Annotated in this window: 55 protein-coding genes (1 of these 55 cut by a window edge); 19 read left to right on the top strand and 36 right to left on the bottom strand. The window is 74.0% G+C overall.

Features of this window, described 5'->3' with window-relative positions:
• The 3 genes from guaB to CCO02nite_RS05805 all read right to left on the bottom strand — a co-directional run.
• Positions 1-699, bottom strand: the 5' portion of a protein-coding gene (gene guaB, locus CCO02nite_RS05815) for an IMP dehydrogenase (protein ID WP_146842200.1). The gene continues 816 nt to the left of window position 1, outside the view; only the first 699 of its 1515 coding nucleotides appear in the window; the start codon lies at positions 697-699; its stop codon lies off the left edge, out of view.
• Positions 700-748: 49 nt separating this feature from the next.
• Positions 749-1444, bottom strand: a complete 696-nt coding sequence (locus CCO02nite_RS05810) for a response regulator transcription factor (RefSeq protein ID WP_146842199.1) — start codon at positions 1442-1444, stop codon at positions 749-751.
• A 187-nt stretch (positions 1445-1631) separates the two neighbouring features.
• Entirely contained in the window at positions 1632-2540 is a 909-nt protein-coding gene (locus CCO02nite_RS05805; RefSeq protein ID WP_146842198.1) for a MerR family transcriptional regulator, read from the bottom strand.
• A 144-nt stretch (positions 2541-2684) separates the two neighbouring features.
• Here CCO02nite_RS05805 and CCO02nite_RS05800 point away from each other — a divergent pair, with 144 nt between their 5' ends.
• The gene (locus CCO02nite_RS05800) at positions 2685-2987 is read left to right on the top strand and encodes a WhiB family transcriptional regulator (protein ID WP_146842197.1); all 303 of its coding nucleotides are present in this window, start codon (positions 2685-2687) and stop codon (positions 2985-2987) included.
• 98 nt (positions 2988-3085) lie between these two features.
• Here the strand turns inward: CCO02nite_RS05800 and groES are convergent, their stop codons facing one another.
• Positions 3086-3382, bottom strand: a complete 297-nt coding sequence (groES, locus tag CCO02nite_RS05795) for a co-chaperone GroES (RefSeq protein WP_146842196.1) — start codon at positions 3380-3382, stop codon at positions 3086-3088.
• Between the two features lie 175 nt (positions 3383-3557).
• Positions 3558-4418 (bottom strand): DUF5067 domain-containing protein, encoded by an 861-nt coding sequence (locus CCO02nite_RS05790; RefSeq protein WP_146842195.1) that lies wholly within the window; start codon positions 4416-4418, stop codon positions 3558-3560.
• Positions 4419-4548: 130 nt separating this feature from the next.
• Between CCO02nite_RS05790 and CCO02nite_RS05785 the strand changes: the two genes are divergently transcribed.
• The 3 genes from CCO02nite_RS05785 to CCO02nite_RS05775 all read left to right on the top strand — a co-directional run bounded on the left by CCO02nite_RS05785 (position 4549) and on the right by CCO02nite_RS05775 (position 7308).
• Positions 4549-4857 (top strand): helix-turn-helix domain-containing protein, encoded by a 309-nt coding sequence (locus CCO02nite_RS05785; RefSeq protein WP_222593147.1) that lies wholly within the window; start codon positions 4549-4551, stop codon positions 4855-4857.
• Positions 4858-4960: 103 nt separating this feature from the next.
• Positions 4961-6172 (top strand): THUMP-like domain-containing protein, encoded by a 1212-nt coding sequence (locus tag CCO02nite_RS05780; protein WP_146842193.1) that lies wholly within the window; start codon positions 4961-4963, stop codon positions 6170-6172.
• Positions 6172-7308, top strand: a complete 1137-nt coding sequence (locus tag CCO02nite_RS05775) for a glutamate--cysteine ligase (protein WP_146842192.1) — start codon at positions 6172-6174, stop codon at positions 7306-7308. The genes CCO02nite_RS05780 and CCO02nite_RS05775 overlap by 1 nt, the downstream gene beginning before the upstream one ends.
• 28 nt (positions 7309-7336) lie before the next feature.
• On the opposite strand, the gene CCO02nite_RS05770 is transcribed toward CCO02nite_RS05775, so the two are convergent.
• Positions 7337-9907 carry a PKD domain-containing protein gene (locus CCO02nite_RS05770; RefSeq protein ID WP_146842191.1) on the bottom strand — a complete coding sequence of 857 codons (2571 nt, stop codon included), beginning with the start codon at positions 9905-9907 and terminating at the stop codon, positions 7337-7339.
• A gap of 153 nt (positions 9908-10060) precedes the next feature.
• Here CCO02nite_RS05770 and CCO02nite_RS05765 point away from each other — a divergent pair, with 153 nt between their 5' ends.
• Positions 10061-10792, top strand: a complete 732-nt coding sequence (locus tag CCO02nite_RS05765) for an HAD family hydrolase (RefSeq protein ID WP_146842190.1) — start codon at positions 10061-10063, stop codon at positions 10790-10792.
• Here CCO02nite_RS05765 and tsaD read toward each other — a convergent pair.
• Positions 10789-11829 (bottom strand): tRNA (adenosine(37)-N6)-threonylcarbamoyltransferase complex transferase subunit TsaD, encoded by a 1041-nt coding sequence (gene tsaD, locus CCO02nite_RS05760; RefSeq protein ID WP_146842189.1) that lies wholly within the window; start codon positions 11827-11829, stop codon positions 10789-10791. The genes CCO02nite_RS05765 and tsaD overlap by 4 nt on opposite strands.
• 47 nt (positions 11830-11876) lie before the next feature.
• Positions 11877-12212, bottom strand: coding sequence for a cupin domain-containing protein (locus tag CCO02nite_RS05755; RefSeq protein WP_146842188.1), 336 nt, complete (start codon positions 12210-12212; stop codon positions 11877-11879).
• 78 nt (positions 12213-12290) lie between these two features.
• Between CCO02nite_RS05755 and CCO02nite_RS05750 the strand changes: the two genes are divergently transcribed.
• Together CCO02nite_RS05750 and CCO02nite_RS05745 are read left to right on the top strand one after the other, a co-directional pair.
• Entirely contained in the window at positions 12291-13496 is a 1206-nt protein-coding gene (locus CCO02nite_RS05750) for a cytochrome P450 (RefSeq protein ID WP_146842187.1), read from the top strand.
• Positions 13497-13590: 94 nt separating this feature from the next.
• Entirely contained in the window at positions 13591-14226 is a 636-nt protein-coding gene (locus CCO02nite_RS05745) for a malonic semialdehyde reductase (protein ID WP_146842186.1), read from the top strand.
• A 25-nt stretch (positions 14227-14251) separates the two neighbouring features.
• Here CCO02nite_RS05745 and CCO02nite_RS05740 read toward each other — a convergent pair whose 3' ends face one another.
• The 7 genes from CCO02nite_RS05740 to CCO02nite_RS05710 all read right to left on the bottom strand — a co-directional run bounded on the left by CCO02nite_RS05740 (position 14252) and on the right by CCO02nite_RS05710 (position 21439).
• Positions 14252-15121: a sulfurtransferase gene (locus CCO02nite_RS05740; RefSeq protein ID WP_186812590.1), complete on the bottom strand. Its 870-nt coding sequence runs from the start codon at positions 15119-15121 to the stop codon at positions 14252-14254.
• Entirely contained in the window at positions 15118-15591 is a 474-nt protein-coding gene (gene rimI, locus CCO02nite_RS05735; RefSeq protein WP_146842185.1) for a ribosomal protein S18-alanine N-acetyltransferase, read from the bottom strand. The genes CCO02nite_RS05740 and rimI overlap by 4 nt, the downstream gene beginning before the upstream one ends.
• Positions 15588-16274, bottom strand: coding sequence for a tRNA (adenosine(37)-N6)-threonylcarbamoyltransferase complex dimerization subunit type 1 TsaB (tsaB, locus tag CCO02nite_RS05730; RefSeq protein ID WP_146842184.1), 687 nt, complete (start codon positions 16272-16274; stop codon positions 15588-15590). The genes rimI and tsaB overlap by 4 nt, the downstream gene beginning before the upstream one ends.
• A 4-nt stretch (positions 16275-16278) precedes the next feature.
• The gene (gene tsaE / locus CCO02nite_RS05725; protein ID WP_146842183.1) at positions 16279-16917 is read right to left on the bottom strand and encodes a tRNA (adenosine(37)-N6)-threonylcarbamoyltransferase complex ATPase subunit type 1 TsaE; all 639 of its coding nucleotides are present in this window, start codon (positions 16915-16917) and stop codon (positions 16279-16281) included.
• A complete protein-coding gene (gene alr, locus CCO02nite_RS05720) occupies positions 16914-18101 on the bottom strand; it encodes an alanine racemase (protein WP_146842182.1) in 1188 nt (395 codons plus the stop codon). Before alr ends, tsaE begins: the two co-directional genes overlap by 4 nt.
• Before the next feature lie 37 nt (positions 18102-18138).
• On the bottom strand, positions 18139-19686 hold the full coding sequence (locus CCO02nite_RS05715) for a bifunctional ADP-dependent NAD(P)H-hydrate dehydratase/NAD(P)H-hydrate epimerase (protein WP_146842181.1): 1548 nt from the start codon (positions 19684-19686) through the stop codon (positions 18139-18141).
• Between the two features lie 130 nt (positions 19687-19816).
• On the bottom strand, positions 19817-21439 hold the full coding sequence (locus tag CCO02nite_RS05710; RefSeq protein ID WP_146842180.1) for a helix-turn-helix domain-containing protein: 1623 nt from the start codon (positions 21437-21439) through the stop codon (positions 19817-19819).
• 135 nt (positions 21440-21574) lie between these two features.
• Between CCO02nite_RS05710 and CCO02nite_RS05705 the strand changes: the two genes are divergently transcribed.
• From CCO02nite_RS05705 to CCO02nite_RS05695, 3 genes are all read left to right on the top strand, one after another.
• A complete protein-coding gene (locus tag CCO02nite_RS05705; protein WP_146842179.1) occupies positions 21575-22006 on the top strand; it encodes a hypothetical protein in 432 nt (143 codons plus the stop codon).
• 77 nt (positions 22007-22083) lie between these two features.
• Positions 22084-23070 (top strand): LLM class F420-dependent oxidoreductase, encoded by a 987-nt coding sequence (locus tag CCO02nite_RS05700; RefSeq protein ID WP_146842178.1) that lies wholly within the window; start codon positions 22084-22086, stop codon positions 23068-23070.
• 208 nt (positions 23071-23278) lie between these two features.
• A complete protein-coding gene (locus tag CCO02nite_RS05695) occupies positions 23279-24391 on the top strand; it encodes a hypothetical protein (RefSeq protein WP_146842177.1) in 1113 nt (370 codons plus the stop codon).
• A gap of 58 nt (positions 24392-24449) precedes the next feature.
• On the opposite strand, the gene CCO02nite_RS05690 is transcribed toward CCO02nite_RS05695, so the two are convergent.
• A complete protein-coding gene (locus CCO02nite_RS05690; RefSeq protein ID WP_186812589.1) occupies positions 24450-25892 on the bottom strand; it encodes an outer membrane protein assembly factor BamB family protein in 1443 nt (480 codons plus the stop codon).
• 66 nt (positions 25893-25958) lie between these two features.
• Here CCO02nite_RS05690 and glsA point away from each other — a divergent pair, with 66 nt between their 5' ends.
• Both glsA and CCO02nite_RS05680 read left to right on the top strand, forming a co-directional pair.
• Entirely contained in the window at positions 25959-26912 is a 954-nt protein-coding gene (gene glsA, locus CCO02nite_RS05685) for a glutaminase A (protein ID WP_246117375.1), read from the top strand.
• A 175-nt stretch (positions 26913-27087) separates the two neighbouring features.
• Positions 27088-28194, top strand: coding sequence for a hypothetical protein (locus CCO02nite_RS05680; protein WP_146842174.1), 1107 nt, complete (start codon positions 27088-27090; stop codon positions 28192-28194).
• A 42-nt stretch (positions 28195-28236) separates the two neighbouring features.
• Here the strand turns inward: CCO02nite_RS05680 and CCO02nite_RS05675 are convergent, their stop codons facing one another.
• From CCO02nite_RS05675 to glmS, 3 genes are read right to left on the bottom strand one after another with little or no spacing between them, the layout of a single operon-like run.
• Positions 28237-28590 carry a holo-ACP synthase gene (locus CCO02nite_RS05675; protein ID WP_146842173.1) on the bottom strand — a complete coding sequence of 118 codons (354 nt, stop codon included), beginning with the start codon at positions 28588-28590 and terminating at the stop codon, positions 28237-28239.
• A complete protein-coding gene (locus CCO02nite_RS05670; RefSeq protein ID WP_146842172.1) occupies positions 28587-28946 on the bottom strand; it encodes a MazG-like family protein in 360 nt (119 codons plus the stop codon). Before CCO02nite_RS05670 ends, CCO02nite_RS05675 begins: the two co-directional genes overlap by 4 nt.
• Before the next feature lie 3 nt (positions 28947-28949).
• The gene (gene glmS, locus CCO02nite_RS05665) at positions 28950-30806 is read right to left on the bottom strand and encodes a glutamine--fructose-6-phosphate transaminase (isomerizing) (RefSeq protein WP_146842171.1); all 1857 of its coding nucleotides are present in this window, start codon (positions 30804-30806) and stop codon (positions 28950-28952) included.
• A gap of 72 nt (positions 30807-30878) precedes the next feature.
• Between glmS and coaA the strand changes: the two genes are divergently transcribed.
• Positions 30879-31844 (top strand): type I pantothenate kinase, encoded by a 966-nt coding sequence (gene coaA / locus CCO02nite_RS05660; protein ID WP_146842170.1) that lies wholly within the window; start codon positions 30879-30881, stop codon positions 31842-31844.
• A gap of 6 nt (positions 31845-31850) precedes the next feature.
• On the opposite strand, the gene CCO02nite_RS05655 is transcribed toward coaA, so the two are convergent.
• The 6 genes from CCO02nite_RS05655 to CCO02nite_RS05630 all read right to left on the bottom strand — a co-directional run bounded on the left by CCO02nite_RS05655 (position 31851) and on the right by CCO02nite_RS05630 (position 36924).
• The gene (locus tag CCO02nite_RS05655) at positions 31851-32534 is read right to left on the bottom strand and encodes a DedA family protein (protein ID WP_146842169.1); all 684 of its coding nucleotides are present in this window, start codon (positions 32532-32534) and stop codon (positions 31851-31853) included.
• Positions 32535-32636: 102 nt separating this feature from the next.
• The gene (locus CCO02nite_RS05650; protein WP_146842168.1) at positions 32637-33290 is read right to left on the bottom strand and encodes a peptide deformylase; all 654 of its coding nucleotides are present in this window, start codon (positions 33288-33290) and stop codon (positions 32637-32639) included.
• Positions 33287-34633, bottom strand: coding sequence for a phosphoglucosamine mutase (glmM, locus tag CCO02nite_RS05645; protein WP_146842167.1), 1347 nt, complete (start codon positions 34631-34633; stop codon positions 33287-33289). The genes CCO02nite_RS05650 and glmM overlap by 4 nt, the downstream gene beginning before the upstream one ends.
• A gap of 171 nt (positions 34634-34804) precedes the next feature.
• Positions 34805-35293 (bottom strand): 30S ribosomal protein S9, encoded by a 489-nt coding sequence (rpsI, locus tag CCO02nite_RS05640; protein WP_146842166.1) that lies wholly within the window; start codon positions 35291-35293, stop codon positions 34805-34807.
• Positions 35294-35326: 33 nt separating this feature from the next.
• Positions 35327-35776, bottom strand: a complete 450-nt coding sequence (rplM, locus tag CCO02nite_RS05635) for a 50S ribosomal protein L13 (RefSeq protein ID WP_146842165.1) — start codon at positions 35774-35776, stop codon at positions 35327-35329.
• 224 nt (positions 35777-36000) lie between these two features.
• Positions 36001-36924, bottom strand: a complete 924-nt coding sequence (locus CCO02nite_RS05630) for a LysR family transcriptional regulator ArgP (RefSeq protein WP_146842164.1) — start codon at positions 36922-36924, stop codon at positions 36001-36003.
• Positions 36925-36994: 70 nt separating this feature from the next.
• Between CCO02nite_RS05630 and CCO02nite_RS05625 the strand changes: the two genes are divergently transcribed.
• Positions 36995-37591 carry a LysE/ArgO family amino acid transporter gene (locus CCO02nite_RS05625; protein ID WP_146842163.1) on the top strand — a complete coding sequence of 199 codons (597 nt, stop codon included), beginning with the start codon at positions 36995-36997 and terminating at the stop codon, positions 37589-37591.
• An 18-nt stretch (positions 37592-37609) separates the two neighbouring features.
• Here the strand turns inward: CCO02nite_RS05625 and CCO02nite_RS05620 are convergent, their stop codons facing one another.
• Complete coding sequence (locus CCO02nite_RS05620) at positions 37610-39292, bottom strand: ABC-F family ATP-binding cassette domain-containing protein (protein WP_146842162.1); 1683 nt, start codon at positions 39290-39292, stop codon at positions 37610-37612.
• 101 nt (positions 39293-39393) lie between these two features.
• Between CCO02nite_RS05620 and CCO02nite_RS05615 the strand changes: the two genes are divergently transcribed.
• Positions 39394-39843, top strand: a complete 450-nt coding sequence (locus CCO02nite_RS05615) for a DUF5709 domain-containing protein (RefSeq protein ID WP_146842161.1) — start codon at positions 39394-39396, stop codon at positions 39841-39843.
• Here CCO02nite_RS05615 and CCO02nite_RS05610 read toward each other — a convergent pair.
• Together CCO02nite_RS05610 and truA are read right to left on the bottom strand one after the other, a co-directional pair.
• Positions 39813-42641 (bottom strand): cation-translocating P-type ATPase, encoded by a 2829-nt coding sequence (locus CCO02nite_RS05610; protein WP_146842160.1) that lies wholly within the window; start codon positions 42639-42641, stop codon positions 39813-39815. The genes CCO02nite_RS05615 and CCO02nite_RS05610 overlap by 31 nt on opposite strands.
• A 41-nt stretch (positions 42642-42682) precedes the next feature.
• Positions 42683-43576 carry a tRNA pseudouridine(38-40) synthase TruA gene (gene truA / locus CCO02nite_RS05605; protein WP_146842159.1) on the bottom strand — a complete coding sequence of 298 codons (894 nt, stop codon included), beginning with the start codon at positions 43574-43576 and terminating at the stop codon, positions 42683-42685.
• Between the two features lie 105 nt (positions 43577-43681).
• Here truA and CCO02nite_RS05600 point away from each other — a divergent pair, with 105 nt between their 5' ends.
• From CCO02nite_RS05600 to CCO02nite_RS05590, 3 genes are read left to right on the top strand one after another with little or no spacing between them, the layout of a single operon-like run.
• The gene (locus CCO02nite_RS05600; RefSeq protein WP_146842158.1) at positions 43682-44446 is read left to right on the top strand and encodes an ROK family protein; all 765 of its coding nucleotides are present in this window, start codon (positions 43682-43684) and stop codon (positions 44444-44446) included.
• A gap of 10 nt (positions 44447-44456) precedes the next feature.
• Positions 44457-45443: a DUF1444 domain-containing protein gene (locus tag CCO02nite_RS05595; RefSeq protein ID WP_146842157.1), complete on the top strand. Its 987-nt coding sequence runs from the start codon at positions 44457-44459 to the stop codon at positions 45441-45443.
• Positions 45444-45451: 8 nt separating this feature from the next.
• On the top strand, positions 45452-46078 hold the full coding sequence (locus CCO02nite_RS05590) for a hypothetical protein (protein WP_146842156.1): 627 nt from the start codon (positions 45452-45454) through the stop codon (positions 46076-46078).
• A gap of 15 nt (positions 46079-46093) precedes the next feature.
• Here the strand turns inward: CCO02nite_RS05590 and CCO02nite_RS05585 are convergent, their stop codons facing one another.
• Positions 46094-46798 carry an alpha/beta fold hydrolase gene (locus CCO02nite_RS05585; RefSeq protein ID WP_146842154.1) on the bottom strand — a complete coding sequence of 235 codons (705 nt, stop codon included), beginning with the start codon at positions 46796-46798 and terminating at the stop codon, positions 46094-46096.
• Positions 46799-46910: 112 nt separating this feature from the next.
• On the opposite strand from CCO02nite_RS05585, the gene CCO02nite_RS05580 reads away from it, so the two are divergent.
• Complete coding sequence (locus CCO02nite_RS05580; RefSeq protein ID WP_146842153.1) at positions 46911-51470, top strand: beta strand repeat-containing protein; 4560 nt, start codon at positions 46911-46913, stop codon at positions 51468-51470.
• A gap of 148 nt (positions 51471-51618) precedes the next feature.
• Here CCO02nite_RS05580 and rplQ read toward each other — a convergent pair whose 3' ends face one another.
• The 7 genes from rplQ to CCO02nite_RS15630 form a co-directional block, all read right to left on the bottom strand.
• The gene (gene rplQ, locus CCO02nite_RS05575) at positions 51619-52143 is read right to left on the bottom strand and encodes a 50S ribosomal protein L17 (RefSeq protein ID WP_146842152.1); all 525 of its coding nucleotides are present in this window, start codon (positions 52141-52143) and stop codon (positions 51619-51621) included.
• Positions 52144-52218: 75 nt separating this feature from the next.
• The gene (locus CCO02nite_RS05570; RefSeq protein ID WP_146842150.1) at positions 52219-53229 is read right to left on the bottom strand and encodes a DNA-directed RNA polymerase subunit alpha; all 1011 of its coding nucleotides are present in this window, start codon (positions 53227-53229) and stop codon (positions 52219-52221) included.
• Between the two features lie 150 nt (positions 53230-53379).
• On the bottom strand, positions 53380-53781 hold the full coding sequence (gene rpsK, locus CCO02nite_RS05565; protein WP_146842149.1) for a 30S ribosomal protein S11: 402 nt from the start codon (positions 53779-53781) through the stop codon (positions 53380-53382).
• A gap of 49 nt (positions 53782-53830) precedes the next feature.
• A complete protein-coding gene (gene rpsM / locus CCO02nite_RS05560) occupies positions 53831-54211 on the bottom strand; it encodes a 30S ribosomal protein S13 (protein ID WP_146842147.1) in 381 nt (126 codons plus the stop codon).
• A gap of 153 nt (positions 54212-54364) precedes the next feature.
• Positions 54365-54478, bottom strand: a complete 114-nt coding sequence (gene rpmJ / locus CCO02nite_RS05555) for a 50S ribosomal protein L36 (RefSeq protein ID WP_013117849.1) — start codon at positions 54476-54478, stop codon at positions 54365-54367.
• A 69-nt stretch (positions 54479-54547) separates the two neighbouring features.
• On the bottom strand, positions 54548-54769 hold the full coding sequence (gene infA, locus CCO02nite_RS05550) for a translation initiation factor IF-1 (RefSeq protein WP_013770189.1): 222 nt from the start codon (positions 54767-54769) through the stop codon (positions 54548-54550).
• Between the two features lie 248 nt (positions 54770-55017).
• Positions 55018-55546: DUF5979 domain-containing protein (locus tag CCO02nite_RS15630; protein ID WP_222593146.1), on the bottom strand; the 529-nt coding region annotated here is incomplete at its 5' end.

Here is a 55546-nt window from a genome sequence, read left to right as displayed (position 1 = left end):
GATCGCGGCGCCGACGACGAGGCGGCCCTCGGCGTCCTTGGTGGCCTGCGGGTACTGCTCGGACTTCACGAAGTCCTTGACGGTGATGAGGCCACGCAGCACGCCGACGTCGTCCACGAGCGGCAGCTTCTCGATCTTGTGCTTGGCCAGCAGCGCGGCGGCGTCGTCGCGCGCGATGCCCACGGGCGCGGTGACCAGCGGCATCGCGGTCATCACCTCGCGCACGCGGCGGTGCTCGAAGTCCCCGGCGGGCACGAAGCGCAGGTCGCGGTTGGTGATGATGCCGACCAACCGACCGCCGTCGACGACCACGGGCAGGCCCGAGACCCGGTAGGTGCCGCACAGCGCGTCGAGCTCGGCGAGCGTCGCGTCGGGCGAGACGGTGACAGGGTCGGTGACCATGCCGGACTCGGAGCGCTTCACGCGGTCGACCTGGTGCGCCTGGTCCGCGATCGACAGGTTCCGGTGCAGGATCCCGACGCCACCCTGACGTGCCATGGCGATGGCCATGCGCGATTCGGTGACGGTGTCCATCGCGGCCGAGAGCAGTGGCACGCTCACGGAGATCTCGCGGGTGAGCCGGGAGGTGGTGTCCACCTCGCTGGGGATCACGTCGGTCTCCCCCGGCAGGAGGAGCACGTCGTCGTAGGTCAGGCCGACGCGAGCGAAGGGGTCAGCCGGCGAGTCTGGTCCCGTCATCGAGTCAGGATACGTCCCCGGCCCCGGGCCGAGGACAGCCTGTCCACGTTCAGCGGATGAGCCCGGTACGCAGACCGATGGCGACCGCCTGCGCGCGGTCGTTCGCGCCGAGCTTGCGGAACAGACGGCGCGCGTGGGTCTTGACCGTGTCCTCGGACAGGAACAGCTCGGCACCGATCTGGGCGTTGGACCGGCCGTTGCTCATGCCGACCAGCACCTCGATCTCGCGCTTGGTGAGCGCGACCTTCGGCTTCGGCGGCTCGACGACCGCGGGTTCGACGACCTCGTTGTCGTACTCCGGCTCCGCTCCGCCCGCGTCGATCTCGGTCGACGTCACGGGATGCGGGACGCCGGCCGCGGCTCGCTGCGGCGTGAGCGTCGGGCTGGCCAGGACGTGCGCGGCGATCGCGGACAGCTCCGCGCGCCCGACGTCGGGCGACAGGAAGCCGCGGGCCCCGAGCGCGAGCGCCCGGTCCAGGGCGGCGGTGTCGTCGGGTGCCGCGAGCAGCACGACGGCGGCACCTGGGGCGACGGCACGCAGGCGACGGATCGCCTCGCCCGCACCCGGCGCCGCGACGTGCGCATCGAGCAGCACGACGGTCGGCGGGATCCGCCGCGCGTGCGCCATCAGCTCGTCCACGCTCGCGGCGGCGCGTACCGGGCTGAGCGCCGGCACACCGATCGACGTCACGACGAGACGCTCACGCACCACCGTCGAGCCGTGGCAGACCACGACCCCGGCCATTCGAACTCCCCTCGACACCCGTCCACGTCGCGTTTACCACGACGTCCTGTGCGTCTCATCGGCCACCGGGACGCGTGACGTTAGCCCGGCCCGGGGACGCAAGCCCAGTTGCCGGGGCCTTTCGTGGCACGGTGTCGGCCTGTGGGCGGTATGCCGACCACCTCTGAGAACGGTACCGCTCTCACTTTCACCCGTTCGGCGCAACCGCCACCAGGGCGAGCGTCTCGTGAAGCAGCCCGCGGAAGCTGCGGGCGCGCTGCACGAGCGGGGAGGCCAGGACGTGCGCGGGCGCTCCCGGCGCCAGCACGAGCTGCGGGAGGTCGGGGTGCGCGGCGGCAAGATCGGCGACGATCCCGAGGTCGACGTCGGCGCGGATGGCGACCGTGACGACCACGCGCGGGCGGGTCATCAGCACCAGCTCGGTCGCGTGGTGCGCGGTGAGCGGGCCGGGGACCACCCGCGCGTCCGCGCCACCGGTGACGAGCGCCGCCGCGAGCGCGTGGGACAGCGCGAGCCGCTCACCCACCGGCAGGACGAGCACGATCGGGCTCCCGCGCGCGGCGGTCAACCCGGCGCCGCCGATCGCCTCGAGCGCAGCGGCGTGCAGCACCGTCGCGGCATCCACACCCGGCCGGTCCACGACGGTCCGCCTGACGACCTCGGCGAACGCGGGGTCCACGAGCTCGCACCACCACGCCTCGACGACGCCCAGGGCGGGGCCGGTCGGCAGCGCCATGATCCGGGCGCACGCGGCCCGGTCCGCGCGCAGCGCGGCGTCGACGAGCGCGGTCGGTGTCGCGGGGACATCCGGCACCGGCACCGAGGAACCGGTCAGGTCGGTGTCGCGCGCGATGCGGGCGGCATCGCCGGGGGCCACGCCGTCGATCGTCAGACGACGCATCACGAGAAGGCGTTCCACGTCGAGCGGCGTGTAGCGCCGGTGCGCGCCCGCACTGCGTTCCGAGGGACCGAGCCCATAGCGGCGGTCCCACGTGCGCAGCGTCGCAGGGGCGACGCCAAGTCGCGCAGCGACGGCTGCGACCGTGAGGGGGCCACCCGTGCCCGCTCGGGCGTCCGCCGCCCCGGTCACGCTCATGGCGCGATTCTGCCAGATCCGCTGACCGGGTTCTCGACCGGACCTTGACCAACTTCTGACGCGGTTATAGCGTCCTCCTCAGGAGCCGGATCGGGACCTTCAGCCCAGACCGGTACACCGCGCGACCAATGTCGAGGAGGACTCATGGCCGAGATCTCGCGTCTGCCCGGACCGGTGATGGACCTCTGGGAGTGGCAGTTCGAGGGCGCATGCCGCGACGCCGACCAGGACCTGTTCTTCCACCCCGAGGGTGAGCGCGGCTCCGCTCGTCGCCGCCGCGCGGAGGCCGCCAAGGCGATCTGTGCCGGCTGCCCGGTGCTCCAGGAGTGCCGTGAGCAGTCGCTCGCCGTCCGCGAGCCGTACGGCGTGTGGGGCGGGCTGTCCGAGGACGAGCGCGCCGCGCTGCTCGCGAGCCGCCAGCGCCGCGTCGTCGTGCGCGAGGCCTGATACCCGAGGCCGACGAACAACCACCGAGGACCCAGCCTCGGGACGACGAAGGCCCTCACCGCGAACGGTGAGGGCCTTCGTCGCAGGTCAGCGGATCGTCACTTGACGACGATCGCCAGGATGTCGCGCGCCGAGAGGATCAGGTACTCCTCGCCGGAGTACTTGACCTCGGTGCCGCCGTACTTCGAGTAGATGACCTTGTCACCCACCGCGACGTCCAGCGGGACACGGTTGCCCTTGTCGTCGATGCGGCCCGGACCCACGGCCAGGACCTCGCCCTCCTGGGGCTTCTCCTTGGCGCTGTCCGGGATGACGAGACCGGAAGCGGTCGTCGTCTCGGCCTCGAGGGCCTTGACGACAATCCGGTCCTCGAGGGGCTTGATGGAGACCGACACAGCGGACCTCCCCTTCGCATGTGAGTGGTTCGACAGTCCGAGTCGCTCCGTGGTCACCGTCGTCGCGGGAGCCGGGACCTGGAGCGGTTGGCACCCTCGCCAGGAGAGTGCCAGTTCCTCACTCTAGGAACCGGTTAGCACTCGGTCAACCCGAGTGCTAGACGCCGGGGACGCGTCACTGACTGACGGAGAACTCCTGCGATGCGAGGACCGCGTCGGACAGGCTGAAGAGCTCGCGCACCTCGACAGAGACCGTGGAGTCGTCACGCAGGAGGAACGGCTTCTGCACGGTCGCCGTGACACCCGGCTGGATGTCGGCCATCTGGATCGACTTGTCGATGTCGTCCACCCCGATGACGGTGTCGTCGAGCTCGATGCCGCCCTGGAAGGCCTGGGCGTTCACCGAGAACACGAAGCTCGCCGCCTCGTCCGAGTTGTTGGTGAACGCGAAGCTCACGACGATCACGGGCTTGCCTTCGTAGTCCGAGCTGAACGTCGCACCCTCGATCGTCACGTCGAAGTCGCTGCTCTCCTCCGGCACTTCGGACTCCGCCGCAGGGGTCGTGCTCGTCTGCTTCAGCTCGACGGTCCACGTCTGCCCGAGCGCACTGGTCTCGTAGCTGATGATCCCGTCCTCGTAGGCGAACGTCTTGGTGTCGTCACCGGACGCCAGCAACGCCGAGTCGGTCTTGCTCTTGTCGTTCACCGAGTCCCACGTGAACGAGTCACCCGCGTCCTGCGGCACGTCGACCGTCCCTGCCCAGTAGAGCGACTTCGAGTCGTCGTCAGACACCCAGTAGATCGTGATCGTGTCGCTCACGATCGTCGCGGCGTGGGCGGACCCGTCGCCCGCATCGTTGGACTGCTCCCACTCACCGGTCAGGTCGACCGGGGCGGCCGGCGCCGCGCTCTCGGAGTTCTCCGCGCTCGACGATCCGTCGCCACCTCCGCCGGAACCGGAGTCGGAGCAACCCGCCAGACCCGCGAGGCCGAGCAGCGCTACGAGCGCGATCGAGACGGTCGTCCTGGTAGTCATGGTGTGCAGATCTCCCCGCCGATGTGGACTTCTCTCCTTCCGGCGCCGCTCGCCGGGAGATCGGAATGGTAGCAGCGAAATCCCGGTATAGAGGGTCGACTGTTCCGGGATGCCGTCTCAGCATCGAGACGTGCCCTGGACCGAGCAGATCGCCCGTGAGCTCGGTAGCCGTATCCGCGAGCGCCGGGCGGCCGAAGGGCTCTCCCAGGAGACGCTGGCACACCGCGCAGGCATCACGAAGAACCAGGTCCAGCTCATCGAGGCCGGCCGCGGTTCAGCGCGGGAAGGTGGTCCGGCGTCCAACCCGCGCGTACGCACGCTCTTCGGCATCGCAGATGCACTGCACGTGACTCCGGACCGTCTGCTCTCGGGCCTGTCGGCCGCGGGCGACCAGGGCGAGCCCGACCAGGACGGGGACGCCACCGGCCACGGACCGTGAGGAGCGGCGGCGGGCGCCTCGACCGCAGCTCCCGGGTCCACCCCCGCGGGCCCGCGGCGAGAGGGCGCGGCGGACGCGGGCCGGTGGGTGCAAGGATCGGGGGGTGGATGCCGACGGGCTGACCAGGCTGCTCGCACCGGACGGGTGGGCGCTGCTGTCCGCGCTGCCCCCGTACGACGAGCGACTGGCGATGCCGATCGCCGAGCGGCTCCGGGCCGAGGGGCTGCACCCCTCGCTCGTCGCGGCCGCGCTGACCCAGTCCCGGCTGCGATCCCGTGCGCGCGCCAAGCTCGGCGACTTCGCGTCCGGGATGCTGTTCACGCAGGCCGGCCTCGAGCAGGCGACCCGGCTCGAGGTCGCCGCGCACCACGCGCGGCGTTACCGGGACGCCGGCCTCTCGCACGTCGCGGACCTCACCGCGGGCATCGGCGCGGACGCGCTCGCGTTCGCGGGCGTCGGGCTGCGCGTGACGGCGGCGGAGGTCGACGAGATGACGGCCGCGATCGCGACGGTCAACCTGCGCCACTTCCCCGAGGCGACGGTCGTGCACGCGGACGGCCTCTCGCTGGACCTGTCGGACGTCGACGGGGTCTATGCGGACCCGGCACGGCGCACGGGCACGGGACGACGTGTCTTCGACCCCGCGGCCTACGCACCCCCGCTGGACGCGGTGCTCGCGCTGCGCGAGCGGGTCGCGGCGCTCGGGCTCAAGCTCGGGCCCGGCCTGCCGCACGGCGCCGTACCGCACGACGCCCGCGCGCAGTGGGTCTCGAGCGACGGCGAGGTCGTCGAGGTGGGGCTCTGGTTCGGCCCGCTCGCGCCCGAGGGGCCCGGGCGGTCGGCCCTCGTCCTGCGCGCGGGTCACGCCCACGTGCTCGCGCCCGACGAGTCCGCGCACGCCCACGTGGGCGAGGTCGGCACCTATCTGTACGAGCCCGACGGCGCCGTGATCCGCGCCGGTCTCGTCGGCGACGTCGCTCTCGAGGTGCACGGCCGCCTCGTCGACCCCACGATCGCCTACGTGACAGGTGACGAACGCCACGAGACGCCGTTCGCGACGGGCTACCGCGTGCACGACGTCCTGCCGTTCCACCTCAAGCGTCTGCGCAGCTACCTGCGCGAGCGCGGCGTCGGGCGCCTGACGATCAAGAAGCGCGGCACCGCGGTGGTGCCCGAGCAGCTGCGCAAGCAGCTCGACCTGCGCGGCAGCGCGGAGTCGACGATCGTGCTCACGCGCGTGGGCGGGCACCAGAGCGTGCTCGTCGTGGAGCCGCTGACCCCTGCCGCCGACGGTCCGCACCCCGGGGAGTCCTGATGTCCGCACGCGCGTCGATCCCCTTCGCCCGCTCCGAACGCTCGACCGTCGGCCTGGAGTGGGAGGTCGCGCTCGTGGACGCCGACTCCGGTGACCTGCGCCAGGCGGCGGACACGATCTTCGAGCGGGTCGGGCACGAGCACCCGAACATCACGCAGGAGCTCCTGCGCAACACGGTCGAGGTCTCGTCGAACAAGTGCCGCACGGTCGCCGAGGCCGGACGGGACCTGCAGCGGGCGCTCGACGAGGTCGCCGCGGCCGCCGAGCCGTTGCGGATCGAGCTCATGGGCGGCGGCACGCACCCGTTCGCGAACTGGGCCACGCAGAAGGTCAGCGACAAGCAGCGCTACGCGACGCTGATCGACCGCACGCAGTGGTGGGGCCGGCAGATGCTCATCTACGGCGTGCACGTGCACGTCGGCATCGAGGACCGCGCCAAGGTGCTGCCGATCGCGCGCGCCATGCTCACCGTGTTCGCGCACATCCAGTCGCTGTCCGCGTCGTCGCCGTTCTGGAACGGCAGGGACACCGGCTACGCGTCCAACCGCGCCCTGCTGTTCCAGCAGCTACCGACCGCGGGGCTGCCGTACCAGTTCGAGGACTGGGCGCAGCTCGAGGCCTACGTCGGGGACATGCTGCACACGGGCGTCATCGACCAGTTCGACGAGGTGCGCTGGGACATCCGGCCCGCGCCACGGTTCGGCACGCTCGAGATGCGCATCGCCGACGGCGCGACGAACCTGCTCGAGCTGACCGCGATCTCCGCGCTCACGCACTGCTTCGTCGAGCACTTCTCGACGCTCCTGGACCGCGGCGAGGCCCTCCCGACGATGCCGCCGTGGTTCGTCCAGGAGAACAAGTGGCGCTCCGCGCGCTACGGCATGGACGCGATCGTCATCACCGACGCTGCGGGCGACGAGGAGCTGGTCACCGACTCCGTGGCGGGCTGGCTCACCGAGCTCGCGCCCGTCGCCGAACGGCTCGGCTGCGCCGACGAGCTCGAGCAGGTCCGCGTGATCCTGCGCCGGGGCGCGTCCTACCAGCGCCAGCGCGCGGTCGCCCGCCGCAACGCCGGCGAGCTGGACGCGGTCGTCGGCACCCTGGTCGCCGAGATGAAGGCCGGCAGGCCGCTCTGACCCCGCGGGCACGGGTCCGCGCGGGGCCTCAGGGCAGCGCGTCGACGCGGACGTCGTCCCAGGAGACCGTGAGAGGTCCCGTGGTCGCGGACGAGCTCTGGTAGGCCGACAGCCGTGGCGCTCCGGCCACCTGCAGCGCCGCGGTGGTGTCCGTCGCGACGACCGACCACGTGCTCGGCTCGGGTGTCCCGTCGCGCCAGGCGCGGGCGCGCAGCGTCGTCGGCGACGTGCCCTGGACCTGCAGGCGCACGTGCAGGCGGTCGCCCGCGGCCAGGACGGCGCCGCCGATCGAGCCGCCACCGAGCACCGTGCCGCTGCGCACCAGGTGCAGCTGGGGTGCGACGCCGGGTGTGAGCTTGATCCGCGCGGAGTAGTCCTGCGTGCCGGCCACGCGCCCGACGAGGCCGAGGTACGTGGTCGCGTCCGGGACCGCCGAGAGCGCGAAGGTCGCCGTGACGTCGAGCGCCGACGACGTGACGGGCAGGGTCGCCGTCATCGTCGAGCCGGCGGGAACCACGACACGCCCGACGCCGGACCCGACCGACCAGCGCGACGCCGTCCCGACGGTCGCCCATGCGCCGCCGACGTCCGCACTCCCCCAGCCGTTCGCGACGGTGCGTGCGAACCCGTCGAGCGCCAGCGGCTGGTCCGGTGGCTGCTCGTCGACCTGGACGACGGCCTGCGCGGCGTCGACCCCGCCGTCGTCGTCGGTCACGGTGAGCTCGACCGTGTACGTACCGGGCGCGTCGTAGGTGTGCTCGGCGGTGACGCCCCACGACTCCGCACCGTCGCCGAAGGCCCACGTGCGCGCGACGATCGTGCCGTCCGCGTCGGTCGACGTCGACGAGTCGGCGAGCACGGTCAGGCCGTCGGTCTGCACCGCCAGCCGCGCGGTCGGAGCCTGGTTGGGCGGCGGCGGGGGCGGCGGCGTCGAGCCGACGGCGCTCACCGCCAGGTCGTCGAACGAGACGACGAGCGGCCCGCCCGTCGCGGACGACGAGTGGTAGACGGACAGTCGCGGCGCGCCGTTCACCTGCAGCGCGGTCGTCGCATCCGTGGCGGTGACCTGCCAGGCGGTCGGCTCGGTCGACCCGGCCGGCCAGATGCGCGCGCGGACCGTCGTCGGAGCGGTGCCGTCGACCTGCACGCGCGCCTCGAGGCGCGCGCCGGCGGCGATCGTCAGTCCGGGCACCGTGCCGCCCGCCAGCACCGTGCCCGTGCGCGTCGCATGCAGCTGCACGGCGCCGGTGGGCAGGATCTTGAGCCGCGCGCCGTAGTCCGCCGTGCCGACCACCCGACCGGAGAGCGTGAGATAGGCGGCCTGGTCCGGCACCCGGTCGAGCCAGAGCCCGATGCGCAGGTCCGCGGACGTCGACTGCACCCCCGCCAGGGTGGCCGTGAGCGTGGACCCCGGCGGCACCGTGATCCGACCGGCCCCGCCGTTCACCGTGTACCGGCTCGCGCTGCCCGCCACGCTCCACGCGCCGCCCACGTCGGCGCTGCCCCACCCGGACGCCGAGGTACGGGTGAACGCGTCGGCGGCGAGCCCGCTCGGCGGCGGGGGCGGAGGCGGGGGTGGCGGCGGGTCGTCGTCGCCCATCGCGTACGGGAGCACGAACTGGCTGTCGGCGTCGGTCTCGTACTGCCCGAGCGTCGGCGAGTAGGTGTACGCGCGGATCTCGTCGGCCGTGGGGTCGAACGTGTAGTAGCGCAGCCAGCCGTCGCCGCCGTGCGGGCGCTCCTGGTAGTCGGACAGCACCGCCTGCACGGGACGCCCGCACGCGTTCGTGTCGGTGCGCCGCGCCTCCCCCGCCGTGCCGGCGTGGAAGTGTCCGCTGACGACGAGGAAGACGTTGCAGCTCGTCGAGATCAGCTCGTCCCACATCGCCTGCCCGCTGTTGCCGCCGCCGTCGCGCCGCAGCACCTGCTTGGTCAGCGCCCCGCTGAGGTCCACGTAGCTGTGCGTCGCGACGATGGCACGTCGCTGCGGGTGGGCCGCGAGCACCCGGCGCGCCCAGTCCAGCGCGGCGTCGGTCGCGTTGAACTCCAGGCTGAGCAGCAGGAAGTCCATGCCGCCGGCGCTGAACAGCGAGTAGCTGTCGGCGTTGCCGCGGTCGACGGCGTCCGGCCCGAACTGGTTCTGGCCGAGGTAGCCGCCGTACTGCGCGCTCGCCGGCGTCCACGCCGCGCCCTGGTACCGCGAGGGCGGGAAGTAGGTCCGGAACCGGTCGATCGCGCCCGTCGTGATGTCCATGTCGTGGTTGCCGGGGAGCACCGCGTTCGGCACACCGGCCGCGTCGAGCGTCCCCATGTACTGCGACGCGCGGTCCCAGTTGGTCAGGTTGTCCTCGAACTCGACGAGGTCGCCCACCTGGGCGACGAACGCGGTCCCGAGGCTCGCACGCGAGTCGACGATCCACTGCGTCTGCGCCGCCATGATCGGGTGGTTCGTCGCGGACTTCGTGTAGCTCTGGGTGTCCGGGAGCACGACGAGGGTGAACGGCGCGGGGTCGTCGGCGGCGGCCGGCGGGACGGTTGCCGCGCCGAGTGCGAGCGCGGCGGCGGCGGTCAGAGCGAGCAGGGGGCGCGAGCGGGACATCGGCGGCTCCTCACGAGGCGTCACCCAGTCCAGACCCCAGCCGGAATCGTGTCAATACTGGACAACTCGGGCACCGGGTGAGATTTCGCATCGCGGAGCACGGGGACGTACCTGTCGGGCGGCCCCTGCCGCCGGTGTCGATAGGTTTCGGGCGTGGCGATCCGAGGGCTGCTGCTCGACTTCTACGGCACCGTCGTGCACGACGACGAGGACGCGGTCGACGCGGTGTGCGCGCGCGTCGCGGCCACGACGGGCGTGCCGCACGACGAGGTCGCGCACACGTGGTGGCGGGACTACTGCGCCCTGGCCGACGACGCGCAGGGCTCGTCGTACCGCCGCCTGCGCGACCTCGCGCGCGACTCGCTCGGACGCACGGTCGCCGCCCTCGCACCCGGCCACCGCGGGCTCGACCTCGACGAGCTCGTCGCGCCGATGTACGCGTACTGGTCGACCCCCGACCCCTACCCGGACGCGCTGACGTTCCTCGCGGACCCGCCGGTGCCGGTGTGCCTGGTCTCCGACGTCGACGACGCGGACCTGGCCGCCTCGCTCGACCGCCTCGGGCTCGACCTGCCGGCCGTCACGAGCGAGCGGTCCCGCGCGTACAAGCCCGCCGCACCGTCGTTCGACCTCGCGCTCGAGCTCCTGGGGCTCGGCCCCGACGACGTGGCGCACGCGGGCGACTCGCTGACCAGCGACGTGACGGGCGCGAACGCCCGGGGCATCCGCAGCGTGTGGGTCAACCGCACCGGGCGGCCGGCTCCGACGCGCGGGCCGCTGCCGACGTGGACCGTGCCGGACCTGGCCGGGCTCGGCGACCTCCTGCGCGGCGACGTCGCCGCCCCGGTCACCGCCCTGCGGCCCGGCGCGGTCTCGACGACCTAGACCAGGACCTGGGTCAGCGGCATCGAGGAGTCGACCGGGATGTCGAGGGACGACGGGGGCAGGCCTCGGCGCAGCACCGCCGCGCCGAGGGCCGCGATCATCGCGCCGTTGTCCGTGCAGTAGCGGATCGGCGGGATGCGCAGCTCGATGCCCGCATCGGCGCACCGCTGGGCGGCCAGGTCCCGCAGCTGCGAGTTCGCCGAGAAGCCGCCGCCGACGACGAGCGTCGAGACGCCGTGCGCGCGGCACGCGGCGATGGTCTTGGCGGTCAGCACGTCGGCCACGGCCGCGGAGAACGACGCGGACACGTCGGCCAACGGGATCTGCTCCCCGGCGTCCTCGCGCGCCTCGACCCAGCGCGCGACGGCCGTCTTGAGCCCCGAGAACGAGAAGTCCGTCGCGTGCTTGGCCTGGTCCTTCGCGGCGGTCAGGCCGCGCGGGAAGCGGATCGCCGTGGGGTCGCCCTCGCGCGCGAGCCGGTCGATGTGCGGTCCGCCCGGGTAGGGCAGGCCGAGCAGGCGGCCGACCTTGTCGAACGCCTCCCCCGCGGCGTCGTCGAGCGTCGAGCCGAGCTCGGTGACGTGCACCGTGTCGTCGATCATCAGCAGCGACGAGTGGCCGCCGGAGACGACGAGGGCCATCACCCGCTCGGGGAACGGCCCGTCCACCAGCTCGTCGACGACCGCGTGCCCGATCACGTGGTTCACCCCGTACAGCGGCCTGTCCAGCGCGACCGCGAGCGCCTTCGCCGCGCTCGCGCCGACGGTCAGCGGCCCGACGAGACCGGGTCCGGCCGTCACGGCGATCGCGTCGACCTCGGCGAGCGTGACGTCGGCGGTGGCCAGCGCGCGCTCGATCGTCGGGACCATGGCCTCCAGGTGGGCGCGCGAGGCGATCTCGGGGATGATCCCGCCGAAGCGCGCGTGCTCGTCGACCGACGACGCGACCGCGTCCACCAGCAGGTCGTACCCGCGCACCAGCGCGACGCCGGTCTCGTCGCACGACGTCTCGATCCCGAGGACGAGCGGCTCAGCCATGCGCGCCACCCTAGTTCCCCGGCGCGCCGGCGCCGGCGCACCGCCCGTCAGGCGTGCTGGTCGTCGGCCAGTCCCGTCACCGTCGTCAGGAGGAAGACCGCGTCCTCGAGCGCCCGCACGGCGTGGCGCTGGTGGGTGAGCAGCACGAGCGAGCCCGCGGCGACCTCCGACTCCTCCACGCCCGTCACGCGCACCCGCCCGACGAGCACCTGCAGGCTCGCCGCGTGAGGCGAGTTGTGCTCCGCGAGCTCGGTGCCGGCGACCAGCGCGAGCACCGTCTGGCGCAGCACGCCGTCGTGCAGCACGAGCCGCGCGTCGCGGCCGTGCACGGACTGACGTGCAGCGGCCAGCCGCTCGTCGGCCTCTGTCACCAGGTCTGTCATGGCGGTCCTCTCGTCGTCGAGGTCACCAGAGTGCACCCTCGAGGTGCCCGACGTGGGCGAGCGGGCCACCATGGGACCGTGACGGAGCATGAGCCTGCCGACGAGCTGACGCGCGAGGACCCGGCAGGCGGCGCACATCCGCACGCCGGGCGCGCCGACTGGAACCCCCGTGGGCCCCGAGTACGGCGCGGACCGCTCGTCGCCTACGACGCGCTGCGCACGCACTGCCCGGTGGCGCTCGGCCCCGACGGCGCGTGGACCCTGTTCACGCACGCCGACGTGACGGCCGCCGCATCGGACCACGAGACGTACTCCAACGCCGTCTCCGCGCATCTGCAGGTGCCGAACGGGCTCGACGGCCCGACCCACACCGCCTACCGCGCCGTGATCGAGCGCTTCTTCACGCGCGAGCGGATGGCCGCGCTCGCGCCGGTCGTCGAGCAGGTCGCCCGCGACGTCGTCGCGTCCGCCGTGCCCGGCCGGGTGGACGGTGTCGAGCTGGGTGCGTTGTTCGCGGTCCGGGCGCAGAGCGCGTGGCTGGGCTGGCCGGCCGGACTGGAGGACGAGCTGCTGCGGTGGGTCGCGGACAACCGCGCGGCCTCGCGCTCGCGCGACCGGTCCCGCACGGCGGACGTGGCCCGGCGGTTCGACGCGATCGTGCGTTCGCAGACCGACGCGCGCCGCGGCCGTGACGCGCCCGACGACGTCACCACCGAGCTGCTGCGCACCGAGGTCGAGGGCCGTGCCCTGACCGACGAGGAGGTGGTGTCGATCCTGCGCAACTGGACCGGCGGCGACCTCGGCTCGCTCGCGCTGTGCACGGGTGTGGTGCTCACGTACCTCGCCGACCACCGCGACCTGCAGGACCACCTGCGCGCCGGGGTGCCGGACCGCGAGCTCGACGCGGCGATCGACGAGATCCTGCGCATCGACGACCCGTTCGTCAGCAACCGTCGCGTCGCCACCGCACCGGTGACCGTCGGCGGTCGGTCGATCGACGCGGGCGACCGCGTGGTGCTCAACTGGACGGCCGCCAACCGGGACCCGCGGATCTTCGGTGCGCCGGACTCGTTCGACCCCGTCGCGCACGCGCCGTACAACCTGGTCTACGGCGTCGGCAAGCACGTGTGCCCCGGCCGCCCGCTGGCCGCACTCGAGCTGCGCACGCTGACCCGCGCCGTGCTGCAGGCGAGCTCGTCGCTGCTCCCCGACCCGGACCGCGCCCGCGAGCGCGAGCTCCCGCCCGCCGGCGGCTTCGCCGTCGCGCCGGTCGTGCTGTCCTGACGGCGGCGGGACCGCAGGACGAGGCGAGGGTCGTGTGATCGGTGTCACCGGATGCCAGGGGCATCATTCTGGGTAGTTGATGCTTCAATGACGTGTGACCACCGAGAGCACCGTGCTGGCCGAGCTGGACTTCCCCGCGTACGCGATCGGCGACGACGTCGCCGACCTCCTGTTCCGCGAGGCGCGCTCCGTCGGCGCCTTCACCGACGAGCCCGTGACCGACGACGAGATCGCCGCGGTCTACGACCTGGTCCGCTGGGGCCCGACCGCGATGAACATCACGCCGCTGCGACTGCTCGTCGTGCGCACGCCGCAGGCGCGGGCCCGGCTCGCGGCGCTCGCCGCCGAGGGCAACCGTGACCGCGTGCTCGCCGCGCCGCTGACGATCGTCGTCGCCGCGGACCCCGCCTTCCACCGCCACCTGCCCGTCCTCGCGCCGCACCGCGCCGCGATGGTCGACGCGCTCGAGGGCCAGCCCGAGACGCGCGAGCAGATGGCCCGCATGAACACGCACCTCCAGCTCGGGTACCTCATCGTCGGGCTGCGCGCCGCGGGGCTCGACGTCGGCCCGATGGGTGGCATGGACGCGGCCGCGATCGACGCCGAGTTCTTCGCCGAGAACGGCTGGAAGTCCGTGCTCCTGCTCACCATCGGGCACCGCGACGGCGTGGGCACGCCGCACCCGCGTGCCGCGCGCCTCGACTACGCGGACGTCGCGCAGACGGTCTGAGCGACGTCAGCCCGCCGCGACCCCGTCAGGACCTGTCGGGACCCGTCGCGGCCGGACGTGACGGGTCGCCCGACCACTGCGACCACGAGCCCGGGTACAGCGCAGCCTCGACGCCGATCGAGGCCAGCGCCGCGACCTCGTGCGCGGCGGTGACGCCCGAGCCGCAGTACACCGCGACCGGCGCGCCCACGTCGGTGCGCAACGAGCGGAACCGCTCGCGCAGCGCGTCGGCGCCGCGGAACGCGCCCGTCTCGTCGAGGTTCTCGGCGGTCGGCGCCGACAGCGCGCCCGGGATGTGGCCCGCTCGCGGGTCGACGGGCTCGACGACGCCCGCGTACCGCTCGCCGGCCCGCGCGTCGAGCAGCGCGCCGTCCCAGGACGCCGCAGCATCGGCGTCGATCGTCGGCATCTGACCGCCGACGAGCACGACGTCGCCCGGATCGGGCGTGACCTGCCCCGGCTCGACCGACAGGCCCGCGGCCTGCCACGCGCCCAGACCGCCGTCGAGCAGCCGCACGTCACGCACGCCCGCCCAGCGCAGCAGCCACCAGGCGCGCGCCGCGGCCGTGCCACCGGACGCGTCGTAGGCCACGACCGCCCCGCCCTCGCGCACGCCCCAGCGCCGCGCCGCGGCCTCGAGGTCCGCGACGTCGGGCAGGGGGTGGCGGCCAGCGGCGGTGCTCGGCGGTGCCGCGAGCTCGGTGTCGAGGTCGACGAACACCGCGCCCGGCAGGTGCCCGCCCAGGTACTGCTCGTGCCCGTCGGTGCGGCCCAGCGCCCACCGCACGTCGAGCAGCACGGGCGCGTCGTCGCCCGCGAGCTCGGCCGCGAGCGTCACCACGTCCACCAGCACCGCCGCCCGCGCGGCGTCCGTCGCGCTCGTCGTCCCGGTCATGAGACCTCCTTCGCGGCCAGGTCGAGCCGCATCGTCCACGCGTCCTTGTTCTCCGGCTGGTAGTAGCCGCGCCGCACGCCGAGCCGCACGAACCCCGCCGCGTCGTAGAGCCGCAGCGCGGGCTCGTTGTCCACGCGCACCTCGAGCAGCACCGACGTCGCGCCGAGCGCGCGCGCACGCACGACGAGCGCGTCGAGCATCAGCCGCCCGATCCCCTTGCCCTGGTGCCGTTCGTCGGTCCCGACGGTCATCACCTGCACGTCGACGCCGTCGAACCACAGGCCCGCGTACCCGACGAGCGTGCCGCCCTGCGTCGCGCCGACGTACCACCGGCCGGGTCCGACGATCTCCTCGGCGAGCGCCGTCGGCGACCACGCGCCCGCGCCGAACAGCCGGTCCTCCATCTCGACGAGGGCCGGCACGTCCTGGGTGGTCAGCGGGCGCAGCACCACCATCGCGTCGCGGCTCATCCGAGCGCGCGCCGGTGCCCCGCGGACGGCACGGCGTCCGGCCGGCGCAGGTACAGCGGCTCGGTCGGCAGGTCCGCGCCCGCCGCGCGGCGCCTCAGCGCGAGCCCGGCCAGCTCGGCCGGGTCCAGCGGGTCGTCAGCGCCCGGGGCCGCGCTCAGGTGCGCGAACGCCTCGGGGTAGAGCGCCACGCCGGGTCCGACGACGAGGGCGCCGGCCGCCGCCGGCTCGTCGGCGAGCCCGTCCGCGAAGCCGACCTGCGGGGGCGTGACCGCCTCGATGCCGTCGCCCGTCGCCGTGTACACCGCCCAGTAGACCTCGCGGCGGCGCGCGTCGGTCGCGACGAGCAGGCGCGTGCCGGCCGGGACGCCGCGTGCGGCGCGGGCCGCGAGCGCGTCCAGGCTCGGCACGCCGAGCGCGGGGATGCCGAGCGCGAGGGCCAGCGTGCGCGCCGTGACCAGGCCGACGCGCAGGCCCGTGAACGGCGCCGGGCCGGTGCCGACCACGACCGCCGTCAGCTCACGGCGGTCGACGCCCGCCTCCGCGAGCGCGGCGACAACCATGGGCGCGAGCAGCTCGGCGTGGTGGCGGGGCTGCTCGTCGGACCGGCGGGCGAGCGCGGTCCCGGCGTCGTCGGTCACCGCGACGGCAACCGACCCGGACGTGTCGAGCGCGAGCAGGGGCACGGCGTCAGCCTGCCACGTCGGCCGTGCTCGCCGTCGTCGTGCTCGCCGCCGCCGTGCTCGCCGCTGCCGTGCTCGCCGCTGCGAGCGCCGCGAGGTCGGCACCGGCCCACCGCTCGCCGACCCCGCGCAGTGTCACGGTGCGCACCCCGGCGCCGCCGTCGTCGTCGGGCTCACCCTCGTCGGACCCGTGCCCGGCGGACCCACCCGACGCACGCTCGTCGGACGCACGACCCCGCTCACGTGCGAGCGTGACCTCGAGGCGGTCGGCGGCGATGCCCTCGACCCAGCCCGCACCCCACTCGACGACCGTCACACACTCGTCCAGGCTCGCGTCCAGGTCGAGCGCCTCGACCTCGTCGAGCGAGCCGATCCGGTAGGCGTCGACGTGCACCAGGCCCGGTCCGCGAGTGCCGTCGGGACGCGGGAGCGGCGGGTGCTCGCGCGCGATGACGAACGTCGGCGACGCGACGTGCCCGCGCACGCCCAACCCCGCGCCGATCCCCTGCGTCAGGGTCGTCTTGCCCGCGCCCAGGTCGCCCGTGAGCACGACGAGGTCGCCCGCGCGCAGCACCGTCGCCAGGGCCCGGCCGAACGCGCGGGTGGCCTCGGCGTCCACCAGCTCGAGCTGGTGCGCCGCGCTCACCGCACGTCCCCGGCGCCCGCCGGCTCGAGCGCCTCGGCGTGCACGTGCTCGCGCGGGACGCTCGCGCCCAGGCGCGTGACGATCTCGTACGCGATCGTGCCCGCGGCGTCCGCCCAGTCCTGCGCCGTCGGTCCGCCGTCGGCGCCCGTGCCGAACAGCTCGACGCGGTCCCCCGCGCGCTCGGTCGCGTCGGGCCCGAGGTCGAGCATGAACTGGTCCATGCACACGCGCCCGGCGACGCGCAGCGTCCGGCCGCCCACGCGCACGGGCCCGCCCGGGTGCCCGGGCCCGCCCGAGGCGTGGCGGGGCAGCCCGTCGGCGTAGCCCAGCGGCACGTCGCCGAGCACGGTGTCGCGCGTCGTGACGTACTGGTGCGCGTACGAGACCCCGTGCCCGGCCGGGACCCGCTTGACGGTGGCCAGCGACGCCTCGAGCGTCATCGCCGGGACGAGCCCGAACTCGTCGGGCCCGCCGACCTGCGGCACCGGCGAGAGCCCGTACACCGCGATGCCCGGCCGGACCAGGTCGTAGTGCACCTGCGGCGCGGTGAGCGTCGCGGCGGAGTTGGCCAGGTGCCGCACCTCGAGCCGCACGCCGGCGGCTTCGACGGTGGCGAGCGCGGCCGCGAACACGTCGGCCTGCGCGAGCACCGTGGGGTGCGCCGGCTCGTCGGCGAACGCGAGGTGCGACCAGAGCCCGACGACCTCGATCGCACCCTCCGCCTGCGCCCGCAGGACCGCCGGCAGCAGCCGCGCCAGCTCGTCGGGCTGCAGGCCGTTGCGTCCCAGGCCGGTGTCGACCTTGAGGTGCACGCGCGCGGTCCGGCCCGTGGCCCGCGCCGCCGCGACGACCGCCTCGAGCGACCACGCGGCGGAGACCGACACGTCCACGTCCGCCGCCAGCGCGTCCTCGAACGGCGCGCCGGGCGCGTGCAGCCAGGTCAGCACGCGCGGCGCGGTGATCCCGGCCGCGCGCAACGCGATCGCCTCCGCGATCTGTGCGGTGCCCAGCCAGGTCGCCCCGCCCGCGAGCGCGGCGCGCGCGCTCGGCACGAGCCCGTGCCCGTAGGCGTCCGCCTTGACGACCGCCATCACCTGCGCGGTGGGGGCGTGCGCGGCCAACGACTCGACGTTGCTGCGGACGGCGGCCAGATCGACCACCGCCCGCGCGGGAAACCAGCTCACCGACCCATCCTCGCACCGCCCGCCCGCGCGGCCGCACTCACGCCGGGGGCGCGCCGGGGTCCGCGAGCAGGTGGCGCACGGCCGCCGGCAGCGCCCGTGCGACGGAGAGCGCGCTCACCGGGCCGCCGGGACTGGCCTCGTCGGCGGCGTGCCCGTGCACGAGCGCCGCGGCCGCCGCGAGTGCCGCGGCGAGCGTCGGGTCGTCGTGCACGTCGTCGGACCGGCCGGCCAGGAGCGCGCCGAGCAGCCCCGCCAGCACGTCGCCCGCGCCGGCGGTCGCGAGCCACGCGGGCGCGTCGGCCTGCGCGTACGCGGCATCGTCCGGCCCGACGACGAGCGTGACGTGGCCCTTGAGCAGCACGGTCGCACCGGTGAGCTCGTGCGCCTCGCGCGCGCGGCGCAGCGGCTCGGCCTCGACGTCCTCGCGACGGACCGGCACCCCGCGGGTCGTGAGCAGCGTCGCGAGCTCCCCCGCATGCGGAGTGAGCACGACGTGCGGGCCGACGCGCTCCGGGAGTGCGGCGAGCGCCCCGGCGTCCACGACCGCAGGCTCGCCGCCCGCGAGCGCGCCCTGGATCCGCGCTCGCTGTGCATCGTCGTCGGGCGGGACCCCCGGCCCGAGCGCCCACGCCTGCACGCGGCCCTCGCCGAGCACCACCTCGGGCCGGTGCGCGACCACCTGCTCGCCGACCGCGCCGAGGTAGCGCACCATCCCGACGCCGGCGAGCACCGCCGCGTCCGTCGCCAGCACCGCCGCACCCGGGTAGCGGCGCGAGCCCGCGACCACGCCGAGCACACCTCGTGAGTACTTCTGGCTGCCCGTCCCGGGGCGCGGCCACAGCGCGGCGACGTCGGCGGGCTCGAGCCGCGCGACCGCGGGTCGCTCGCCGGACAGGTCGAGACCGATGTCGACGACCTCGACCCGGCCGGCTGCGCCGGCCGCGGGAGGCAGCAGCAGCGCGGGCTTGGCGCCGCCGAACGTCACGGTCAGCTCGGCGTCGAGCACCGTCCCCGTCAGCGTCCCGTCGTCCACCCCGACGCCCGACGGCACGTCGACCGCGACGACCGCGGGCCCCGCACCCGCGGCGGCGACGAGCCCGACGAACCGCTCGACGACGGCCGCGGCGACACCGCCCAGGCCGCCGCCCCGGCCCCCGGTCCCGAGCACGCCGTCGAGGACCACGTCGGCCCGCTGCAGCACGAGCGCGGCATCGAGGACCGCGTGCTCGTCGGCCACGGGCTCGTCGGTCGCGGGCTCGTCGGGACCCGGACGGAGCAACCGACCGCCCGCCGCGACCAGCGCGCGCGCACCCTCGTCGTGCAGGCGGGACGCGACGCACACGGCGGTGACCTCGACGCCGCGCGCCCGCAGGAACGCCCCGGCGTACAGCGCGTCGCCACCGTTGTTACCGGGCCCGACGAGCAGCGCGACCCGCGCGCCACGCACGCGCCCGCGCCGCTCGCGCAGGATCCGGACCACGGCGAGCGCGAGCGCGAACGACGCGCGCTCCATCAACGGCGCACCGGCCGTCAGCAGCGGCCGCTCGGCGGCGCGCACCTGCTCGGCGGTCCAGGACAGCAGCACCCGCCCATCCTCGCCGAACCCGTCGTGCCCCGGCCACCCGACGGGCGGCGACCCTGCCGGCGGCGACCCTGCCCGACCCGCGCGCCGACTGCGCCCAGGCGACTCCGTCCCGCCGACTCCGTCCCGGCGACTACCCGCCCGACGCGAGGACGAGCCGGGCGACGGCCGTGCGCGAGGACAGGTGCCAGCGTCGCAGGATCGCGGAGACGTGCTTCTCGACCGTCGACAGGCCCACGCCCAGGTCGGCCGCGATCTGCGCGTTGGACCGGCCGGCGGCGACCCGCTCGGCGACCTGCCACTGACGGGCGGTCAGGGCCGGCAGGTCGGCGGCGGGCCGCCCGGACGGCAGCGCGCGCGCCACACCCGACCTTGTCGCGACACCGAAGGCGTGCAGCACACGCGAGACGTGCACGCGCACGGTGTGCTCCGAGAGGAACAGGTGGGCCGCGATCTCGCCGTTCGTCGCCCCCTCCGCGACCAGCAGCGCCACGTCCCGCTCGCGCGGCGACAGGCCGGACCAGCCACTGGCGCGCTCGGGCGGGAGCCGGCGCCCCGCCCTGCGCAGCTCGCGCGCGGCCGCGGCGCGGACGGCGAGGTGGCCGCGGTCGTCAGCCACGGCCACGACGTCGACGAGCCGTCTGGTCGCCGCGCCGCCGCGGCGCGACGCGAGCCGCGCGCGGGCGGCCAGGATCTCCCCCTCACCCGCCTCGATCGCCCGGTGCCGTCGCGTCGCGAGCTCGATCGCGGACTCGGCGTGCGCGAGCGACCCCTCGGCGTCGCCCGCCAGCAGCGCCACGCGCGCGGCGATGCGGGCGACCGTCGAGTCGGCGATCGGGTGCGTGGCCAGCGGTGCGGCGCGCAGCTGCCACGCGAGCGCCGCGTCCAGGTCGCGCTCGTCGGCGGCCGCCCGCACCAGCAGCTCGAGGCAGATCACGCGGTCGACCACCCGCAAGCGGCCGAGGTCCGCGTCGCCGCCGGCCTGCAGCACGAGCCGCACGGCGGTCTCGACGTCGCCCTGCGCGATCACCGCGTAGGCCGCGAGCAGGTACACGCCGCTGGTGACGGTGTCGGTCGGCCGGATCCCCGAGTCGATCAGCCCGAGCACGCGGCGACGCACCTCACCGCGCCGGTCCGCGTTGCCCTCCGTCAACGCCGCGCACGCCGTCGCCAGCGCGAGACCCTCGGGCGTCCGCGCGTCCGCGAGCGCCCGCACGACGAAGGGCTCGGCGCCGCTCACGTCACCGGCGAACACCCGGATCCTCGCGCCCGTGCAGTGCGCGAGCGCGAGGAACGGGTGGTCGGCGCGGCCCAGCACCTCGGTGACCGGCCCGACGCGCGCATGCAGGTCGCCGGCCAGCTCGATCCGCGCGCATGCGAGGGCCGCCTCGGCCTGCAGGGTCTGGATCGGGCCGGCCAGCGGTCCGGCCGCCATGGGCCCGTCCGCCCAGGCGTCGGCGAGCGGGTCGCCCGGTTCGGTCGCCGCCGGCGGCCACCCCGCGACGGCCAGACCGCGCGCCGCGCGGGCGAGCCCAAGCGTCTCCTCGTCGGCGGCGGCGGCGAGCGCGGCGGCGGCCAGGCTCGCCCCGCTCTCGAACTCCCCGCGCCAGCAGAGCAGGACCGCGGCCAGCGCGTCGGCGAGCGCGCGGTCGGCCGCGGGTGCGTCGACGACGGCCGCGCGGGCCGCCGCGTCGACCGCGTCCGACCGGTCGACGAGCGAGCGCAGCACGGCGTCCACGCGTTCGTCCCGTCCCATCCGCGCGAGCGTACCGATGGCGGGCGGCCGACCGCGCCGCCCGAATACGACGGAACCGCCATGGCCGTCGCACCGCCCGGCGGGCCAGGGTGACTGTGCTGCCCGACCACCGGGCCGCGGAAGCGAGGTCGCCCGATGTCACGCCGCCCCCTGAGCCCGGCCACCGCGCTGGGTCTCGCCACCGCCGCGCTCCTGGCGCTCGCCGCCTGCTCCGACGACGCCGCGCCTGCCGACCACGACGACACGGCGGTGACCGCGGACGCGACGACCGCACCGGACCCGGCCGACGAGACCGGCACCGAGACGGACGAGGACCCCGACACCGCGCCGGCGGGAGCGGTGGTCGCGGGGACGGGCCGGTACGCCATCGGCACCGACCTGCCGTACGGCGGGTACCAACTCCACGGCGAACCGGCGGAGCAGCCCGCCGGCTGCACGTGGTCCATCGAGGACGCCGACGGCGAGGTCCAGTTCGACGACCAGGGGTCGTACGCGTTCCTGACCGACGTGCCGGAGTTCGTCACGTTCGTCACCGACGGCTGCCCCGACTGGGAGCAGTTCGAGTGAGACACCGGTAGCGGCCGCGGCCAGGGCGGCCGCTACCGGCCCGCACCGGACCGGTCGGCGGGGCTAGCCTGCCGGTCATGCGATTCGGACTCTTCATCCCCCAGGGCTGGCGGCAGGACCTCACGGGCATCGAGGCCCGCGACCACTGGGCGGTGATGAACGGGCTCGTCCAGCACGCGGACACCGGCGACGTCTGGGAGTCGGTGTGGGTCTACGACCACTTCCACGCGGTGCCCGAGCCCAACGGCGAGGCGACGCACGAGGCGTGGAGCCTGATCAGCGCGTTCGCGGCGGTGACCGGCCGGGTGCGGCTCGGCCAGATGTGCACGTGCATGGCCTACCGCAACCCCGCCTACCTCGCGAAGGTCGCGGCGACGGCCGACGTCATCTCCGGCGGTCGCGTCGAGATGGGGATCGGCGCGGGCTGGTACGAGCACGAGTGGCGCGCGTACGGGTACGGGTTCCCGGGCGCGGGCGACCGGATCGGCATGCTCGACGAGGGTGTGCAGATCTTCAAGCAGCTCTGGACGAACGGCGTCGCGACGCTCGACGGCCGGCACTACCAGGTGTCCGGCGCGCAGCTGGCCCCGCTGCCCCTGCAGGTCGACGGGCCGCCGCTGTGGATCGCAGGCGGCGGCGAGCGCAAGACGCTGCGCATCGCGGCCGAGCACGCGCAGTACACCAACTTCGACGGCGCACCCGAGGGTTTCGCGCACAAGTCGCAGGTGCTGCGCGAGCACTGCGCCGCGATCGGGCGGCCCTTCGAGGAGATCACCCGGTCGGCCAACTACAACGTCGTGATCGGCGAGACGCAGGCGGACGTCGACGACAAGATCGCGTGGATCGAGGGGCACTACGCGCTGACGGTGCCGCAGAAGGCGCCCGGCGTCGCGGAGGACTTTCGCCGCGGGCCCCTCGTCGGGACGCCCGAGCAGATCGTCGAGACGCTGCGCGGGCTGGAGCAGCTCGGCATGACGTACGCGATCACGTACTTCGTCGACGCCGCGTACGACCGCTCGAGCATCGAGCTGTTCGAGCAGCAGGTGGTCCCCGCACTGCGCTGAGCCGCCTGCCGCACGTGACCAACGGCCCAGGTGAGGCCGCCCAGCGGGTGAAATAACGCCGGACGATCCGGGCACCGACGGACGAGCCCGACGACTCGCCCACGCCCATCCGGGTGACCCACCGCCCACGCGCCGCCTCGCCGGGAGATCCTCACGCGTGCGGGAGCGGTCGATCGTCGGCCAGTGCCCCCGGACCGAGAGGAACCTCATGTCCCCCCAGACCCGTCCACGCCTGCTCGTCGGGCTCGCCACGATCGCGGCCGTCACGGCCGCGACGCTGCTGGGCGCGACCCCGGCCGGCGCCGTCGACACGTCGACGCAGATCAGCGGCGTCGTCCACGTGCCGGCTTCCGCCGCGGCCTCGGCGTCGATCATCGTGCTGGCGTGGAAGCCCGACGACGTCGGGCTGGCCTACTCCTCGATCGCCGGCACGAACAGCGACGGCGAGTTCACGCTGGCCGGCCTCGACCCCGACGTGAAGTACCAGGTGGACGTGCTCGACCGGGTCGGCGGCACGAAGGCCGGCTACTACGCCGGCGGCAAGATCGTCGCGACGTCCGCCAAGGCGGAGCTGGTCACGCCCGGCACGACGGACCTCGACGTCAAGCTGACCGCATCCAGCACGCTGACCACAGCGACGCTCGTGCTGCCCGAGGACGGCACGACGCCCGCGTGGTCGCCTGCGGCCGTCATGGCCGTCGAGCCGGGCACGGGCCGGCCCGCCGCGCTCGCGAACTACGGCGTCACGGGTCGCGGCGTCGCACCGGCGTCGCGGACCCAGAACCTGCTCGGCACGCCCCCGGCGCGAGGCGCGAGCGCGTCGGCCACCCCCGCGGACGCGAGCCCGATTCCGCCGCTCACCTTCCGCGGGCTCTTCCCGGGCGTGGCCTACACGCTCCTGATCCTCACGAGCTTCGACGAGGGTCCCGGCAGCACGGTCTCCGGCTACTACTACACCGGTGACGCGAAGGTCGTCCGCCCGAAGCTCGCGAATGCCGCCTCGTTCCTCGGCAGCACCGCGACGCTCCAGGTGCACGTCCTCGCGGCCGAGCGCAAGACCGTCCCGGCGATCTCCGGCAACGCGAAGGTCGGCGCCACGCTCAGGGTCGTCCCGGGCAAGTGGAAGGTCGCCGGCACGACGACCTTCCAGTGGCTGCGCAACGGCCGGGAGATCGCGGGCGCGACGGGTGCGAAGTTCAAGGTCCGCCCCGCGGACCGCGGTGCGCTGATCTCGGTGCGCGCCGTGCACGTCGCGGGCGTCGCCGGGTACGCGCCGGGCTACGCGTGGTCCACCAAGACGGCCCCCATCGCCGCGAGCTAGTCGGTGACCCGACGGCCCTGTCCCGCGGCGCTCCCGCGAGGCAGGGCCGTCGTCGTGCTCACCCGAGCACGACGAGTGTGCCGTCGGACAGCCCGCCGACCAGCCGCCTGCCCTCCTGGCTGATCACGACGACCCCGTCGGGTGGCTCGAGCCGCGCGACGACGCGCCCGTCGACGAGGTCGTGCACGGTGACGAACGGCGTGCCGGCGGTCATCGAGCGCTGGACGACGACGATCGAGGTGCCGTCGGTCGTCGGGGTGCCCGCGAAGGCGTCCGGGTCGACGGCGACGTCCCACAGCACCTTCCCGGAGCGGGCGTCGACCGCGAGAAGGCTGGGCGACCACGTCGGCACGTACATCCGCCCGCCGAGCACGGCGACCCCCGAGCCCACCGCGCGCGTCGTCGACCACAGCACGCCGCCCGTGTCGGTGTCGACCGCACGCAGCACGCGTCGGTCGCTGAGCCGCACGTGGCCCGCGCTGCCGTCGTCGACGTTCGGCGTGAGCAGCCGCCCGGGCACCGTGCGCTCGGAGCCGTCGGGGCTCCACACCACGGTGCGCGACGTGACGTTGTCGCGGCGCAACCACAGCTCGTCGCCCACCGCCGCCCATCCCGACCAGGTGGTCGACGGCTCGGCCAGCACGCCGCCGTCCGCCCCGAGCACCGTGAGCCTCGAGGCCGGCGACGGCTCGCGCAGCACCACGCCGACCTCGAAGGCCCGGACCGCGACGTCGGTGCCGGTCGAGGTCGAGCCCGACGCGCGCTGGTCGGGCGGCTCGTAGCGCCAGCGCTCGGCGCCCGTCACGAGATCCACCGCGACCGCGACGACGTGCCAGGGCGGGTCCTGCACCGCCGCGACGACGACGTCGCCCGTGACGGCGGCGTCCGCCGTGCCCGCCGGGAGCACGACGTCGCGCAGGATCGCGCCGTCCCGCGCGTCGAGCACGACGAGGTGCGGCTCGGCCGCGGGCACCCGCAGCACGGTCGAACCGCCGCCCGCGAGGTAGCCGTCGGAGACCAGGCAGGCGACCGCACGCTCGTCGACCTGGGGCGCCGCGTGGCACAACGGCGGCTGCGGCGTGACGGCGGCCGCGCGGACCGGGTCCGGCCCACGCAGCACGCGCTCCCAGCGCTGCGCACCCGTGGCGTCGTCGAGCGCGACGACGGCGAGCGAGCCGTCGTCGAGCGTGCGCAGCCCGACGAACGCGTCGTCGAACGTCCCGGCCCTGATCAGGGCCGTGTCTCGCGGGTCGACGCGCCACTGCACGGTGAGCTCGGCGCCGAGCGGGTCGATCGCACCCGGCAGCGCGGCTCGCGCGGCGGCCGTGGCACGGGCGCGCTCGTCGAGCGTCGACTGCCCGATGACCAGACCGCCGAGCGCCACGACGCCGGCCAGGGGAAGCCACCACCAGTGGCGCCCGCGGCGCGCGCCGGGGCGGCCCGCGAGCGGCGCGTCCGCGAGCTCCTCGACGTCGACCACCTGCAGCCGGTCCAGCCGCACAAGTTCGACGGTACGCGCGCCCGTGCCCGGTGCCACCTGTTGCGGACCGATCGCTAGGGTCGTCCCGTGTCCCACTCGATCCTGACCGCGGGACTGCAGGCCGCGGTCGACCGGTTCCGTCCGATGCGCGGCGGCGAGGTCGCCCGGTACATCCCCGAGCTCGCACACGCCGACCCCGAGCTGTTCGGCGTCGCGGCCTGCGGGATCCGTGGCGTGCGCGCCGGTGCGGGCGACGAGCACGTGACGTTCTCGATCCAGTCCGTCTCCAAACCGTTCGTCTACGCGCTCGCGCTGATGGACCAGGGGCTCGACGAGGTGCTCGAGCACGTGGGCGCCGAGCCCAGCGGCGACGCGTTCAACGCGATCAGCCTCGAACCGCACACCGGACGGCCCGCGAACCCGATGATCAACGCGGGCGCGATCGCCACGACGGCGCTCGTGCGCGGGGCGGACGGCGACGAGCGGTTCGACCGGGTCCTCGACCTCATGTCGCGCTGCGCCGGACGGACCCTGACGGTCGACGAGCGCGTGCACGCCTCGGAGTCCGCGACCGGCGACCGCAACCGCGCGCTCGCCTACCTCATGGCGGCGTCCGGCTCGCTCGCGCCGCCCGTCGAGGCCGCGGTCGACACCTACTTCCGGCAGTGCGCCGTGCTGGTCAGCGCGCACGACCTGGCCGCGATGGCCGCGACGCTCGCCACCGGCGGCACCAACCCCGTCACCGGCGAGCGCGTGCTGCCCGAGGACGTCACGCGACACGTGCTGTCGATCATGGCGACCTGCGGCATGTACGACTACTCCGGCCGGTGGATGCTGACCGTCGGGCTGCCCGCCAAGAGCGGCGTCTCGGGCGGTCTGATCGCCGTGAGCCCCGGCAAGTTCGGCGTCGGGGTGTTCAGCCCGCCGCTCGACGAGCGGGGCAACTCGGTGCGCGGCGTCGCGGCGCTCAGGGCGCTGTCCGAGCGACTGGGGCTGCACCTGCTGCACGACCCGATGCGCGAGGCCCCCGCGCTCACCTGAGCTCCGCTGCGGCCGATCGGGTGAAGTCGTCGCGCCGGACCCGGACGTTCCGGACGCCGCGGGTGTCTTCGGGCGGCCCCCGGGGCGACGTCCCCCCGCGGAGCCGCCCCGATGCGGCATCCTCGCCTCGGGCGCGTCGATCCGGCACGCCACGTCGTCGACCCCGAGGACCGTCATGTCCGTCTCGCTCCGCCGCCTCGCGCCCGCGGCGCTCGCCGCGCTCCTGGCCCTGCTGCTGACCGCCCTGCTCGGCGCGAGCCCCGCGGCCGCGGCCGGCTCGTCGATCATCAAGGGCACCGTCACCGTCCCGGCCGGCGCCTCGCTCGAGGCTCAGGTCGTGCTCGCGTGGCTGCCGACGGCCAAGGGCTCCGACTTCGCCTCGGTTGCGGTCCTCGACGAGAAGGGCCGCTTCGTCCTGACGGGCCTCACCTCCGGCACCGGGTACCAGATCAGCGTGCTCGACGTGACCGGCAAGGTCGCCTCGGGGTACTACACGCCCGCCGGCCTCGTCCCCGCCGCGGCCCAGGCCACGCTGCTCAGGACGGGCACCACGGGGATCAGCCTCAGGACGGCCGCGAGCGCGCGCGCCACCGCGATCCGCATCGTGCTGCCGGCGGACGGCGCCGAGCCGAGCTGGCCCCCGCAGGGCTTCTACGTCGTCGAGCCCGGCAACGGCCGCCTCACGGCGTTGGCCGGCAACGTGGCGCTCAGCTCGGCCACGGCGTCGTCGGTCGCGAGCGCACTGTCCGCGACCGGGCAATGGCCGACGGCGCCGCGCACGACGTCGCTCGTCGCCTCCGGCTCGACCGGCGCCCAGGTCGTCTCCTTCCCGACGAGGGGCCTCGCGAGCGGCGCCGCCTACACGTTCGCCATCCCGTACGGCAACACCGACAACCCGGCGGGCTTCCTGAAGTCGTTCTACTACAGCGGTGACGACACGGTCATCACCAAGAAGCTGTCCGCGGCGGCGACGTTCACGGGTGCGACGACGCGGATCGACGTGCACGTCCTCGGCGCGACGGCGAAGACCCCGCCCACGGTGACGGGCACCGCGAAGGTCGGCGCACTCGTGCGGTCGTCCAAGGCGACCTGGGACCTCGCGGGCACCGTCACGTTCCAGTGGCTGCGCGACGGGGTCGCGATCGCGGGTGCGACGTCGTCGGCCTACCGCGTGCAGGACGCCGACCGTGGCGCCCGGCTCTCCGTTCGCGAGACCCTGCGCCCGAAGGTCGCGGGCTATGCGAACGGCGTCTCGACCTCGGCACGCGTGCCCGTCGTCTGACCTGCCCGCACCGACGGTCCGCGATCCGTCCCGACGGGACCGTCAGCCCCGCTCGGCCACCACCATCGCGGACGCGATGCCCGCGTCGTGCGAGATCGACAGGTGGAAGCGTGTCACGCCGAGCGCCTGCGCACGGGCGAGCACCGTCCCGACCACCTCGACCTCGGGCTGCGCACCCGCGACCCGGCGCACCGTCGCGTCCTGCCAGGACATCCCCGGCGGCGCGCCGAGCGCTTTCGCGATCGCCTCCTTGGCGGCGAACCGCGCCGCGAGCGAGGTCTCGGGCATCTCGCGCTCCTCGGGCGTGAACAGCCGCTCGCGCAGCGCCGGCACCCGGTGCAGCGTCGCGACGAACCGCGCGACGTCCACCACGTCGATCCCCACGCCGACGATCACGCGCGGCGCTCCGGAACCCGGTCCTGCCCGGCGCGGTCCTCGTCCGTGACGAGGTGGCGGTAGCGGAACCACTTGCGTTCGAGCGCATCGTCCAGGTCCACGCCCAGACGTTCCGCGAGCACCAGGACGTGGGCCAGCACGTCGGCCAGCTCGTCGCGCACCGCCTCGTCGGACTGCTCGGGCGTGAGCCCGCGGTGACGCGTGCGGCCCGAGCGGGTGAGGAACGCCTGCGTGAGCTCGCCGACCTCCTCGTTCAGCTTGAGCACGAGCCAGTCGTCGGTCCGCTCGACGTCGAACAGCCGGCCGTAGGCGCGCGAGATCGTCTCGATCTCGCGCTGCGCGTCGGCGAGCTCCACGCGCTACTCGACCGTGACGGACTTGGCGAGGTTGCGCGGCTGGTCCACGTCGAGCCCCTTGGCCGTCGCGAGCTCGCACGCGAAGATCTGCAGCGGCACGACGGTCAGCAGCGGGGCCAGCAGCGTGGGGGTCTGCGGGACGTAGAACACCTCGTCGGCGAACGGCCGCACCGCCTCGTCGCCGTCCTCCGCGATCACCAGGGTGCGGGCGCCGCGCGCGCGGATCTCCTGGATGTTCGAGACGACCTTCGAGTGCAGCGAGTGCCGGCCGCGCGGGGACGGCACGACGACGAACACGGGCTGCCCCGGCTCGATGAGCGCGATCGGGCCGTGCTTGAGCTCGCCCGCGGCGAAGCCCTCGGCGTGGATGTACGCGAGCTCCTTGAGCTTGAGCGCACCCTCCATCGCGACCGGGAAGCCGACGTGCCGGCCCAGGAACAGCACCGACTGCGTGTCCGCCATCCAGCGCGCGATCTCCCGTACGCGGCCGGCCCGGTCGAGCACCTGCTGGATCTTGTCGGGGATCGCCCGCAGCTCGCCCAGGATCGCGGCGACCTCGTCGGCGTACATGTTGCCGCGCAGCTGGGCGAGGTACAGGCCCAGCAGGTAGGCGGCGGTGATCTGCGCGAGGAACGCCTTGGTGGAGGCGACCGCGATCTCCGGACCCGCGTGCGTGTAGAGCACCGCGTCGGACTCGCGCGGGATCGTCGAGCCGTGCGTGTTGACGATCGCGAGCACCTGGGCACCCTGCTCACGTGCGTGCCGGACGGCCATGAGGGTGTCCATCGTCTCGCCGGACTGCGAGACGGCCACGACGAGCGTGCGCTCGTCGACCACCGGGTCGCGGTAGCGGAACTCGTGCGCGAGCTCGACCTCGACGGGGATGCGGCACCAGTGCTCGATCGCGTACTTGGCGACGTGCCCGGCGTAGGCCGCGGTACCGCACGCGACGACGACGATCTTGTCGACCGCGCGCAGCAGCGCCTCGTCGATGCGCACCTCGTCGAGCACGAGCCTGCCCTGCACGTCGGTCCGCCCCAGCAGCGTGTCCGCGACGGCGTGCGGCTGGTCGTGGATCTCCTTGTCCATGAAGGACCGGAAGCCACCCTTCTCGGCGGCCGCGGCGTCCCAGTCGACCGTGAAGCGGCGGGCGGCGGCGGGCGTGCCGTCGAAGCCGGTCACGACGACCGCGTCGGGCGTGATCGTGACGACCTGGTCCTGCCCGAGCTCGAGCGCCTCGCGCGTGTGCGCGATGAACGCCGCGACGTCCGACCCCAGGAAGTTCTCGCCCTCGCCCAGCCCGACGACGAGCGGCGAGTCGTGCCGCGCACCGACGACGGTCGCGGGATCGTCGGCGTGCACCGCGAGCAACGTGAAGGTGCCGTCGAGCGTGCGCGCGACCTGCGCCATCGCCGCGGTCAGGTCGCCCGTCTCGTCGTACGCACGGGAGATCAGGTGCGCGGCGACCTCGGTGTCCGTCTCGGACGTGAACTCCACGCCCGCCGCGAGCAGCTCGGCCTTGAGCACCGCGAAGTTCTCGACGATGCCGTTGTGGATCACCGCCAGCCTGCCCGCGACGTGCGGGTGCGCGTTCACGTCGGTGGGGCCGCCGTGCGTCGCCCAGCGGGTGTGCCCGATCGCGGCGGTCGCGTCCGGCAGCGGGTGGTGGTCGATCTCCTCGACGAGGTTGGCGAGCTTGCCGGCCTTCTTCGCGGTCGCGAGCTCGTGCTCGGGGCCGACGAGGGCCACACCCGCCGAGTCGTACCCGCGGTACTCGAGCCGCCGCAGACCTTCCAGGACCACGTCGAGCGGGCGGGCGCTGGCGACCGGGCTACCGACGTAACCGACGATTCCACACATGCCGGCGAGTCTATCCGCAGGCCCCACCGCGCCCAGGCGCGCACCGGGTCGGGCGTCCGGCAGAATCGGGGGGTGCTCCCGACGCCGTCGACGCCGTCACTCGCCCCCGCCAGCCCTTACGTCGACCTGGACCGGGCGGCGTGGGCCCGGTTGTCGGCGTCCACGCCGCTGCCGCTGACCGACGCGGACGTCGAGCGGCTGGCCGGCCTCGGCGACCCGATCGACCTCGCCGAGGTCGACGCGATCTACCGCCCGATCTCGCGCCTGCTCGACCTGTACATCGAGGCGACGCGCGGCCTGCACGACGCGTCGAGCACGTTCCTGCGCGGGGACATCACGCCCACCCCGTTCGTCATCGGCGTCGCGGGGTCCGTCGCGGTCGGCAAGTCGACCACCGCCCGCCTGCTGCGTGAGCTGCTCGCGCGCTGGCCGGCGACACCGCGCGTCCAGCTCGTCACCACCGACGGCTTCCTGTACCCCAACGCGGAGCTCGAGCGGCGTGGCCTCATGCAGCGCAAGGGCTTCCCGGAGTCGTACGACCGGCGCGCGCTGCTGCGGTTCGTCTCGGCCGTCAAGGCGGGCCGCTCCGAGGTCCGGGCGCCCGTCTACGACCACCTGACGTACGACATCGTCCCGGGCCGCGAGATCGTGGTGCAGCGCCCCGACGTGCTGATCGTCGAGGGCCTCAACGTCCTGCAGCAGGCGCGGCCTGGCGAGGGCGGCGTCTCGAGCCTCGCGGTGAGCGACTTCTTCGACTTCTCGATCTACGTCGACGCCAAGCCGGGCGACGTGCGGCAGTGGTACGTCGACCGGTTCCTGAGCCTGCGCGCGACCGCGTTCGCGGACCCTGCGTCGTACTTCCACCGGTACGCGTCGCTGTCCGACGAGCAGGCGAGCGCCTTCGCCGAGCAGATCTGGGACTCGGTCAACGCACCGAACCTCGAGCAGAACATCCTGCCCACGCGCAGCCGCGCGACGTTGGTCCTGACCAAGGGCCGCGACCACTCCGTCGAGCGCGTCCGCCTGCGCAAGCTGTAGGACCGCTCAGCGGCCCGCCGCGCCCGGTTCCGGGACGACAGGCTCGCTCGCCGACTCCTCACGCGCCTCGGGCGTGGTCGCCGGTCCGCCCGCTGCAGGCGGCTCCGTACGGTCCAGCCAGCGGCGCAGCACCCAGTCCACGACGAAGCCGAGCGCGATGCCCCCGATGATGCCCACGACGATCGCGAGCACGGTGTTGTCCCCGAGCCACGCGCCGGTCCCGATGCCGATGAGCGACGAGTACGACGCCCACAGCACGGCGGCGATCGCGGCGATCAGGGTGAACCGTCGGTGCGGGAACCCGACGGCACCCGCGGTCATGTTGACCGCGACCCGGCCGATCGGGATGTAGCGCGCGGCGATGATGAACGACGCGCCGCGGCGGTCGAGCGCCCGCTCGGCCCAGTCGAGCGCCTGCCGACCCTTCGGGGACCGGAAGATGCGCAGCTCGTGCACGCGCACCTTGGACCCGATGAGGTAGGCGATCTGGTCACCGGTGAACGCGCCGGCGGCGGCGACCGGGATGAGCAGCCAGATGTTGGGCTCGCCCGTCGAGACGGCGACGGCCGCGAGCGCGATGACGACGGACTCGCTGGGGATCGGCGGGAAGAAGCCGTCGATCGTCGCGAACAGGTACATCACCACGTAGATCCATGGTGACGAGGCGAGCTCGAGTGCCCAGTGCTCCATGCCTCACCCTCGCTCGCCTGCCGGACGACCGGTCAACGCGCCGGCCCGCACCCGTGTTCCCCGACCCACGGTACGTGCCCCGCCGGTTCCGCGCGCCGAACCTCAGGTCGGCAGCACGAAGCCGAGCGCGGCGGACGCCGCCTCCGGCCGGGGCTCGCTCGTCCAGCGCAGCCCGATCTGGTCCGCCGCGGCGAGCGAGCGCAGCTCGGCGCGGTCGAGGTAGAGCGTGCCGCCGAGGTGGTCGGTCTCGTGCTGCACGATGCGCGCGGACCATCCGGTGACGATCTCGTCGAGCGCCGCGCCCGTCTCGTCGGATCCCGTGAGGCGCACCGCGCGCCACCGGCCGACCACCGCCTGCAGACCGGGGACCGACAGGCAGCCCTCGTAGAACGCGGCGCGCTCGGCGTGCAGCGCGGGCTCGTACGCCGGGTTCACGAGCACCCGGAACGGCAACGGCGCACGCTCGCGCACCTCTGCGACCGTCTCGGACGCCACTCCCGGGTCCTCGACGACCGCGAGCGCGAGCGGCAGGCCGAGCTGCGGCGCGGCGAGCCCGACACCGGGTGCGGCGCGCATCGTGCGGCGCATGAGCGACACGAGCGCGGTGAGCTCGTCCGGCGAGAGCTGGGCGTCGTACGGCAGCGCGACACCGCGCAGCACGGGGTGCCCGGCGCGCACGATCGACGCCACGCCCTCACCGACGCCGTCGAGCAGCCGCAGCACGAGCTCGCGGACCTGCTGGTCGCGGCTCGTCACAGCGCGAGCCGGTCCCGCACGACGTCGGCCAGCGAGTGCGCGGTGCGGTCGGCGTCGTCCTGCGTCGCGGCCTCGACCATGACGCGCACGAGCGGTTCGGTCCCGCTGGGGCGCAGCAGCACGCGTCCGGTGCGGCCCAGCCGCGACTCGGCCTCGGCGATCGCGGCCGCGAGCACCGCGTCGCCCGTGCGGGCCTTGTCCACGCCGGGGACGTTGACGAGCGTCTGCGGGAGCCGTGCGACGTGCCCGGCGAGGACGTCGAGCGGCTCACCGGTCGCCGCGACGCGGGCCGCGAGCTGCAGCGCGGTCAGCACGCCGTCGCCCGTGGTCGCGTGCGCCGCCATGATGATGTGCCCGGACTGCTCTCCGCCGAGGCTGTAGCCGCCCACCCGCATCGCCTCGAGCACGTACCGGTCACCGACGGCCGTCTCGACCGTGCGGATGCCCGTCGCCTCCATGGCCAGGCGCAGGCCCAGGTTGCTCATCACGGTCGTCACGAGCGTGTCGTCCGTGAGCGCACCGGCGTCGCGCAGCGAGACCGCGAGCACGCCCATGATCTGGTCGCCGTCGACGAGCGTGCCGAACCGGTCGACCGCCAGGCAGCGGTCCGCGTCCCCGTCGAACGCGACGCCGAGCTGCGCACCGGAGGCGACGACCGCGGCCTGGAGCTGCTCGGGGTGCGTCGAGCCGCACTTCTCGTTGATGTTGCGCCCGTCGGGCGACGCGTTGATGACGACGACGTCCGCGCCGGCCTCGCGCAGCGCCGCCGGACCCACCTCGCTCGCCGCGCCGTTCGCGCAGTCGACCGCGATCCGCACGCCCTCCAGCGAGACGCCGATCGTCCCGACGAGATGCGCGACGTACGCGTCGCCCGCGCTGCCGGTGTCGACCCGGATGCGCCCGACGTCACCGCCGAGGGGTCGCTGCCACGACTCCCCGATCCGCGCCTCGATCTGTGCCTCGAGGTCGTCGTCGAGCTTGTGCCCGCCGCGCGCGAGGAACTTGATGCCGTTGTCCGGCATGGGGTTGTGGGACGCCGAGAGCACGACTCCGATGTCGACTCCCATCGTCCCGGTGAGGTACGCGACCGCCGGCGTCGGCAGCACGCCGACGTTGACCACGTCGACTCCCGCGGACGCCAGACCGGCGCACGTCGCGGCCGCGAGGAACTCGCCCGAGGCGCGCGAGTCACGCCCGACGACGGCGCGCGGGCGGTGCCCCTCGAACTCGCCGCGCGTGCCCAGCACGTGCGCGGCGGCGACCGCCAGGTCGAGCGCGAGCTCGGCCGTCACGTCGCTGTTGGCCAGGCCCCGCACCCCGTCGGTGCCGAACAGCTCACCCATGTCGGACTCCTTCGTCGTCAGCGCCACGGTAGCCCGCACCGGCGGCGTCGTCGTTCGTCGTGCTCGTCGTTCGTCGTGCTCGCCGTCGTCGTTCTGCCGGACGTCGTGCACAGACGCCGATGGCCCCGCTGGTCGCAAGGACCGTCGGGGCCATCGGGCCTGGGCGCTGGATCAGCGCTTCGAGTACTGGGGTGCCTTGCGAGCCTTCTTGAGACCGGCCTTCTTGCGCTCGACGACGCGCGCGTCGCGGGTCAGGAAGCCGGCCTTCTTGAGGGCCGGGCGGTTGTGCTCGGCGTCGATCGCGTTGAGCGCGCGGGCGATGCCCAGGCGCACGGCGCCGGCCTGGCCGGACACGCCGCCACCCGTGACGCGCACGGTGACGTCGAAACGCCCCTCGACGTCGACGAGCTTGAGCGGGGAGTTCACGAGCTGCTGGTGCACCTTGTTCGGGAAGTAGTCCTCGAGGGTGCGGCCGTTGATCTTCCACTCGCCGGTGCCGGGCACCAGACGAACGCGGGCGATCGCCTCCTTGCGGCGGCCGAGGGCCTGCGCGGGAGCGGTGATGCTCTGACCACGGCCGGTGGGGGCCACGGTCTCCGAGGTGTAGCTGGTGGGCGTCTCGTCGCCCTCGAGGTCGATGTCGACCGTCGTCTCTGCCACGTGGGTGTCCTGTCGTCTCTACTCGCGCCGGCCTCAGGCCTGCTGCGCGACCTGGGTGATCTCGAACGGCTTCGGCTGCTGCGCCTGGTGCGGGTGCTCGGCACCGCGGTAGACCTTGAGCTTGCCGAGCTGCTGACGTGCGAGCGAGCTCTTGGGGAGCATGCCGCGCACCGCCTTCTCGATCGCCCGCTCGGGGTGCTTCTCGAGGAGCTCCGAGTACGGGGTGGCCCGCAGGCCGCCCGGGTACCCGGAGTGGCGGTAGGCGAGCTTGGCCTCGCGCTTGTTGCCGGTGAGGGCGACCTTCTCCGCGTTGATGACGATGACGAAGTCACCGCCGTCGACGTGGGGCGCGAAGGTGGCCTTGTGCTTGCCGCGCAGGAGGGTGGCCACGTGGGTGGCCAGGCGGCCCAGGACGACATCGGTTGCGTCGATGACGTACCAGTTCCGCTCGATCTCGCCCGGCTTCGGGGTGTACGTACGCACGGTCGTAGCCTTCGTCTCTTGTTGCGTCGTGTGTCGGTCGGACCCGCCGCAGGGCGCGGTGGACCTTCCGTTGCTGTCGGTGGCGCATCCGCGGTCCGGCGAGTGGGATTCGCACCGGTCCTGACCATCGGTCCGCGTGGTGAGAAGCCACGGGCGCACGACAGGGACGCACAACAGCGGCCCAGACTACCCGCGCGCGTCGCCACGGGTCAAAACCGTCTGCGTCACACCGCCGGCGGCGAGCGCAGGGCCGTTCGTGCCGCACGGACCACGCGGTCGGTGAGGTCGTCGAGCGTGGGGGTGCGCAGCGCCCAGTGCTGCCAGTGCAGCGGCACGTCCAGGTGGCCGTCGGGCGCGAGCACGACGAGCGAGCCGTCGGCCAGCAGCGGCGCGAGCGACTGCTCGCCGACCATCCCCCACCCGAGCCCCGCCGCCAGCAGCGCGACGAACGCGCCGTTGGACGGCACGTAGTGCACGGGCGGCGCCACGGCCCGGCCGACGAGCCGCTCGGCGAACCGGTGCTGCAACGCGTCGGCCCGGTTGAACGCGACGACGGGCGCCCGGTCCAGCGCGGCCGCGTCGAGCGGTCCCGGGAACCACCGGTCGCGGAACGCTGGCGCGGCGACCGCGACGTAGCGCATCGCCCCCAGCGGCCGCACGCGGCAGCCCTGCACCGGGTGCGCGTCGGACGTGACCGCGGCGGTCACCGAACCGTCCCGCAGCAGCGCGGCCGTCCGGTCCTGGTCCTCGCGGCGCAGGTCGACGAGCACGTCGGCGGGCAGCCCGACGAGCGCGGCGGGGAACCAGCTCGACAGCGAGTCGGCGTTGACCGCGACCGCGAGGCGAACCGGGCCGGAGTCGCTCGCGTCGCGGGCGCCCCCGCCGAGCGCGTCGGCGGCGTCCCGCTCGAGCAGCGCGACCTGGCCCGCGAGCCGGGCGAGCACCGCGCCGTCGTCGGTCGCACGGCACGGCCTCGAGCGCACGACGAGCACGCGACCGGCCCGCTGCTCCAGCGCGCGCACGCGCTGGCTCACGGCCGACGGCGTGAGGTGCAGCCGCGCCGCGGCGGCCTCGAAGCTGCCCTCGTCGAGCACGGTGGCCAGCGCGCGCAGCTGCTCGCGGTCGTAGGGCCGGACCGGTGTAGACATGAAGCGATGCTAACGCCAGCGAAGTTTCCTGAGATGGACTTCACCGGACGAGGTCCCTAGCGTCGTCGCCGTGGGTTCATCCGCCGTCGCCGGCTTCCTCGCGTGCGCGGGCCTGATCGTGGCGATCGGTGCGCAGAACGCGTTCGTGCTGCGCCAGGGCATCCGGCGCGAGCACGTCGCGGTCGTCGTCACGCTCTGCACGCTGAGCGACCTGCTGCTGGTGGCCGTCGGGATCGCCGGGCTCGGCCCGCTGGTCTCGTCGCACCCCGCCGTCCTCACCGCGACACGCTGGATCGGCGCCGCGTTCCTGCTCTGGCTCGCGGTCGCCGCGGTGCTGCGCGCGCGGCATCCCGAGCGGCTGGACCCCGCGACCGAGGGCCCCTCGACGCTGCGCGCGGTCGTCGGGACGTGCCTGGCCCTCACGTTCCTCAACCCGCACGTCTACCTCGACACCGTCGTCCTGCTCGGGACGCTCGCGCACCAGTCGCCCGCGCCGTGGGCGTTCGGCGTCGGTGCGGTGCTCGCGAGCGCCACGTGGTTCGCGGGGCTCGGCTTCGGCGCGACGCGCCTGCGGCCGCTGTTCGCCCGGCCGCGCGCGTGGCAGGTCCTCGACCTCGCGGTCGCCGCCGTGATGGCGGCGCTCGCCGTCGTCCTCGTCGTCGGCTGAACGCCGCCGGCCGGGCCGTCAGCGCACGCGTGCGACGCGCGCCGCGTCCCACACCGGCTCGGGCGTCTCGCGGACCGTACCGTCGGCCCCGAACACGAGGTAGCGGTCGAACGTGCGCGTGAACCAGCGGTCGTGCGTGACCGCGAGGACCGTCCCCTCGAACGCCTCGAGACCGTCCTCGAGCGCCTCGGCCGAGTGCAGGTCGAGGTTGTCGGTCGGCTCGTCGAGCAGCAGCAGCGTCGCACCACCCAGCTCGAGGAGCAGGATCTGGAACCGCGCCTGCTGGCCGCCCGAGAGCGTCTCGTAGCGCTGCTCCGCCTGCCCGACGAGCTCGTAGCGGTCCAGCGCCTTGCTCGCCTGTTCACGGCCCACGCCCTTGCGGTGGCCGTCGCCGCGGTGCAGCACGTCGAGCAGCGTCTGCCCGACGAGGTCGAGGTGCGTGCGGTTCTGCGCGAACCAGCCCGGCCGCACGCGCGAGCCGAGCACCACCGAACCGGTGTGCGCCACGGGTTCGACGACGACGTCGTCGGCCGGCTCGTGCTCGGGACCCGGGTCCGAGCCGCCCGCCGCCAGGAGCCGCAGGAAGTGCGACTTGCCCGACCCGTTCGAGCCCAGCACCGCGACGCGCTCGCCGTAGAACACCTCGAGGTCGAAGGGCTTCATGAGGCCCGTGAGCTCGAGACCCTTCGCGACGACCGCGCGCTTGGCCGTGCGACCGCCGCGCAGCCGCATCACCACGGACTGCTCGCGCACGCGCACGGCGGGCGGGCCGGCCTCCTCGAACCTGCGCAGCCGCGTCTGGGCCGCCTGGTACCGCGAGGACATGTCGGAGTTGTACGCGGCCTTCTGCTTGAACGTGAGCATGAGGGTGCGGAGCTTGGCGTGCTCCTCGTGCCAGCGGCGCAGCAGCTCGTCGGCGCGACTCAGGCGCTGCTCACGGGCCTCGTGGTACGTCGCGAAACTGCCGCCGTGCACCCACACGGACGCACCGGCCGGTGACGGTTCGAGCGTCGCGACGTGCGTCGCCACCCGGGCCAGCAGCTCGCGGTCGTGGCTGACCAGCAGCACGGTCTTGGGGGACGTGACGAGCCGGTCCTCGAGCCAGCGCTTGGTCGGGACGTCGAGCGCGTTGTCCGGCTCGTCGAGCAGGAGCACCTCGTCGGGGCCCCGCAGCAGCGCCTCGAGCACGAGCCGCTTCTGCTCGCCGCCCGACAGGGTGCGGACCGTGCGGTGCTGCGCACGCTCGAACGGGATCGAGAGCACCGCATCGGTCACCTGGTCCCAGCCGGCCTCGGCCTCGTAGCCGCCGACGTCGGCCCAGTCGACCAGCGCCTGTGCGTACCGGAGCTGGGCGGGCTCGTCGTCGACCTCCATCATGGCCAGCTCGGACGCCGAGAGCTCCGCCGCGGCGTCCCGGACGGCCGCCGGCGCGAGCGACGCGAGCAGGTCACGCACGCTGCGCTCGTCGTCGATCCGCCCGACGTCCTGACGCATGACGCCCAGGCCACCGCTGCGCGCGACCGAACCGGCGTGCGGCTGCTCGTCGCCCGTGACGAGGCGCAGCAGTGTCGTCTTGCCCACGCCGTTGGGCCCGACGAGCGCGACCCGCGCACCGTCGCCGACCCGGAACGTCACGTCGTCCAGCAGCGGTCGACCGTCGGGCAGCGTGTACCCGACCCCCATCACGTCCAGGTGGCCCATGGCCCCAGTCTCGACGCCCGGCCGTGCTCGACCAAGCGCAATGCGCACGCCACGGACCTCCGGCGCTGGCGCCGGAGGGTCCACGGTGCGAGATTCGTGTCATGAGCCACACGCCCGGCACCAGCGACGACCAGGCCCTCGGCAGCGAGGGCGACAGCGACCAGCTCCCCCTCGAGGACACGCTGGTCGAGCGAGGCGTGGGCGACCTGCTCGACGAGGGCTACTCCCCGCCCGAGCGGGAACGCCACACGCACTACGGCGAGACACCGTGGGAGGAGCGTCACCGCGAGACGATCGACCAGCGCATCGTCCAGGAGGAGCCCGAGGTCTGGGAGCAGCGACCGCGGATCACGGGCGACCGCGAGGAGCGCCGCGCCGGGCGGCTCGTCGAGGACGACGGCGCGCTCGCGGCGGGCGGCAACGACACGTTCGCGCGCGACGCGGGCGTCTCCGGCGGGGCTGCGAGCGCCGAGGAGGCGGCCGTGCACCTCATCGACGAGGAATACGTCCCCGAGGAGGACTACCGCGACGACGACGAGGACGAGGTGTAGGTCGCGAGACGCCGCGGGGTCGGTGCGGGCGGGAACGACCGGCGCACGAGGGCCTTGGCGACCTCGACGAGCAGGAAGACGACGACTGCGCCGACGACCGTGATCGCCCAGTCGCGCGCGCCGATCGGCGCCGAGCCGAACCAGTCGTGCATGAACGGCACGTACGTGAAGACGAGCTGCAGCACGATCAGCGCACCCGCGGCGACCCACACCAGCCGGTTGCCCGTCAGCACCCGCCAGGTCAGGCTCGACGAGCCCAGGAAGCGGCAGTTGAGCAGGTAGGCGAGCTGCGCGAGAGCCAGCATCGTGACGGCCGAGGTCTGGGCATGCACGTCGCTGACCCCGAGCTGCTCCTTCTCGAGGACGAACACGACCAGGGTCGCGACGCCGATCACGACCGAGGCGAACAGCACCAGGATCAACGTCGGCCGCGAGATCACGTGCTCGTCCGGCGAGCGCGGCGGGCGCTTCATGATGCCCGGCTCGGCAGGCTCGCCCGCGAGCGCGAGCGAGAGCGTCACGGCCGTGACCAGGTTGACCCACAGGATCTGCACCGGCGTGAGCGGCAGCGCCAGGCCCAGCAGCACGGCCACGAGGATGACCAGCGACTGCGCGCCGTTCGTCGGGAGCAGGAACGCGACCGACTTGCGGATGTTGTCGTAGATCCGGCGGCCCTCCTCGACGGCCCGCTCGATCGTCGCGAAGTTGTCGTCGGCCAGGACGATGTCCGCGGCCTCCTTGGTGGCCTCGGTGCCCTTGATGCCCATCGCGATGCCGATGTCGGCGCGCGTGAGCGCGGGCGCGTCGTTGACGCCGTCACCGGTCATCGCGACGACCTCGCCGAACGACTGCAGCGCCCGCACGATCCGGATCTTGTGCTCCGGCGACGTGCGCGCGAACACGTCGACGTCGCGTACGCGGCGGCGCAGCTGCTCGTTGGTCATCGCCTCGAGCTCGACGCCCGTGAGCACCTCGACGCGGCCGTCGGAGTCGGGTTCGCCGACGTCGACCATGCCGAGCTCGCCGGCGATCGCGAGCGCGGTGCCTGCGTGGTCGCCCGTGATCATCTTCACGCGGATGCCCGCGCGGTGGCAGTCGGCGATCGCGGCGATCGCCTCGGGGCGCGGCGGGTCGACGATGCCGACGAGCCCGAGCAGCTCGAGCTCCTCACCCACGTCCTCGGTCGTGAGCGACTCGGCGCCCGGTGCCGCGCGGTGGGCTGTCGCGAGCACGCGCAGCCCCTGACCGCCCAGCTCGTCGATCACGCCCTCCCAGAACGCGACGTCGACCGGGGCCGCACCGGCCGCGGTGCGCTGCGTGGTGCAGCGCGCGAGCAGCCGGTCGGGCGCGCCGAGCAGGTGCACGTGCCGCGAGCCGTCGGCGAGCTCGTCGAGCGTCGCGGCGTACTTCGTCGAGGACTCGAACGGCACCTGCGCGAGCCGCGTCGACGTCGAGACCCAGCCGAGCTTGTCCGCGAGGACCACGAGGGCGCCCTCGGTCGGCTGCCCGACGATGCCCCAGTGGCCGGCCTCGTCGCGCGCGACCCGGGCGTCGTTGCACAGCGCGCCGGCCGTGACGAGCGCCGCGAGGTCGCGGTGGGTCGCCAGGCTCGCGACCTCGTCGGACCCGTCCACGAGAGACGCACCGGAAGCCGACCCGGAACTCGACCGGACCGCGCCGAGCGGCTCGTAGCCGAGTCCGTCGACGGTGTACCGCCCGTCCGCGGTGACGACCGTACGGGCCGTCATCTCGTTGCGGGTCAGGGTCCCGGTCTTGTCCGAGCAGATCGTCGTGACCGAGCCCAGACCCTCGACGGACGTGAGCTTGCGCGTGATCGCGTTGCGGTGCGCCATCTGCTGCACGCCGAGCGCGAGCGTCACGGTCACGAGCGCGGGCAGGCCCTCGGGCACGGCGGCGACCGCGAACCCGATCGCGGCCGAGACCAGCTCGCCGAGCTCGAAGTCGTGGATCACCCTGCCGATGACGAGCATCACGGCCGCCATGAGCAGGATCAGCAGGCTGAGCTGCTTGCCCAGGCGCGCGAGCTGACGCGTCAGCGGCGTGTCGAGATGGTCCACCCCCGCGACGAGCGTCTGGATGCGCCCGATCTCGGTGCGGGCGCCCGTCGCGGTGACCACACCGACGCCGCGGCCCGACGTGACGATCGTGCCCGAGAAGAGCATGCACGAGCGGTCGCCGACGCCCGCGTCGGTACCGACCTCCGCGACGTCCTTGTGCGCGGGCACCGACTCGCCGGTCAGCGCCGCCTCCTCGACCTGCAGCGACGTGGCCTCGAGCAGCCGCACGTCCGCCGGGACACGGTCGCCCGACCGCACGCGCACGACGTCACCCGGCACGAGACCGTCCGCGGCGACCGCGTGCCACTCGCCGTCGCGCAGCACGTCGGCCTCGAGCGAGAGCATCGTGGCGATGCCCGCGAGCGCCTTGTCGGCACGGCCCTCCTGCACGTAGCCGACGACCGCGTTGGCGACGGCCACCGCCAGGATGACCGCGAAGTCCACCCAGTCCCCGAGGATCGCCTTGGCCACCGCCGCCGCGAGCAGGATATAGATCAGCACGTCGTCGAAGTGGCCGAGGAAGCGCAGCACGGCGGACTGCCGCGGCGGCTCGGGCAGCCGGTTCGCGCCGAACCGCGCCAGCCGTTGCGCGGCCCGCTCGTCGGAGAGACCGTCGGCGGTGACGCCGAGGGCGGCGAGCACCGCCTCGGGCGGCTCGGCGAAAGCCAGCACGTCACGCTCGGTCGTCACGCTCACGAGTCCTCCTGGGATCGGGGCCATCCTCTCAGCCGGCGTGCCCGGCGGTGCCCTGGCACGCGAGGTCAGCAGCAGTCGCCCGGCGGCGCGACCTCGTCCGTGCCACGGCGCGCGCGCGTGCGGTCCGCGCGCCCCGCGAGCTCGTCGTCATCGGGGTACTCGACCGCCTCGAGCGTGAGACCGTGCGCCGCGACGACGTGCGCGGCCGCGTCCCGACGACGAGCGGCGAGCAGCTCGGCCGGCCACCCGAGCGGGCGGCGCCCCTCACCGACGGCCAGGCTCGCGCCGACGAGCGAGCGCACCATCGAGTGGCAGAACGCGTCCGCCTGCACGCTCGCGACGACGAGACCCGCGTCGGGGCCTGCCGTCGGGCGCGACCAGGTGAACAGCTCGAGCGTGCGGATCGTCGTCGCGTCGGGGCGCGGCTTGCAGTAGGCCGCGAAGTCGTGCAGCCCGACGAGCGACGCGGCCGCCGCCGTCATCGCCGCGACGTCCAGCGCACGCGCGTGCCACAGCACGTGGCCGCGCACGAGCGGGTCGCGCGCCGCGGCGTCGTCGCACACGCGGTACGCGTACCGGCGGCGCAGCGCCGAGAAGCGCGCGTCGAAGCCCGCCGGCGCGGTCGAGACCCGGTGCACGACGAGGTCGCGCGGCAGGACGCCCGCCAGGCGGGTGAGCAGCGCGTCCAGGGGGTCGCGCGCGCTGCGACCACGGGCGGCCTGCAGCGCCTCGTCGTCCACGTCGACGTGCGCGACCTGCCCGCGCGCGTGCACACCTGCGTCCGTGCGACCCGCGACGACGAGCCGCGGTGCCGGCACGCCGCGCGGACCCGTGCGCAGGATCGTCGCGAGGCCGTCCTCGAGCGTGCCCTGCACGGTGCGCAGCCCGGGCTGGCGCGCCCACCCGGCGAAGTCCGTGCCGTCGTACGCGAGGTCGAGGCGCAGGCGGACGTCGGTCACGGCGCCAACCTACCCACCGAGAACCCACCCACCGCAGATCTGCCCACCGAACTGCGTCCGACCGGCGTCCCGGCGCGCGACCTGCGGGCGCACTAGCGTGGCCCCGTGCCCGGCACCGATCCCTGGACGCTGGCCGTCGACTGCGGCGGCGGCGGCATCAAGGCGTCCGTGCTGGACGCGGCCGGCACCCTGCACGCGCCGCGCATCCGCGTGCCGACGCCGTACCCGCTGCCGCCGCAGCGGCTCGCCGACACGATCGCGGGCCTCGCCGCGCGGCTGCCGGCGGCCGACCGCGCCACGATCGGGCTGCCGGGCATGATCCGGCACGGCGTCGTCGTCGCGACCCCGCACTACGTGACCACGGACGGACCGCGCACGCCGGTCGACCCCGACCTGCTGGAGCAGTGGACGGACCGCGACATCCGCGCGTTGCTCGAGCAGCGGCTCGAGCTGCCCGCGATCGTGCTCAACGACGCCGAGGTGCACGGTGCGGGCGTCGTCACGGGCGCCGGGCTCGAGCTGGTCCTCACGCTCGGCACGGGCCTCGGTTCGGCGTTGTTCGACGGCGGCCGGCTCTCGCCCCACCTCGAGCTGTCGCACGCCCCCGTGCGCTGGGGGCTGACCTACGACGCGTACATCGGCCAGGTCGAGCGACGGCGGCTCGGCAACGCGATCTGGTCCCGGCGGGTGGCCCGCGCGGTCGAGGGGCTGTGGCCCGTCTTCCGCTGGGACCGCCTGTACCTGGGCGGCGGCAACTCGCGGCACGTGACCCGCACGGTGCTCGACCGGCTCGGGGACCGCGTCGTCGTCGTGCCGAACGAGGCGGGGATCGTGGGCGGCGTGCGCGCATGGTCGCTCGGGCTCGCGTAGCGTCCGACCTATGGGCCTCTTCTCGCGCCGAACGCGATCCGACGAGCCGGCGTCGCGACCCGGGGGCTCCGGCTCCTCGGCGCCCGCGTCGGGTTCGGCACCGGGGGACGCCACCGCGTGGGCGCCGGGCGGCAGCACCGAGGCGAAGCTCCCGCCCCTGACGTCCTCCGACGCGCACTGGCTGCGGGCGCACGCCGTCGCGGCGTTCGCCCGGGCCGGGTTCGTCGACCCGGTCGCCGGCGACGACCACGTGCGCACCGCCGAGGGGATCTACGGGCTGGCCAACCTGGCGCGCGTCCTGCCCTCGTACGAGCGCTCGGACTGGTCCGCACTGGTCGACGAGCACGTCCACAACCTCGCGACCGCACGCGAGCGCACGCTCCCGTCATCGGTCGACGAGGTCGCCGACCAGCTCGTCGCGCGCGTGCTGTCGGTCCTCGACCTGCCGCACGACGACCCCGCCGCGGGCCCGCGCCTCGGCCCGGACCTCGTCGTGCGCGCCGCGATCGACTACCCCGAGACGATCGCGCTGCTGTGGGACGGCGCGGCGCTGGGCGGCTGGGCTGTCACCGGAGCGCCCGCGCTGGCCGGCCTGCGCCGGCTCCCGGCACCCGCGTACCGGCACGAGGAGCACGACGTGCACGTGTTCCTCGCGGACGACTTCTTCGGTGCGAGCCGGGTCCTCCTGCTCGACGACCTGCTCGCGTCGGTGGGCGCCCCCGCGCCGACGCACGGCGTGCTCGTCGCCGTCCCCGACCGCACCTGCCTGCTGGTGCACGTGCCGCGCGACTCGACCGTCGTGGCGGCCGTGCAGCTCATGATCGGCATCGCGCGGTCACGCCAGAGCGAGCCCGGGCCACTCAGCCCCCACGTCTACTTCCGTGCGCAGCCGGGCGCCGAGCTCACGCCCATCACGCGCGACACCGGGTCGGGCGTGCACGTCGTCGTCGACGGGCCGTTCGCCGAGGCGATGGCGGCGCTCGGGCTGATCGGCTGAGCAGACCCATGACCGACGCGCCCGGGCTCCTCGTCGCCCGCCTGCTGCTCGACCCCGAGGTGGCCCCGCCGGACGCACGCGAGCTCGGCGGCGGCCTCGTCGCGGTCGCGGCCGTCCTGCACGACGGCAGGCTCACCGACGCCCCCGGGTGCAGCGTCGACGACGCCCTCGCGGGGCTGCGCACCCTGCCGACGCCCGAGCACCAGCTCGCCGCGCACGCGGTGCACGCGTTCGAGGCCGCCGACCCTCTCGGCGCGAGCCGCCTGCTCGTCGTCGAGGACCTGCTGGCGGCCGTGGGCGAGCCGGACCTGCCCGACGACGGACGGTTCGGCCTCCTCGTCGCGGTGCCCGACGCCCGCGTGCTGCTCGTGCACGCGGTGCGCGACGAGCAGGTGCTGCGCGCCGCGCACCTCATGGCCACGATCGCGCGCATGAGGCAGGGCGAGGCCGACGCGATCGGTCCGCACGTCTACCACCGCACCGCCGACGGGACGCTGACGCAGGTCACGCAGCACTCCGACGACGAGATCGAGGTGCACGTCGACGGCTCGCTGGCCGACGCGCTGGCCGGGCTCGGCCTCGTCGACCGCAGCCGCAAGGCCCGACGCGCGGCGGCCCGGCGCGCGCGCGGCTGACCGGCGCGCGCACCGTCAGTCGGTGCCCACCTCGTCGTGCGCCTCGAGCAGCACGCGCATGAACGACACGGGTGCGACGACGCTGACGAGATGGGTCGCGCCCGGGATCACGACGAGCCGGCCGTCGCGGCACGCCGCGAGGTAGCGGCGCTCGTCGGCCCGGAAGTGGTCGTAGCGGCCGTTGACGAGCCACACGGGCGCGCTCACCGCGCCGAGCGCGGCCACGGGGTCCAGCATGCCGACCTCGCGCAGCACGTCGGGCATGACCTCCAGCGTGAACCCGCCCGCGCCGAGGTCGGCCAGGCCGCGCTCGCCGACGAGCCGACGCGCGAACCCGTCGTTGAGCCGCGCCCCGCCGTCGGGCAGCCGGCCGATCCCGGCCGCGAGCGCGGACCACCCGCCGACCAGGACGCGCCGCGGCCGGGTGCAGCACGCGGCCGCGACGAGACCCGCCACCTGCCCGGGCCGCCGCGCGGCGTGCGCGATCGCGACGTAGCCGCCGAGCGAGAGCCCGACGACGAGCGCGCGGCCGCCCAGCCCGTCGACGCCCGCAGCGACGGCCTCGACCGCGCCGTCGAGCGTGAACCGCTCCCCCGCCCGGCTCCCGTGCCCCGGGAGGTCGACCGCGACCGCCGGCACGCCCGCGCGGTCGAGCGCCTCGAGCTGCGGACGCCACATCGTTCGCGACGTGCGGACGCCGTGGACAAGGACCACCCCCATGCCCGCGACGGTACCGCCGCAGGCATCGGTCCCGCCGCAGGTATCGGTACCGCCCGCACGCCGGTCCGCCGGGGGCCTCACCCGTTCGGCCCAGCGCGTACCGGAGGAACTCATGCGCTCTCCCGTGCCCCCCGCCCAGCGACTCACCGCCCTGCTGACGGTCGCGGTCCTCGCGCTCGCGTCGCTCGTCGGCGCGCTCGCATCGCCCGCGACCGCGGCGGACGTCGGGTTCAGCGTCGACGACTTCGCCGGGAACTCGATGGGCCCGATGACGCTCGTGCCGGGCAACGACACGTGCAGCCCGTCCGGCAACAACGCCGTCACCATGGGCACGGGCACGATGAAGCTCGACGTGCGGGTGCCGGACGCGATCGGCTGCAACTTCGGCTCCGCGCAGGTGGTGTGGACCGCGCCGACGAGCGTGAACATCGAGCAGAACGGCGCCGATCGCATCACCCTCAGGTACCGCGACGTCGTGCCGAACCAGCCGAGCGCCGTGACGTTCGGCCTGCGGGCCGTCGACGTGAACGGCCGCGTGGCGCAGGTCGGCGGCCTGAGCCGCACCGGCGGCCCGGCGGGCGACTGGCTGACCATCAGGTACACGCCCGAGTACGTCGGCGACGTCGCGGTGCTGTCGTTCCAGTCCGGCTTCGACCGCGGCCACGTCAAGTCGATCACCCTGCTCGTCGCCGCGGTGACGAACAACTCCAACGTCTCCGTGACGTTCGAGGGCATCGGCGCCAACGTGGGCGAGCCGTCCTACGAGATGCCGTCGATCGGCGGCAGCGACGAGTACGTCTTCCCGGCCTCGACGACGACCACGTGGACGGTCCCGGTGACGGGGAACCCGGCCCCCGACGTCTCGGTCACGGCCGGCAAGCCGGGCTGGCTGACCTTCTCGACGAGCAAGTCCGGCAGCACGACGACCGGCACGATGACGGGCAACCCCGGCACGGGCTACGGCGTGTGGGACATGACGATCCACGCCGACGTGGCGAACTCGCTGACGGTCGACCGGGTCGTCAAGATCGTCGTGCCCTCGCCCGTGACCTTCACGCCGACGGCCCCGACGCAGCCGTGGGTCGGCGAGTCCGCGACCGTCGGCCTCGGGACGGTCTCCTCGACCCCCACGGCCGGGCTGACCGACGTCGGCGGCGTGCCGCCCGGCATGACGCTGCAGCTCACGGGTGGTGCGCTGCGTCTGACGGGGACCCCGACCGCGGCCGGCACCCACCACGTGACCGCGACGCTCGACTCGGGCTACCGGACCGCCCCGGTCGCGGTCGACGTCGTCGTGCGCGCGCACGCGTCCGTCGCCGCCGCGGCCGACCTGACGGTCGCGCGCGGGCTCGCCCTCACCCCGCGGGACACCGCGGTCGGCGGCTATCCGGACCCGACCGTCACGTGGGACGGCCTGCCAGCCGGGCTCACGCTCACCCGCACGGCCACCGGCGTGCGGCTGGCCGGCACGCCGACGGCGACGGGCACCTCCACCGTGACGATCCGGGCGACGACGAACGGCGAGACCGCCACCGGGACGTTCCAGGTGGTCGTCGCCGAGCCGCCGTCGCTGGCCGCGCTCGCGCCGGTGACGCTGCGCGCCGACGTCGCGCAGCACGTCGACCTGGACCGCGGCGGCGACCCGCTGCCCACCGTGACCGCCACCGGGCTGCCGGCGGGCACCTCGGTGTCCGCGGACTCGTCCGCGATCGTCGGGACCCCCGCACGGTCCGCGATGGGCACGGGCACCGCGACGCTGACCCCGGCGAACGTGCTCGGCACGGGCACGTCCGTGACGCTGGCGTGGACCGTCCAGGCCGTCCCGCAGCTCACCGGCCCGACGACGCTCTCGTCGACCCTGGGCACCGCGGCGTCCGCGACGTGGACCGCGACCGGCTACCCGACGCCGACCCTCACGCTCACCGCGGGCGGCGCGACGGCACCCAACGGCGCGGCCGCGACGCTGCCCGCCGGCCTGGCCGTCAGCACGGCGACCGGCTCGCTGACCGTCTCCGGCACGCCCACCGCGACGGGCACGACGAGCGTGCGCGTGTGGGCGGACAACGGCGTCGGCACGCCCGTCTCGACGCTCGTCACGGTCCGCGCGCTGCTCGCGCCGGCCTTCTCGCTCGACGCGTACGCGGCCGACTTCCCCGCCGGTGTGACGTCGTCCCTCACGCCTGCCGTTACGGGCCACGAGGCGCCCACGTTCACCGTGACCGGCACGCTGCCGGCGTGGCTGTCGTTCGACCCCGCGACAGGCGCGTTCTCGGGTACGCCGCCGACGAACGCGGCCGGGACGGTCGGGCCGTTCACCGTCACCGCCACGAATGCGTCGGGCACCGACACGGCCGGCGTCACGATCCGGGTCACCACACCCGCGACGCTGACGATGACGCAGACCTCGCTGTCCGCCGTCGTCGGCCAGCTGTTCTCGCAGGTCGTCGCGAGCACCACGGGCGTGCCGACCCCGACCGTCGACGCCGGATCCCTGCCCGTCGGACTCACGGCGACGCTCCTGCCGAACGGCGACGTCCAGATCGCCGGTACCCCCACCACCGGCGGCGGGATCGTCACCGTCACGCTCACCGCCGACAACGGGCTCGGCGAGCCCGCGACCGGTGGGCTGGCTCTCGACGTGTGGACCCTGCCGACGGTCAGCGCACCAGCCGCCGCCGACCTGCCCGTGGGCGTCCCCGCCTCGATCCCGGTCACCGTCGCGGGCTACCCGCAGGCGACGTTGACCGCGGTCGGGCTGCCCGACGGGCTCTCGCTCGCCGCGGACGGGACCGAGATCGTCGGCACGCCGCTGACGACCGGCACGTCGCAGGTGGAGTTGACCGCGACGAACACCGCGGGTGTCTCGGCAACCGCGTACGTGGCCGTGCGTGTCACCTCGACGCCGGCGCTCTCGCCCGCCCCCGCGACGACCCACGTGCGCGTCGGTGTCGCGGTGGACGAGCCCGTGTTCGGCCTCGCCGGGTTCCCGACGCCGGACGTGTCGGCGTCGGACCTGCCCGACGGGCTCTCGCTCGAGGTCGACGGCACGGACGTCTCGCTCGTCGGGACGCCCACCGTCGCCGGGTCGTCGGACGTGACGCTCACGCTCGACAACGGCACGACGGACCCGATCACGACGACCTGGCGCATCGAGGTCGAGGCTCCGGCCACGCTCGTCGCACCCGGGTCCGTCACCGCCGACCTCGGCGTGCCGCTCACGCCCGTGACGCTCACCGTCACCGGGCACCCGCGGCCGACGGTCACCGCGGACGGCCTGCCCTCGGGCCTCGCGATCGACCAGTCCGGTCCGGCCGTCGTGATCACCGGGACGCCCGCGCAGTCGGGCCGGTTCGACGTGACGCTCACCGCGCACAACGGCATCGACGCCGACGACACCGCGCACGTCGTCATCGACGTGCGCGAGACGCCCGAGATCGACGCCCCGGGGTCCGCGACGTTCCTCGCCGACGAGCACGCGACGCTCGTCGTGACCGCGACCGGCCACCCCGCGCCTGCCTTGTCGGTGGGCGCGCTGCCCACCTGGCTCACGTTCGACGCGGCGACCGGCACGTTCAGCGCCGATCCGGCCGCGGCCGACGCCGGACCCGCCGGTTCGGTCACGGTCACCGCGACCAACGAGGTCGGCACGACGAGCACGACGATCGCGCTGACGGTGACGGCGCCGCCCGTACCCGCCGTGACCTCGGGAACGACGACCGTGCGCGCCGGCACCACCGTCGACGAGGTGCTGACCACCGTCGCCGGTCACCCGGTGGCCACGGCCTCCGCGGTCGGGCTGCCTGACGGGCTGTCCGTCGAGGTCGCCTCGGACGGCACGCTGCACCTCGTCGGGAGCACGACCGACGCCGGGACGCACCCCGCGACCCTCACCCTGACCAACGGCATCGCGCCCGCGGCGACGCTGGCCTGGACCGTCGTGGTGCAGCAGCCCGCCGGGATCGAGGTGGTCGACCGCGTGGACGTCGTCGCGGGTGAGCACTTCTCGGTGCCGTTCACGCTCACCGGCTATCCCGGGCCCGAGATGGTGACGTTCCTCGGCCTGCCCGCGGGAGTCGACGTCACCGGCCTGACGATCCAGGGCGCGACGACCGAGGTCGGCACGCACGACGTGACGATCTCGACGAGCAACGGTGTCGGCGCGGACGCGGTCGCCCACCTGCGGATCGTCGTGACGGCGGCGCCCGTCCCGACCGTCAGGCTCGGTGCGGACAGCGTCCACCCGGGCGACAAGCTCGCGGTGTCCGGCGGCGGCTTCGGCGCGAACCAGCGCGTCAAGGTCTGGCTGCACTCGACCCCGCAGCTGCTCGCCACGGTCGTCACGGACTCCGACGGCGCGTTCGAGGCGGAGGTCACCGTCCCGGCCGACACCGCCGTCGGCAGCCACACGGTCGTCGTCGTCGGCCCGACGGGCGACGAGGCGAGCGCCTCGCTCGAGGTCCTCGCGGTCGACCCGACGCCCACGCCGACGCCGGACCCCACGACGACGACGACGCCGAGCCCGACACCGGTCCCGAGCCCGAGCCCGACGACGGCCACGGATCCGCTCGCGACCACGGGCGGCTCGCCGGCCGGTCTCCTGGGCCTCGCGCTCGTCGCCCTGGCGGTCGGAGCGACCCTGGCCTCCTTGGCCACCCGCCGCCGCACCCGGTAGCCGCCGACCGGACCATCCGGATCGTGCGAGGAATGGGCCACAAATCGTGGCCAGTTCCTCGCACGATGCCGGGTGCCAGCGGCGGATGGAGGATGCACGAAGGCCCGGCCCCGCTCGAGCGGGACCGGGCCTTCGTCGTGGTGCTGGGTCAGGCCTTGTCGGCCGACTCCGCGGTCTCGTCGGCGGGAGCGTCCTCGACGGGCGCGTCCTCGACGACGTCCTCGACGACGACGTCCTCGACCGGCTTCTCGTCGGCCTTCTTCGACGGCTTGGCGGCCTTCGAGGCCTCCTTGACGACAGCCTGCTTCGGCGAGACGGGCTCGCGCACGAGCTCGATCACCGCGAGGGGCGCGTTGTCGCCCTTACGGGCGCCGATCTTCGTGATGCGGGTGTAGCCACCGTTGCGCTCCGCGAAGGACGGCGCGATCTCGGTGAAGAGCACGTGCACGACGCTCTTGTCCTTGACGACCGTCATGACGCGACGACGGGCGTGCAGGTCGCCGCGCTTGGCGAAGGTGATGAGGCGCTCGGCGAGGGGGCGCAGGCGCTTGGCCTTGGCCTCCGTCGTCGTGATGCGGCCGTGCTCGAACAGCTGCGTCGCGAGGTTCGCGAGGATCAGCCGCTCGTGCGCCGGTCCGCCACCGAGCCGGGGACCCTTGGTGGGCGTAGGCATGGTCAGTTCTCCTTGAAGTCTTCTACGTCAAGTGCCGAGTCGGCGGGCCGAATCAGTACTGGAACGGTGCCGATGTCAGTACTGCTCGTCCTCGACGAAGTCGCCCTCGTCGTCGCCGTAGTAGGCCGCGGCGGTCGGGTCGAAGTCGAGCGGGCTGTCCTTGAGGCTCAGTCCGAGCTCCGCCAGCTTCTCCTTGACCTCGGTGATCGACTTCGCACCGAAGTTGCGGATGTCGAGCAGGTCGGCCTCGCTGCGGGCCACGAGCTCGCCCACCGTGTGGATGCCCTCACGCTTGAGGCAGTTGTACGAGCGGATCGTGAGCTGCAGGTCCTCGATCGGCAGCGCCAGGTCCGCGGCGAGTGCCGCGTCCGTCGGCGACGGGCCGATCTCGATGCCCTCGGCCTCGACGTTCAGCTCGCGGGCGAGACCGAACAGCTCGACGAGCGTCTTGCCGGCCGAGGCCAGTGCGTCGCGCGGGGAGATCGCGGCCTTCGTCTCGACGTCGACGATGAGCTTGTCGAAGTCGGTCCGCTGCTCGACACGCGTCGCCTCGACCTTGTAGGTCACCTTGAGGACCGGCGAGTAGATCGAGTCGACCGGGATGCGGCCGATCTCGGCGTCGAACGCCTTGTTCTGCGCTGCCGAGACGTAGCCACGGCCACGCTCGACCGTGAGCTCGACCTCGAGCTTGCCCTTGTCGTTGAGCGTCGCGAGGTGCAGGCCGGGGTTGTGGACCTCGACACCCGCCGGCGGGACGATGTCCGCCGCGGTGACCTCACCGGCGCCCTGCTTGCGCAGGTACATCACGACCGGCTCGTCGTTCTCCGAGGAGACGACGAGCTGCTTGATGTTGAGGATGATCTCGGTGACATCCTCCTTGACCCCGGGCACGGTGGAGAACTCGTGCAGCACGCCGTCGATCCGGATGGACGTGACGGCGGCACCGGGGATGGAGGACAGCAGCGTCCGGCGCAGCGAGTTGCCGAGCGTGTAACCGAATCCCGGCTCCAGCGGCTCGATGGAGAAACGCGAACGGATCTCCGAGATGACCTCTTCGGTCAGGGTGGGGCGCTGTGCGATCAGCACGGTGTGATTCCTCTCAGCGGACGTCCGCCATATGACGCCACGCAGGTGTTGCGACTCCGGTCATGCCTCGGTCTGCATGCCGGGGACTTCTCTGGGCGCGACTGCGCCCGTGCGGGGCCGACGACGAGCGCGGCCCCGCACGGGTCGAGATCAGACGCGGCGACGCTTCGGCGGACGGCAGCCGTTGTGCGCCTGGGGCGTCACGTCCTGGATCGAGCCCACCTCGAGGCCGGCGGCCTGCAGCGAGCGGATCGCGGTCTCGCGGCCCGAGCCCGGGCCCTTGACGAAGACGTCGACCTTGCGCATGCCGTGCTCCTGCGCACGGCGGGCGGCGGCCTCGGCAGCGAGCTGCGCGGCGAACGGGGTCGACTTGCGCGAACCCTTGAAGCCCACCTGGCCGGAGGAGGCCGAGGAGATCACGGCGCCCGACGGGTCGGTGATCGAGATGATCGTGTTGTTGAACGTGCTCTTGATGTGCGCCTGGCCGTGGGAGACGTTCTTCTTCTCCTTGCGGCGCGGCTTACGCACGTTGGTGCGGGACTTGGGAGGCATCTGCTCTTCTTCTTCTCTCTACGGATCGGGCTGCCGGCAGCGGGGGGCGTTACTTGCGCCCGGCCTTCTTCTTGCCGGCGACGGTGCGCTTCGGGCCCTTGCGGGTACGCGCGTTGGTCTTCGTGCGCTGACCGCGCACCGGAAGGCCACGGCGGTGCCGCAGACCCTCGTAGCAGCCGATCTCGACCTTGCGGCGGATGTCCGCGGCGACCTCACGGCGGAGGTCACCCTCGAGCTTGTACGAACCCTCGAGGTAGTCACGGAGCGCGACGAGCTCGGCGTCGCCGAGGTCCTTGACGCGCAGGTCACCGCTGATGCCGGTGGCGGCGAGGGTCTCCTTGGCGCGCGTACGGCCGACCCCGTAGATGTAGGTGAGTGCGATCTCGAGCCGCTTCTCGCGGGGGAGATCCACTCCGATGAGACGTGCCATGTGCCTGGTGGCTCCTGTACTGCGTTCGGAGGTCGTCCGCACCGCCCTCCCGCTTGCCTGCGGCCCCGGCCTCCGAGCCGAGGGTTCAACGGGCCTGACGGCCCGAGGTGGTGGTGCGCTGGGTGCCCCGAGGGGCAGGTGAGTGCGCGGGCGTCAGCCCTGACGCTGCTTGTGGCGCAGGTTCTCGCAGATCACCTGGACGCGACCGTGCCGGCGGATCACCTTGCACTTGTCGCAGATCTTCTTGACGCTGGGCTTGACCTTCATGGCCTTTTCCTCCGCCGCCGCAGCCTGCCGGGGGCTCCCGGCCGACGTGGCGGCGATGTCGAGTGGTGGTTACTTGTAGCGGTAGACGATGCGCCCGCGGGACAGGTCGTACGGGCTGAGCTCCACCACCACGCGGTCCTCAGGGAGGATCCGGATGTAGTGCTGCCGCATCTTGCCCGAGATGTGCGCGAGAACCTTGTGGCCGTTGGTGAGCTCCACGCGGAACATCGCGTTCGGGAGCGCCTCAACGACGCTGCCCTCGATCTCGATGACGCCGTCCTTCTTCGCCATGTCCTCCGCTAACTGTCGTCACTGCTGGTTCGTCACCCGAGCACCCTCGTCGGCACGCGACCGGTCAGACGCCGGAGCGTGTCGTCGAGGAGGTTCGGATGGGCAGCACGCAGCGCGCACATACCCAAAGGAGAACCTTACGGCATCGCGGCCGCCCGGGAAACTCTCGTCGACCGTGACGTGCGCGACGCCACGCCGCGGGAGGCTGCGGCGTGGCGTCGCGCGTGACCCTGGTGGGCCACTCCGGCTCAGTTGGGCTCAGTCGCGGTCCGGCGGCGGCGCCCGACGAGGAGGAGGATGCCTCCCGCGGCCACGAGAACGAGCGAACCGATGACGCCGAGCATCACGTCCGTGCCCGTCGACGCCAGCTCGTCACCGCCGTCACCGCCGTCACCGCCGTCACCGTCACCGCCGTCACCGCCCTCCGCGCCATCCAGCAGCGCGACGTTCGTCAGCGTCACCTCGGTCGTCGTCCCGCTGTCGACCGTGACGCTCGCCGGTGCGAACGTGGCGCTCGTCCACGAGGCGTCCACCAGGTCCGGGAGGTCGACCTCCCCGAACGTCACGACCGTCCCCGAAGGCAGGTCGGTCGCGCCGCGGACCCACGCGCCGTCGGCGGTGACCGTCACCGTGCCGGCAGGCGTGTCCGCCCCGTCCAGGTAGTACTCGACCGTGAACTCGGTGTCCGCGCCGTCGGGCAGGTCGGCCACGTCGATGCCGTCGACGAGCTTGCGCAGCGAGAACCCACCACCGACGCCCGGAGCGCTCGTCTCCTCA

Source organism: Cellulomonas composti, assembly GCF_007990245.1.
Classification (GTDB): domain Bacteria; phylum Actinomycetota; class Actinomycetes; order Actinomycetales; family Cellulomonadaceae; genus Cellulomonas; species Cellulomonas composti.
Note: the sequence above shows the minus strand (reverse complement) of the source record. Positions and strands in the feature narration are given on the sequence as shown.

What these genes read in the sequence shown, in the direction of transcription:
- CCO02nite_RS05800 (WP_146842197.1), top strand. Translation starts at nt 2,685, where the DNA reads ATGGCCGAGATCTCGCGTCTGCCCGGACCGGTGATGGACCTCTGGGAG.
- CCO02nite_RS05755 (WP_146842188.1), bottom strand. Translation starts at nt 12,212, where the DNA reads ATGACAGACCTGGTGACAGAGGCCGACGAGCGGCTGGCCGCTGCACGT.
- glmS (WP_146842171.1), bottom strand. Translation starts at nt 30,806, where the DNA reads ATGTGTGGAATCGTCGGTTACGTCGGTAGCCCGGTCGCCAGCGCCCGC.
- CCO02nite_RS05610 (WP_146842160.1), bottom strand. Translation starts at nt 42,641, where the DNA reads ATGGCCCCGATCCCAGGAGGACTCGTGAGCGTGACGACCGAGCGTGAC.
- CCO02nite_RS05680 (WP_146842174.1), top strand. Translation starts at nt 27,088, where the DNA reads ATGTCCGTCTCGCTCCGCCGCCTCGCGCCCGCGGCGCTCGCCGCGCTC.
- CCO02nite_RS05695 (WP_146842177.1), top strand. Translation starts at nt 23,279, where the DNA reads ATGTCCCCCCAGACCCGTCCACGCCTGCTCGTCGGGCTCGCCACGATC.
- CCO02nite_RS05705 (WP_146842179.1), top strand. Translation starts at nt 21,575, where the DNA reads ATGTCACGCCGCCCCCTGAGCCCGGCCACCGCGCTGGGTCTCGCCACC.
- CCO02nite_RS05580 (WP_146842153.1), top strand. Translation starts at nt 46,911, where the DNA reads ATGCGCTCTCCCGTGCCCCCCGCCCAGCGACTCACCGCCCTGCTGACG.
- CCO02nite_RS05620 (WP_146842162.1), bottom strand. Translation starts at nt 39,292, where the DNA reads ATGGGCCACCTGGACGTGATGGGGGTCGGGTACACGCTGCCCGACGGT.
- CCO02nite_RS05615 (WP_146842161.1), top strand. Translation starts at nt 39,394, where the DNA reads ATGAGCCACACGCCCGGCACCAGCGACGACCAGGCCCTCGGCAGCGAG.
- rimI (WP_146842185.1), bottom strand. Translation starts at nt 15,591, where the DNA reads ATGAGCCGCGACGCGATGGTGGTGCTGCGCCCGCTGACCACCCAGGAC.
- CCO02nite_RS05595 (WP_146842157.1), top strand. Translation starts at nt 44,457, where the DNA reads ATGGGCCTCTTCTCGCGCCGAACGCGATCCGACGAGCCGGCGTCGCGA.
- rpsK (WP_146842149.1), bottom strand. Translation starts at nt 53,781, where the DNA reads ATGCCTCCCAAGTCCCGCACCAACGTGCGTAAGCCGCGCCGCAAGGAG.
- infA (WP_013770189.1), bottom strand. Translation starts at nt 54,769, where the DNA reads ATGGCGAAGAAGGACGGCGTCATCGAGATCGAGGGCAGCGTCGTTGAG.
- rplQ (WP_146842152.1), bottom strand. Translation starts at nt 52,143, where the DNA reads ATGCCTACGCCCACCAAGGGTCCCCGGCTCGGTGGCGGACCGGCGCAC.
- CCO02nite_RS05710 (WP_146842180.1), bottom strand. Translation starts at nt 21,439, where the DNA reads ATGGGACGGGACGAACGCGTGGACGCCGTGCTGCGCTCGCTCGTCGAC.
- CCO02nite_RS05805 (WP_146842198.1), bottom strand. Translation starts at nt 2,540, where the DNA reads ATGAGCGTGACCGGGGCGGCGGACGCCCGAGCGGGCACGGGTGGCCCC.
- CCO02nite_RS05655 (WP_146842169.1), bottom strand. Translation starts at nt 32,534, where the DNA reads ATGGAGCACTGGGCACTCGAGCTCGCCTCGTCACCATGGATCTACGTG.
- CCO02nite_RS05585 (WP_146842154.1), bottom strand. Translation starts at nt 46,798, where the DNA reads ATGGGGGTGGTCCTTGTCCACGGCGTCCGCACGTCGCGAACGATGTGG.
- CCO02nite_RS05630 (WP_146842164.1), bottom strand. Translation starts at nt 36,924, where the DNA reads ATGTCTACACCGGTCCGGCCCTACGACCGCGAGCAGCTGCGCGCGCTG.
- glmM (WP_146842167.1), bottom strand. Translation starts at nt 34,633, where the DNA reads ATGGGTGAGCTGTTCGGCACCGACGGGGTGCGGGGCCTGGCCAACAGC.
- rpsM (WP_146842147.1), bottom strand. Translation starts at nt 54,211, where the DNA reads ATGGCACGTCTCATCGGAGTGGATCTCCCCCGCGAGAAGCGGCTCGAG.
- rpmJ (WP_013117849.1), bottom strand. Translation starts at nt 54,478, where the DNA reads ATGAAGGTCAAGCCCAGCGTCAAGAAGATCTGCGACAAGTGCAAGGTG.
- CCO02nite_RS05775 (WP_146842192.1), top strand. Translation starts at nt 6,172, where the DNA reads ATGTCCGCACGCGCGTCGATCCCCTTCGCCCGCTCCGAACGCTCGACC.
- CCO02nite_RS05790 (WP_146842195.1), bottom strand. Translation starts at nt 4,418, where the DNA reads ATGACTACCAGGACGACCGTCTCGATCGCGCTCGTAGCGCTGCTCGGC.
- CCO02nite_RS05590 (WP_146842156.1), top strand. Translation starts at nt 45,452, where the DNA reads ATGACCGACGCGCCCGGGCTCCTCGTCGCCCGCCTGCTGCTCGACCCC.
- CCO02nite_RS05810 (WP_146842199.1), bottom strand. Translation starts at nt 1,444, where the DNA reads ATGGCCGGGGTCGTGGTCTGCCACGGCTCGACGGTGGTGCGTGAGCGT.
- CCO02nite_RS05770 (WP_146842191.1), bottom strand. Translation starts at nt 9,907, where the DNA reads ATGTCCCGCTCGCGCCCCCTGCTCGCTCTGACCGCCGCCGCCGCGCTC.
- CCO02nite_RS05740 (WP_186812590.1), bottom strand. Translation starts at nt 15,121, where the DNA reads ATGACCGGGACGACGAGCGCGACGGACGCCGCGCGGGCGGCGGTGCTG.
- tsaD (WP_146842189.1), bottom strand. Translation starts at nt 11,829, where the DNA reads ATGGCTGAGCCGCTCGTCCTCGGGATCGAGACGTCGTGCGACGAGACC.
- CCO02nite_RS05700 (WP_146842178.1), top strand. Translation starts at nt 22,084, where the DNA reads ATGCGATTCGGACTCTTCATCCCCCAGGGCTGGCGGCAGGACCTCACG.